General features: G+C 40.1%; 53 protein-coding genes, 1 rRNA gene and 1 pseudogene (1 of these 55 running past the window's edge). 37 read left to right on the top strand and 18 right to left on the bottom strand.

The window, feature by feature from the left end; genetic code table 11:
- From BLQ81_RS17635 to BLQ81_RS17625, 4 genes are all read left to right on the top strand, one after another.
- Window positions 1-453, top strand: the 3' portion of a protein-coding gene (locus BLQ81_RS17635; protein ID WP_092732928.1) for a YifB family Mg chelatase-like AAA ATPase. It extends 1,086 nt beyond the left edge of the window; the window shows 453 of its 1,539 coding nt (coding positions 1,087-1,539); its start codon lies off the left edge, out of view; its stop codon occupies window positions 451-453.
- A gap of 38 nt (window positions 454-491) precedes the next feature.
- A complete protein-coding gene (locus tag BLQ81_RS17630; protein WP_092732925.1) occupies window positions 492-1,397 on the top strand; it encodes an ORF6N domain-containing protein in 906 nt (301 codons plus the stop codon).
- 61 nt (window positions 1,398-1,458) lie between these two features.
- Window positions 1,459-1,611, top strand: coding sequence for a hypothetical protein (locus tag BLQ81_RS22370; protein ID WP_175454267.1), 153 nt, complete (start codon window positions 1,459-1,461; stop codon window positions 1,609-1,611).
- An 83-nt stretch (window positions 1,612-1,694) separates the two neighbouring features.
- Window positions 1,695-2,879, top strand: a complete 1,185-nt coding sequence (locus tag BLQ81_RS17625) for an alpha/beta hydrolase family protein (protein WP_092732922.1) — start codon at window positions 1,695-1,697, stop codon at window positions 2,877-2,879.
- 49 nt (window positions 2,880-2,928) lie between these two features.
- Here BLQ81_RS17625 and BLQ81_RS17620 read toward each other — a convergent pair whose 3' ends face one another.
- The 4 genes and pseudogenes from BLQ81_RS17620 to BLQ81_RS17605 form a co-directional block, all read right to left on the bottom strand.
- Window positions 2,929-3,765: an MBL fold metallo-hydrolase gene (locus BLQ81_RS17620; protein ID WP_092732919.1), complete on the bottom strand. Its 837-nt coding sequence runs from the start codon at window positions 3,763-3,765 to the stop codon at window positions 2,929-2,931.
- Window positions 3,762-4,157: a PAS domain-containing protein gene (locus BLQ81_RS17615; RefSeq protein ID WP_092732916.1), complete on the bottom strand. Its 396-nt coding sequence runs from the start codon at window positions 4,155-4,157 to the stop codon at window positions 3,762-3,764. Before BLQ81_RS17615 ends, BLQ81_RS17620 begins: the two co-directional genes overlap by 4 nt.
- A gap of 494 nt (window positions 4,158-4,651) precedes the next feature.
- A pseudogene (locus tag BLQ81_RS17610) lies at window positions 4,652-5,308 on the bottom strand (acetylxylan esterase); the annotation flags it as partial.
- 140 nt (window positions 5,309-5,448) lie between these two features.
- Window positions 5,449-6,540, bottom strand: coding sequence for a 6-phosphofructokinase (locus tag BLQ81_RS17605; RefSeq protein ID WP_092732913.1), 1,092 nt, complete (start codon window positions 6,538-6,540; stop codon window positions 5,449-5,451).
- A gap of 333 nt (window positions 6,541-6,873) precedes the next feature.
- Here BLQ81_RS17605 and BLQ81_RS17600 point away from each other — a divergent pair, with 333 nt between their 5' ends.
- The gene (locus tag BLQ81_RS17600; protein WP_092732910.1) at window positions 6,874-7,821 is read left to right on the top strand and encodes a polyphosphate kinase 2 family protein; all 948 of its coding nucleotides are present in this window, start codon (window positions 6,874-6,876) and stop codon (window positions 7,819-7,821) included.
- 680 nt (window positions 7,822-8,501) lie between these two features.
- Here the strand turns inward: BLQ81_RS17600 and amaB are convergent.
- Window positions 8,502-10,046: an L-piperidine-6-carboxylate dehydrogenase gene (gene amaB, locus BLQ81_RS17595; RefSeq protein ID WP_092732907.1), complete on the bottom strand. Its 1,545-nt coding sequence runs from the start codon at window positions 10,044-10,046 to the stop codon at window positions 8,502-8,504.
- Between the two features lie 60 nt (window positions 10,047-10,106).
- Window positions 10,107-11,114, bottom strand: a complete 1,008-nt coding sequence (locus BLQ81_RS17590; RefSeq protein ID WP_092732904.1) for a DUF4421 domain-containing protein — start codon at window positions 11,112-11,114, stop codon at window positions 10,107-10,109.
- Window positions 11,115-11,306: 192 nt separating this feature from the next.
- On the opposite strand from BLQ81_RS17590, the gene BLQ81_RS17585 reads away from it, so the two are divergent.
- Together BLQ81_RS17585 and BLQ81_RS17580 are read left to right on the top strand one after the other, a co-directional pair.
- Window positions 11,307-12,095: a glycosyltransferase family 2 protein gene (locus BLQ81_RS17585; protein ID WP_092732901.1), complete on the top strand. Its 789-nt coding sequence runs from the start codon at window positions 11,307-11,309 to the stop codon at window positions 12,093-12,095.
- Window positions 12,096-12,177: 82 nt separating this feature from the next.
- Window positions 12,178-12,921: a glycosyltransferase family 2 protein gene (locus BLQ81_RS17580; protein WP_092732898.1), complete on the top strand. Its 744-nt coding sequence runs from the start codon at window positions 12,178-12,180 to the stop codon at window positions 12,919-12,921.
- A gap of 53 nt (window positions 12,922-12,974) precedes the next feature.
- Here the strand turns inward: BLQ81_RS17580 and BLQ81_RS17575 are convergent, their stop codons facing one another.
- From BLQ81_RS17575 to BLQ81_RS17565, 3 genes are all read right to left on the bottom strand, one after another.
- Window positions 12,975-13,778, bottom strand: a complete 804-nt coding sequence (locus tag BLQ81_RS17575; RefSeq protein WP_175454272.1) for a DUF4422 domain-containing protein — start codon at window positions 13,776-13,778, stop codon at window positions 12,975-12,977.
- Window positions 13,779-13,829: 51 nt separating this feature from the next.
- Window positions 13,830-14,540, bottom strand: a complete 711-nt coding sequence (locus BLQ81_RS17570; protein WP_092732892.1) for a glycosyltransferase family A protein — start codon at window positions 14,538-14,540, stop codon at window positions 13,830-13,832.
- Window positions 14,541-14,632: 92 nt separating this feature from the next.
- Window positions 14,633-15,835, bottom strand: a complete 1,203-nt coding sequence (locus tag BLQ81_RS17565) for a pyridoxal phosphate-dependent aminotransferase (RefSeq protein ID WP_092732889.1) — start codon at window positions 15,833-15,835, stop codon at window positions 14,633-14,635.
- A 132-nt stretch (window positions 15,836-15,967) separates the two neighbouring features.
- Here BLQ81_RS17565 and BLQ81_RS17560 point away from each other — a divergent pair, with 132 nt between their 5' ends.
- Window positions 15,968-16,822, top strand: a complete 855-nt coding sequence (locus BLQ81_RS17560; protein WP_092732885.1) for a toxin-antitoxin system YwqK family antitoxin — start codon at window positions 15,968-15,970, stop codon at window positions 16,820-16,822.
- Here BLQ81_RS17560 and BLQ81_RS17555 read toward each other — a convergent pair whose 3' ends face one another.
- Together BLQ81_RS17555 and BLQ81_RS17550 are read right to left on the bottom strand one after the other, a co-directional pair.
- The gene (locus BLQ81_RS17555; RefSeq protein ID WP_092732882.1) at window positions 16,823-17,350 is read right to left on the bottom strand and encodes a YSC84-related protein; all 528 of its coding nucleotides are present in this window, start codon (window positions 17,348-17,350) and stop codon (window positions 16,823-16,825) included.
- A 10-nt stretch (window positions 17,351-17,360) separates the two neighbouring features.
- Complete coding sequence (locus tag BLQ81_RS17550; RefSeq protein ID WP_092732879.1) at window positions 17,361-17,717, bottom strand: YraN family protein; 357 nt, start codon at window positions 17,715-17,717, stop codon at window positions 17,361-17,363.
- Between the two features lie 82 nt (window positions 17,718-17,799).
- On the opposite strand from BLQ81_RS17550, the gene lipB reads away from it, so the two are divergent.
- From lipB to BLQ81_RS17520, 6 genes are all read left to right on the top strand, one after another.
- Window positions 17,800-18,516, top strand: a complete 717-nt coding sequence (gene lipB, locus BLQ81_RS17545; protein ID WP_092732876.1) for a lipoyl(octanoyl) transferase LipB — start codon at window positions 17,800-17,802, stop codon at window positions 18,514-18,516.
- A 261-nt stretch (window positions 18,517-18,777) separates the two neighbouring features.
- A complete protein-coding gene (locus tag BLQ81_RS17540) occupies window positions 18,778-19,179 on the top strand; it encodes a hypothetical protein (RefSeq protein ID WP_092732873.1) in 402 nt (133 codons plus the stop codon).
- 11 nt (window positions 19,180-19,190) lie between these two features.
- Complete coding sequence (locus tag BLQ81_RS17535) at window positions 19,191-19,943, top strand: 3'-5' exonuclease (protein WP_092732870.1); 753 nt, start codon at window positions 19,191-19,193, stop codon at window positions 19,941-19,943.
- 49 nt (window positions 19,944-19,992) lie between these two features.
- Window positions 19,993-22,200, top strand: a complete 2,208-nt coding sequence (gene rnr, locus BLQ81_RS17530; RefSeq protein WP_092732867.1) for a ribonuclease R — start codon at window positions 19,993-19,995, stop codon at window positions 22,198-22,200.
- Window positions 22,157-23,143: a polyprenyl synthetase family protein gene (locus BLQ81_RS17525; protein ID WP_092732864.1), complete on the top strand. Its 987-nt coding sequence runs from the start codon at window positions 22,157-22,159 to the stop codon at window positions 23,141-23,143. Before rnr ends, BLQ81_RS17525 begins: the two co-directional genes overlap by 44 nt.
- Window positions 23,144-23,146: 3 nt before the next feature.
- Window positions 23,147-23,776 (top strand): rhomboid family intramembrane serine protease, encoded by a 630-nt coding sequence (locus BLQ81_RS17520; protein ID WP_092732861.1) that lies wholly within the window; start codon window positions 23,147-23,149, stop codon window positions 23,774-23,776.
- A 78-nt stretch (window positions 23,777-23,854) separates the two neighbouring features.
- On the opposite strand, the gene BLQ81_RS23185 is transcribed toward BLQ81_RS17520, so the two are convergent.
- Window positions 23,855-24,121 carry a helix-turn-helix domain-containing protein gene (locus tag BLQ81_RS23185; RefSeq protein WP_092732858.1) on the bottom strand — a complete coding sequence of 89 codons (267 nt, stop codon included), beginning with the start codon at window positions 24,119-24,121 and terminating at the stop codon, window positions 23,855-23,857.
- A 137-nt stretch (window positions 24,122-24,258) separates the two neighbouring features.
- On the opposite strand from BLQ81_RS23185, the gene BLQ81_RS17510 reads away from it, so the two are divergent.
- From BLQ81_RS17510 to BLQ81_RS17490, 5 genes are all read left to right on the top strand, one after another.
- Window positions 24,259-24,573, top strand: coding sequence for a hypothetical protein (locus tag BLQ81_RS17510; RefSeq protein ID WP_139183665.1), 315 nt, complete (start codon window positions 24,259-24,261; stop codon window positions 24,571-24,573).
- A 13-nt stretch (window positions 24,574-24,586) separates the two neighbouring features.
- Window positions 24,587-27,355 (top strand): carboxypeptidase-like regulatory domain-containing protein, encoded by a 2,769-nt coding sequence (locus tag BLQ81_RS17505; RefSeq protein ID WP_092732852.1) that lies wholly within the window; start codon window positions 24,587-24,589, stop codon window positions 27,353-27,355.
- Window positions 27,356-27,483: 128 nt separating this feature from the next.
- Window positions 27,484-27,738, top strand: coding sequence for a cysteine peptidase family C39 domain-containing protein (locus tag BLQ81_RS23180; protein ID WP_217636681.1), 255 nt, complete (start codon window positions 27,484-27,486; stop codon window positions 27,736-27,738).
- A gap of 88 nt (window positions 27,739-27,826) precedes the next feature.
- Complete coding sequence (locus tag BLQ81_RS17495; protein WP_092732849.1) at window positions 27,827-28,045, top strand: TIGR04149 family rSAM-modified RiPP; 219 nt, start codon at window positions 27,827-27,829, stop codon at window positions 28,043-28,045.
- Between the two features lie 62 nt (window positions 28,046-28,107).
- Window positions 28,108-29,220 (top strand): DUF4221 family protein, encoded by a 1,113-nt coding sequence (locus BLQ81_RS17490; protein ID WP_175454271.1) that lies wholly within the window; start codon window positions 28,108-28,110, stop codon window positions 29,218-29,220.
- A gap of 51 nt (window positions 29,221-29,271) precedes the next feature.
- Here BLQ81_RS17490 and BLQ81_RS17485 read toward each other — a convergent pair whose 3' ends face one another.
- The gene (locus BLQ81_RS17485; RefSeq protein WP_092732842.1) at window positions 29,272-30,405 is read right to left on the bottom strand and encodes an ATP-binding protein; all 1,134 of its coding nucleotides are present in this window, start codon (window positions 30,403-30,405) and stop codon (window positions 29,272-29,274) included.
- A 468-nt stretch (window positions 30,406-30,873) separates the two neighbouring features.
- Between BLQ81_RS17485 and BLQ81_RS17480 the strand changes: the two genes are divergently transcribed.
- Entirely contained in the window at window positions 30,874-32,004 is a 1,131-nt protein-coding gene (locus tag BLQ81_RS17480) for an ATP-binding protein (protein WP_092732839.1), read from the top strand.
- Between the two features lie 221 nt (window positions 32,005-32,225).
- On the opposite strand, the gene BLQ81_RS23175 is transcribed toward BLQ81_RS17480, so the two are convergent.
- Window positions 32,226-32,468, bottom strand: a complete 243-nt coding sequence (locus BLQ81_RS23175; protein ID WP_092732836.1) for a helix-turn-helix domain-containing protein — start codon at window positions 32,466-32,468, stop codon at window positions 32,226-32,228.
- 138 nt (window positions 32,469-32,606) lie between these two features.
- On the opposite strand from BLQ81_RS23175, the gene BLQ81_RS17470 reads away from it, so the two are divergent.
- From BLQ81_RS17470 to BLQ81_RS17405, 14 genes are all read left to right on the top strand, one after another.
- Window positions 32,607-33,614 carry a vitamin K epoxide reductase family protein gene (locus BLQ81_RS17470; RefSeq protein ID WP_092732833.1) on the top strand — a complete coding sequence of 336 codons (1,008 nt, stop codon included), beginning with the start codon at window positions 32,607-32,609 and terminating at the stop codon, window positions 33,612-33,614.
- An 82-nt stretch (window positions 33,615-33,696) separates the two neighbouring features.
- Window positions 33,697-34,167 (top strand): DsbA family protein, encoded by a 471-nt coding sequence (locus BLQ81_RS17465; RefSeq protein ID WP_139183664.1) that lies wholly within the window; start codon window positions 33,697-33,699, stop codon window positions 34,165-34,167.
- Window positions 34,168-34,586: 419 nt separating this feature from the next.
- Window positions 34,587-36,041 (top strand): vitamin K epoxide reductase family protein, encoded by a 1,455-nt coding sequence (locus tag BLQ81_RS17460; RefSeq protein WP_092732827.1) that lies wholly within the window; start codon window positions 34,587-34,589, stop codon window positions 36,039-36,041.
- A gap of 174 nt (window positions 36,042-36,215) precedes the next feature.
- Window positions 36,216-37,391: a DUF4221 family protein gene (locus tag BLQ81_RS17455; protein ID WP_092732824.1), complete on the top strand. Its 1,176-nt coding sequence runs from the start codon at window positions 36,216-36,218 to the stop codon at window positions 37,389-37,391.
- A gap of 45 nt (window positions 37,392-37,436) precedes the next feature.
- The gene (locus BLQ81_RS17450; protein ID WP_092732821.1) at window positions 37,437-39,638 is read left to right on the top strand and encodes a peptidase domain-containing ABC transporter; all 2,202 of its coding nucleotides are present in this window, start codon (window positions 37,437-37,439) and stop codon (window positions 39,636-39,638) included.
- A gap of 2 nt (window positions 39,639-39,640) precedes the next feature.
- Window positions 39,641-40,945 carry an HlyD family secretion protein gene (locus BLQ81_RS17445; protein ID WP_092732818.1) on the top strand — a complete coding sequence of 435 codons (1,305 nt, stop codon included), beginning with the start codon at window positions 39,641-39,643 and terminating at the stop codon, window positions 40,943-40,945.
- 25 nt (window positions 40,946-40,970) lie between these two features.
- Window positions 40,971-42,068 (top strand): lanthionine synthetase LanC family protein, encoded by a 1,098-nt coding sequence (locus BLQ81_RS17440; protein WP_092732815.1) that lies wholly within the window; start codon window positions 40,971-40,973, stop codon window positions 42,066-42,068.
- 1 nt (window position 42,069) lies between these two features.
- Window positions 42,070-42,879, top strand: a complete 810-nt coding sequence (locus BLQ81_RS17435) for a galactosyltransferase-related protein (RefSeq protein WP_092732812.1) — start codon at window positions 42,070-42,072, stop codon at window positions 42,877-42,879.
- Window positions 42,880-42,973: 94 nt separating this feature from the next.
- Window positions 42,974-43,648, top strand: coding sequence for a glycosyltransferase (locus BLQ81_RS17430; protein ID WP_175454270.1), 675 nt, complete (start codon window positions 42,974-42,976; stop codon window positions 43,646-43,648).
- A gap of 792 nt (window positions 43,649-44,440) precedes the next feature.
- Window positions 44,441-45,613, top strand: a complete 1,173-nt coding sequence (locus BLQ81_RS17425) for a hypothetical protein (RefSeq protein WP_092732806.1) — start codon at window positions 44,441-44,443, stop codon at window positions 45,611-45,613.
- A gap of 229 nt (window positions 45,614-45,842) precedes the next feature.
- Complete coding sequence (locus BLQ81_RS17420) at window positions 45,843-46,448, top strand: glycosyltransferase (protein WP_092732803.1); 606 nt, start codon at window positions 45,843-45,845, stop codon at window positions 46,446-46,448.
- Window positions 46,449-46,678: 230 nt separating this feature from the next.
- The gene (locus BLQ81_RS23170) at window positions 46,679-46,903 is read left to right on the top strand and encodes a hypothetical protein (RefSeq protein ID WP_092732800.1); all 225 of its coding nucleotides are present in this window, start codon (window positions 46,679-46,681) and stop codon (window positions 46,901-46,903) included.
- A 305-nt stretch (window positions 46,904-47,208) separates the two neighbouring features.
- Window positions 47,209-48,279, top strand: coding sequence for a 6-bladed beta-propeller (locus tag BLQ81_RS17410; RefSeq protein WP_175454269.1), 1,071 nt, complete (start codon window positions 47,209-47,211; stop codon window positions 48,277-48,279).
- Window positions 48,280-48,281: 2 nt separating this feature from the next.
- The gene (locus tag BLQ81_RS17405; RefSeq protein WP_092732794.1) at window positions 48,282-48,572 is read left to right on the top strand and encodes a cysteine peptidase family C39 domain-containing protein; all 291 of its coding nucleotides are present in this window, start codon (window positions 48,282-48,284) and stop codon (window positions 48,570-48,572) included.
- A gap of 100 nt (window positions 48,573-48,672) precedes the next feature.
- Here BLQ81_RS17405 and BLQ81_RS17400 read toward each other — a convergent pair whose 3' ends face one another.
- The 3 genes from BLQ81_RS17400 to rplU all read right to left on the bottom strand — a co-directional run bounded on the left by BLQ81_RS17400 (window position 48,673) and on the right by rplU (window position 52,492).
- Entirely contained in the window at window positions 48,673-51,735 is a 3,063-nt protein-coding gene (locus tag BLQ81_RS17400; RefSeq protein ID WP_092732791.1) for a WD40/YVTN/BNR-like repeat-containing protein, read from the bottom strand.
- A gap of 149 nt (window positions 51,736-51,884) precedes the next feature.
- A complete protein-coding gene (gene rpmA / locus BLQ81_RS17395) occupies window positions 51,885-52,145 on the bottom strand; it encodes a 50S ribosomal protein L27 (RefSeq protein WP_092732788.1) in 261 nt (86 codons plus the stop codon).
- 35 nt (window positions 52,146-52,180) lie between these two features.
- Window positions 52,181-52,492, bottom strand: a complete 312-nt coding sequence (gene rplU, locus BLQ81_RS17390) for a 50S ribosomal protein L21 (protein WP_092732785.1) — start codon at window positions 52,490-52,492, stop codon at window positions 52,181-52,183.
- Window positions 52,493-53,081: 589 nt separating this feature from the next.
- Between rplU and BLQ81_RS17385 the strand changes: the two genes are divergently transcribed.
- The 3 genes from BLQ81_RS17385 (at window position 53,082) to BLQ81_RS17375 (ending at window position 57,014) form a co-directional block, all read left to right on the top strand.
- Window positions 53,082-54,062 carry a ribonucleotide-diphosphate reductase subunit beta gene (locus BLQ81_RS17385; RefSeq protein ID WP_092732782.1) on the top strand — a complete coding sequence of 327 codons (981 nt, stop codon included), beginning with the start codon at window positions 53,082-53,084 and terminating at the stop codon, window positions 54,060-54,062.
- A 37-nt stretch (window positions 54,063-54,099) separates the two neighbouring features.
- Complete coding sequence (locus BLQ81_RS17380; protein WP_092732779.1) at window positions 54,100-56,496, top strand: ribonucleoside-diphosphate reductase subunit alpha; 2,397 nt, start codon at window positions 54,100-54,102, stop codon at window positions 56,494-56,496.
- Window positions 56,497-56,573: 77 nt separating this feature from the next.
- A complete protein-coding gene (locus BLQ81_RS17375) occupies window positions 56,574-57,014 on the top strand; it encodes a DUF1569 domain-containing protein (RefSeq protein WP_175454268.1) in 441 nt (146 codons plus the stop codon).
- Window positions 57,015-57,374: 360 nt separating this feature from the next.
- Here the strand turns inward: BLQ81_RS17375 and rrf are convergent.
- Window positions 57,375-57,486 (bottom strand): 5S ribosomal RNA (gene rrf, locus BLQ81_RS17370).
- Window positions 57,487-57,671: the final 185 nt, after the last annotated feature.

Raw genomic sequence — 57,671 nt, 5'->3', positions numbered from 1 at the left:
GAATGTGTCTGCGGTCCGGGCATTGTGCAGCGTTACCTGAATAAAGTCAGTGGTCCGCTCCTCGACCGCATCGACCTGCATGTGGAAGTAACACCGGTGAAATTTGACGAGATGACTTCCACCCGCAAAAGTGAATCCAGCAAATCCATCCGTGAGCGGGTGATCCAAGGAAGGGAACGACAGCGCGAACGCTTCCTAGACAACCCTGAAGTCTACTGCAATGCGATGATGCCTTCGCACATGGTGAAGGAAATCTGCCAAATCAATGAGGCTGGTAGAGCTTTACTCAAAACTGCCATGGAGCGACTTGGACTGTCTGCCCGTGCATACGACCGAATTCTTAAAGTGGCTCGCACCATCGCCGATATCTCAGGTACCGAAACGATCAAAGTCGAGCATCTTGCCGAAGCCATTCAATACAGAAGCTTGGATCGAGAAGGTTGGGCGGGGTGAAAAAATAAATAAGTGAGAATTTTTTGAACATTAAAAATATGTTGCTTCAAGAAATTGAAACTAGGATTTTTACTGTCCGCGGTATGCAAGTCATGCTTGATAGTGACTTGGCAGAAATGTATGAGGTAGAAACCAAAGTTTTGAACCAAGCTGTAAAGAGGAACTTAGAGCGATTCCCTAATGATTTCAGATTCCAACTCGAAGAATTTGAATATCAAGTTTTGAGAATAAAAAAAGAAAACCTCACTCACTCTTTAAGGTCACAAATTGTGACCTTAAAGAGTGGACGGGGTAAACATCGAAAGTATTTACCCTTTGTTTTTATAGAACAGGGAATAGCTATGCTTTCTGCTTTAATCAATAGTAATACAGCAGTGCAGGTTAGCATTCAAATAATGCAAGCCTTCATCAATATGCGTAAGTTCCTTATGCAAAATGCATCCGTTTTTCAACGCCTTGACCTGTTGGAGATGAAACAATTTCATTCAGAAGAAAAAATTGAGCAAATTTTCAAAGCACTTGAGGCTGGGCAACCAAAACTTGAAAAAGGAATTTTTTTTGACGGGCAAATATTTGATTCTTATGCATTCATTTCAAGTTTAATTAAAAATGCTAAATCAGAAATCATTCTGATCGACAACTATGTAGACGAATCTGTTCTCACGCTTCTAACCAAACGGAGCAATAAGGTAAAGGCTTCTATTTTTTCGAGAAACATCAGCAAAGCCTTCCAACTAGACGTGGAAAAACACAATTCTCAATATCCCGAAATACAAATACTTCAATTCTCACAGAGTCATGATCGTTTTTTATTGATCGATAGAAAAGATCTTTATCATTTAGGCGCATCTTTAAAAGACCTCGGAAAAAAATGGTTTGCTTTTTCTAGGATGGATAGCTTCGCAGAAGTAATCATAATGCAGTTACAACTTGGAAAAACGTAATATCTGGATAAGACGCAAGTAGCAATCAACTAATTTATAATTATAAAACTTTAATCCAATCATGGGAAAAATAACTAAGAGAGAGATTATCGCCTTCCTTCTGGGAATTTTTGCTTTGTTTTTATTTGAAAGTATTTACGACTGGGAAGGAACCAAGAAGGTAGTTCGTCAAGGATACAGAGATGGGTATAACTCTGTGAGAATGGACAATTAAAATTTCTTATTAATAAACGGCCAACCGAATTTTTTCTCCTACGAATTTATCATCAAATTATTTGTAAAATTCCTCCAAGCCTGATGAAAAACCTCTGCCTCACTATCCTTCTCTTTGCCATAGTCTTTTCAGCATCGGCCCAGCAGAATGTTAATTACGATGAAGCGCAAGTTCCTGATCTTATTCTCCCCGATCTGTTTGTGGACTTTCAGGGAAACCGGATCATCACTCCGTACGCTTGGGAATCGAAGCGCAGACCTGAACTTTTGAAGTTATTTACCGAGCATGTCTATGGACAACTACCTATCGATTTTGATCAGCAATCGTTCGAAGTCGTAGATATTCCCAATCATCCACACGCCGAATATGCCAACCTGAAATTGGTGAATATCACGGTCTCCAGAAATTCAAATTCACAAACGACCCGATTGCAGATTTACTCCCCAAAGACAGGCAAAGGTCCGTTTCCTGTTTTTCTATTAATCAGCCATAGAGATGTGGAAAAGTTAACCGGAGATACTGAAAATCAATTTTTCCCGATTCATCAAATCGTTTCTCGAGGATATGCGGCAGCTATTTTTGATGTGAAGGATGTCTCTCCGGATGACAAAATCAGATTCACGGATGGGATATTGAATAAGCTTTATCCCGAACAGCTTACCCTACCGGACGGAATGAGGGGATTGTCTGCTTGGGCTTGGGGAGCCATGAGGGCGATGGATTATTTTGAAACGGATAAATCCATCGATGAGCAAAAAGCTAGTGTGGTAGGACATTCACGAGGAGGAAAGGCAGCCCTGTGGTGCGGAGCAAACGATACCAGATGGGCTATTACTGTTGCAAATGAATCCGGATGTGGAGGGGCAGCACTATCCAGGCGGAAGTTTGGCGAAACTATAGCCCGGATCAATACTGTCTTCCCTTATTGGTTTACAGATAATTTCAAAAAATACAACGGGTTGGAGGAAAACCTCCCCTTAGATCAACACCAATTAATTGCAACCCTTGCACCGAGGGCAGTCTACATCGCCAGTGCGATGGAAGATTCATGGTCCGATCCCAAGGGCGAATATTTGTCACTGAAACTGGGTGCAAAGGTGTACTCTGAAATCTATCAAATCCCGATTTCTCTCCCCGACCAATATAACTATTCCCTCCATACGCTCCACCAAGAGTCAGTCGGATATCATCTCCGAGAAGGAAAGCATGATTTGATCGGCTACGATTGGGAAAAGATCATTGACTTCACCAATTTGCAGTTTGATTGAGGTATAAGTGCCTACATGGTAAATCTATAGTGATTTGCGAGGAGATCTGTTATTCAAATTCATATACGGTCCCCTCTGCGCACAATTCCACTTCAAAGTCGAGCTTAAGATGTTGAGTAGATTCTTTCAACATATACTCCAGCTGTTCATCGGATCGGGTAGGCTCATGGTGAAAAAGTGCCAGTTTTTTGACCCCACACATTTTTCCAAACGCGATCGCATCTCTCACCGAGCTGTGTCCCCAGCCAATTTTGGTCATGTATTCTTTGGAAGTGTAAGCGGCATCATGAAAAAGAAGGTCGGCGGACTTCGCGATTTCATATCCACTTGTCCATTCCGGATAATTCGGGAAATTGGAGGCCCCCATCTGAAGCTCATGATCTGGCAGGTATGCAAAAACAGATTTTCCCGACATTATTCTATAGCCTAAAGTTGGACCGGGATGGCAAATAAATTCGGATTGAATGGTGACTTCACCGATTGAAAACTCACTTTTATTCAACTCATGAATGATCGGATGGCTGGGTAATTCGCTGAGGCGAACCGGAAACAAAGGCGGAGAAAAATACCTACGGAGCCGATTGACCAAGGGCTCATTACTGGTCGAAGGCCCATACAAATGAACTTTAATATTCGGATTGTATAGAGGTATAAAGAATCCTAATCCCATGGTATGATCCATATGGAGATGAGTCAACAGAACATGAATTTCCTTGATTTCCGGACTTAGGAATTTACCCAAGCGTAAGATTCCTGAACCCCCGTCCAAAATGATGCAGGTATCACCTTGCGTCACTTGGATGCAGGATGTATTTCCACCATACGTATTATTTTCTGGCCCGGAGGCTGGCAAAGAACCCCGACAGCCCCATACTTTCACCCTCATAATTCTTCAGTTTTCCAAAACATAGCCATCGCTCCCAAAAACCGATCAGGCCTTCCCATGATCGGAAAGGAGGTGACCGTAATTTGAAATCGATCACCTTTGAGATTATCAATGTAAAAAGAACCATAGGCAGGACTCTTGGTAGAGATCGTTTGGACTAAAGGCAAATCTTCAGGAACGAGGAGATTTCCATCCCCATCGGTAGGCTTAAAAACAGTAGACCATTCCTCCACCCTCATTCCACCGGTCTCTCCAAACCGTAATCCAAAGATGCTCTCGGCGGCTTCGTTGTAAAAAAGCAAATTTCCGTCAGGATCTACCAAAAAGCAGGGCATACTGAGGCTGTCTCCAAATTGCCTCGCTAAAATCAATTCCAGGGGTTGTGCCGGCATATTCTTAAAGGTCTTCGTTAAAAATTACGAGAAGTTAGCTATTTTTCAGAATAGACAGAACTATCTACTATTTATTTATAAAACAGCTCAATAATCTTTCTTGAAATCAAAAAACTAACTTTTAATCCGCAAAAATGACGATAAAACTCCTTCCTTGTTATTTTCACATTGTGAGCATTTCTGACATTGTCGGAGCATTGGTTTCAGCACATCAACTATTAGAGCCGGATTTGAATAAAAAATAGATCAGCTGCCTTTCAAAAATTGATTTCAAAAGGCATTGGCTCATAATTCAAAAGTGATTAAAAAAATAGGTTTGAGTAGTACTTTTAAAAATCTTGGAATAACTTAATGCATCATTGATTTCTAAGTCTTTCCTTTAACAACTATATGCGTAAATTTTTCCTCATAATTGTCGCCTTTTCGCTTTTTCTGCCAAGGATCCAGGCCCAACAAAGTCAAGAAAACAAAATATTAATGGAGGAATACCTCCGTCAAAGTGAAAAACAGAAAAAAACAGGTTTGATCATGTTAGGCGCCGGCGCAGGATCAGTCATTTTGGGCACTGTCCTCTTTGGAACGGCATGGAATAGTGGAAGTAATTTCCAATGACCTGTTTCGGGAATTACAAAGACCTCTTTTGGAGCCTTGATTTGATTGTATGCAGCGTAGAAAGAAGTCGGTGGGCAGGTATCGTCATTGTATCCCCAAGAATAAAATCCCGGTGTTTTTAAGATTCTGGCAAAATTCACAACGTCATAATAACTGAGCGTCTCAATCACTTTCGGATTGTTATAATATTTGAGATTGCTGTCTGCAAAAATATGGGGCCAGCCTCCGGCTCTTTTATTTAAATAGCCGGTCATATCGCTGAGTGCGGGATAATAAGCAACGAGGTAATTGATCCTTGGATCCAATGCGGCAGTAATAATCGATAAGGCTCCTCCTTGGCTCCCACCCTGTACCCCGAGATTCTGTCCATCATATTTAGGCAAGGAAACCAGAAAATCCACTGCACGGATGCAGCCCAGATACACCCGCTTGTAGAAACATAGAACTTTATCCTGCGCGTTAAAATTTCAGTACCCGTTGAGCGCTCCACTCGCCAAATTAGAATAAACTTCCGGCACCAGGTCTACCGGGATCCCATGACTGAAAAAAACCAGAATCAGGAAGATTGATGATTCTTTAATGCCCTCAGAAGATGGGGAGTGGGCAAAAGGAAATTAGGTTGAAACATAATATTAACAGCAGGTATTTAGGGGGTACAAGATATATATTGGAATTATTTTCAATCACCAAAAGAGATCCCCAATCCTTTCGCCGCCTGAACCAAGGTCCCATTTGGATCGACCACATTGTATGCGCTGATTGCTTCCTTGATCGGAACTGAAGTGTAATCATTGTTTTGCAGCACCACCAGTTGTCCGAATTTTTCAGCAAGAACCAATTCCATTGCTTTTACTCCAAAAACTGAAGCTATCACACGGTCAAAAGCAATCGGCGTTCCTCCACGCTGTGTATGGCCGAGTACTGTCTCACGAATGTCTGCCTCGACTCCGGCATCTTTCAACTGCTGACTCAGCGTATAGCAAACTCCCCCCAATCGAACGGCAATCCTGCCTTCCTCGCCTACTGTAGCAGTAATCGAACCTTCCTTGGCATGCGCTCCTTCAGCAATTACAATATTGACGAATCCCCGTCCATTGTTATACCTACTTCTTATCCGATCGACCACGACATTGAGATCAAAGGGAATCTCAGGAATGAGACAAATCTCCGCACCGCCTGAAATGGCAGTGTACAAGGCAATCCAGCCTGCATTTCGTCCCATCACTTCCATGATCATCACCCGATGATGACTGCTCGCAGTAGTCACAAGTCGGTCAAATGAATCCGAAGCAGTCTGAACTGCAGTCTGAAACCCAAATGTAAAATCAGTAGAGCTCAGGTCATTATCGATGGTTTTTGGCACACCCACTACAGGCATGCCTAATTCAAACATCGCTTGAGAAATAGCCTGAGAGCCGTCACCTCCAATATTGATCACAGCATCAAATCCTTTAGATTTCAGGCGATCCACAAGCCAGGGGATTCGATTGACAATTTTCGTTGTCCCATCAGCTTGCTTTTCAGGAAAACTCAGGGGGTTGCCTTTATTGGTAGTACCGAGGATCGTTCCTCCTCTGACATGAATCCCGGACACCGTGCTTTCCTCCAATTTAGTAAGCCGCATTGGTTCCTCCATGACACCGTTTAAGGCCTCAAAACTCCCCCATATTTCCCAGTCGCTTTCTAGTGAAGCACGCTTAACAATTCCTCTGATTACAGCATTCAAACCCGGGCAATCCCCTCCACCTGTTGTAACTAGTAATTTTTTCATGATTGGTAGTATTTAAAAAAGAAATCAAAGCTAAGCTTTTATTCATTTTGGCCTTTTGACTTCGTTTTCTATTTTCTAAATCGTTACCTTAATTTCCTTCTATTACGCTAGCAATCTTTTTAAAAAATTGATTTCTAAAGAAAAGGTAATTGGGGCATTTTCCAAAGTACGGTAGTTGAATTTTAAGAACTCACGCATGACGCGAGTATCACAGCGTGGAATAATTTTCAACCCTGCGAGATCCCCCATACTAGCTGGCTCTCGGGATGCGCTAGCTATAAATACTGAACAGCTGAAAATATTCCTACAACTATAACCTTAAAATTATCCATCATGATAAACAGTGGCGAAGAGCAAATTAAAAACCTCAAAAATCTCAGCAAAAAGGAGCTTGTCATAAGGGCTAAAAAATTTGCTAAGAAATATTACGTGGGAGATGGAAAGAAATTCAGGCTGAAGGACTACTCTACTCAACCCAAAATGACACTTGGTCCTGAAGATAAGCCATTGGTCAAAGAAGCACTTGAACAGGGTATTCAGGCACTGGCAACACTTCAGGACATTCTATACACACAGGATAATTATTCTTTACTTGTGATATTCCAAGCTATGGATGCGGCAGGAAAGGACGGCGGGATCAAGCATGTGATGTCCGGAATCAATCCACAAGGCTGTCAGGTGTCTTCTTTCAAGGCTCCCAGTGCGGAGGAATTGGATCATGATTTTCTCTGGAGGTGCTTCAAACGACTTCCCGAGCGAGGCCGAATCGGCATTTTCAATCGGTCATACTATGAAGAGGTTTTGATTGTAAAAGTACACGAGGCAATTCTGAAGAACCAAAAACTACCACCAAAATTAATCAACAAAAATATCTGGAAGCAGCGTTATGAGGATATCCGGAATTTTGAAAAATACCTCTGCCGTAATGGAACTGTGGTCATCAAGATTTTTCTACACGTATCTAAGGATGAGCAAAAACAACGATTCATCGACAGAATAGACGATCCCTCAAAAAACTGGAAATTCAGCACCGGAGATGTCAAAGAGCGAGCATATTGGGGCCAATATCAGGAAGCCTATGAGGAAATGATCAAAAACACCTCAACCAAAGACTCGCCTTGGTATGTCATCCCGGCAGATAACAAATCCTACGCAAGGATTGGCATTGCCGCAGCGATCATCAGTGCATTGGAACGGATGGATCTGGAATATCCTCAAATAAGTGCTGAAAAAATCGCTGAACTCCAAGAGGTCAAAAAAGTACTTTTGGAAATGAAGTAAAGAAGAATGGAGGTATGGAAGATTGGAAGAAGAGGCTGTCTCAAAAAAAATTCCAGTGTCAGCCTGAACGGAGTCGAAGGCCATTTCCAGTAAATTAGGCCACATTTCGACCATGCCACCAATGACAGATTGTGTTAAATTTTGTTTTTTCTAATTATTCAAAATTATATTTCGATTTCATGAATTCTGATTTCTCGCCAGAAACCAGTTAATTCTGGTTTTAAGTTTAGGTTAGGTTATTCGTTTTCTTCGTTCTTTTGGCTTGACCCAGGAACTAGCGTATAAAAACAGTCCAGTGGACAGTTTTAGCTAGTAGCCAGGTGTAGGGGAGGAAAAAGGTCAAGATTTGCGCAACCCTGCAAGCTGGCCCCTCGCTAAATCTCTCCACTGGAGAGATTCTTAACACTCGGTCCTCACCGCACAAGGCCGAACGCTGGCTCGCTGGCAAATCCTCCCACCGCGCCCTTCCGATCGATGTTTAGTTTACGCAGGTTAAATCAAACGTGGTTTTACATTTATTGACTTACTTGGTGTGCAAAACCCCGTCATTCCCTTTTTGTATGTTTGCGGAATATTTAAGACTCAATGTGACAATCGATACTTAAGAGACAGCTTCTTCTTCGCATTTTACCAACTCGAAGCTGTCTTAAATCTTGATACTTACGTCTAGATACTTCATCTCAAATATCAAATTTGATCCCTTGGGCTAAAGGCAAAGAAGTCGAGTAATTGATCGTATTGGTCTGTCTACGCATGTATGCTTTCCAAGCATCAGATCCGGATTCTCGTCCCCCACCGGTTTCTTTTTCTCCACCAAAAGCTCCGCCAATCTCTGCACCGGAAGTTCCGATATTGACATTGGCAATCCCGCAATCTGAACCTGCCGCTGAAAGAAAAGCTTCCGCCTCCCGCATATTCATAGTCATAATAGCAGAAGAAAGTCCTTGAGGAACACTGTTTTGCAAGGCAATGGCTTCAGGCAAAGTTTTGTATTTGATCAAATAAAGGATGGGTGCAAAAGTCTCATGCTGCACTATTTCAAAGTGGTTTTCGGCCTCAAAGATGGCTGGTTTCACATAACATCCCGATTCAAACCCTTCTCCTGAAAGAACGCCGCCGTCTACCACAGCTTTTCCTCCTTCCGCTTTTACTTTATCAATTGCAGTCAAATACCCTTTCACCGCGTCCTGATCAATCAGTGGCCCGACATGATTTTTTTCATCTAACGGATTCCCGATAACCAATTTGGAAAAAGCACCCGCCAATCGGGATTTCACTTCTTCATAGACATTCTCCTGAACGATTAAGCGGCGTGTGGTTGTGCAGCGTTGTCCTGCTGTACCCACAGCCCCGAACAAGGCACCCCGAATAGCGATGTCCAAATCTGCGTTTTCGGTGATGATAATGGCATTATTTCCTCCAAGTTCGAGCAAGGATCTTCCAAGCCGTTCCCCGACAGCTTTCCCTACTAATTTCCCCATTCTGGTAGACCCTGTCGCAGAAACCAAAGGCACTCGAGGATCATGAGACATCAATTCTCCAATCTTATAATCACCGATGATCAGATTGGAAATTCCCTCCGGCATTCCATGCTTGGCAAAAATCTTCCCAACAATCAGTTGGCAAGCTACACCGGAAAGGGGGGCTTTTTCGGAAGGTTTCCACAAGCAGACATCCCCACATACCCATGCCAAGGCAGCATTCCATGACCAAACTGCTACGGGAAAATTGAATGCGGAAATAATCCCAACAATTCCCAATGGATGCCACTGCTCGTACATCCGGTGCCCCGGACGCTCAGAATGCATGGTTAACCCATATAATTGACGGGAAAGTCCTACTGCAAAATCGCAGATGTCAATCATTTCCTGAACTTCCCCCAAACCTTCCTGATAGGATTTACCCATCTCATAGGAGACGAGCTTGCCGAGATCGGACTTCACCTCACGGAGGGCATTTCCGATTTCCCGGACTATTTCGCCTCGTTGAGGAGCCGGCACGAGTCGCCATTTTTCAAAAGCGATCTGCGCCTGACTGATGATCGACTCATAGGCATCTGCATCTGATAGCTGAACTTTAGCAATCAATTGCCCGTCGGCCGGTGACAAAGAATACAAGTAGGACTCACTGGATTTCAACCAGTTAACCCCAGTAGAAGATCCGAGATTTTCTTGCTTAATGCCTAGATGTTTTAATGATTCTGAAATTCCAAAAGGATCTTGCATGGGGAAAAGGTGTTAATAATGCCTTCCCAAAGCTAAAAAAGAAATTCATGCCAGCCGAGATTAGTCTTTTTTAAAAATCCGCTGAACGATTTTCATGGGATTGTACTTGGGAAAATTTTGGGACAACTTCGGCCCTGCATTGATTTTGTAAGCAAAAATAAATCGATAGTTACCAGTGTTGATACTTTGCCCCAACTCATTCACTTCAGCAAGTGCAAGATTTTTATAGACGTAATTAAGATTGAGGGAAAAGCGTGGCCCATTGTAGCCGGCAAAGCCTCTTAGAAAATACCCGGGTTTCAATTTGGTGTTTCTGTCAGCCGTTTCCTGATCGGGAGTCGAAATTGAAAATCCAAGATTAGCAGCAGCTGAACCTGTCAGGAAAAACCCTTTACCAAAAACCAAGGTCCCGATCATCCCCGCATTGGGACCGATATGAAAAAAATCTGCTCGCTCGTAATTTTGATTTGTGGTAAAATCGGATTCAGGAAGTACGAGTGAATCTCCCGAAACTTTAACATAGTATGCCTCTGCGCCGATAAATGGAGAAAATGCGGATTTTTTCTGGATTGCAGATTGCTGAAAAGCCGCCGCTAGTGATATTTTATCCCCATGAAACACATAGTTGGCATTTACGCCAAATTTCCGAATACTCAGATCTGCCCGCGCCAGCTTGTCTTCGCCGGGTCCCTCAACCTTATACCCATTGTAAAATTGTCCAAATAAATCGATGATCCAAAAGGTCGGATAGATGTGCACTTGCAAATCAGTTGTTCTTGGAAAATCCTTTTCCCGCTGAGGGTTCAGAAACCCCAATGGCCCCGCCAGATTCAAGGTGAACTTTTGAAATGTAGCTCCGAACCCGGTATTTAGACCGGTATTTGGAGAATAGACCAATTGAGGATCTGCGACTCGGTATTCGGTGTACTTTTTCGAAGAGTAAAGGCGTAGGACAAGTTTTTCTTCCTGCTCATCGATGTAAGTGGTATCCACTCCGCGGTTTTGAGCCAAGGTGAAAAATGGAATAATGCCAAGCAAGAAAAGAAAAAAGAATTTCGAAGATCTCATTGGGAGGAATACTCAGGTCTAAAGGTAAACAAAAAGAACCCCGACGAAACTCGGGGTTCATTGAAAACTATCAGAGTTCCAAAAATGGATTCTATCTGAATCTCATTTCAAGGTGAGACCATTTTGTACCTTTTCACGGCAGACCCTAAATAATTTTTCTACTTTTGTGATCAATTCAATAGGTTACTTTTCATGAGCATAGTTCATTATTATTCAATCTGCTGGAACGAGGAGAAACTACTCCCCTATGTTCTTGATTATTATTCTCCGATCTGCGAAAAAATGATTTTCCTGGATAATGAATCGGATGATCGCTCTCCCGAAATTATTCGCTCGTATAAAAACGCAGAAGTCAGAAATTATTCCTCGAATGGGGAAATACGGGATGATATTTATATTCAGATCAAAAACAACATCTGGAAAGAAAGCCGAGGTAAAGCCGATTGGGTCATTGTCTGCGATGTCGATGAAATACTATACCATCCAGACTTGATTTTCAAGCTGGATGAACTTAAAAACCAGGGCGTTAGTATTATTAAACCTCACGGATTTGATATGTATGCAGAGGACTATCCGGAGCATAGTCTGCTGGAAATAACCTCAGGCATTAAAGACAACAGGCTACTTGGAAAATGCATCATATTTAATCCCAATATGATTGATGAAATCAACTATAAAATCGGCTGCCACAAATGTTACCCAACCGGGACACTGAAATTTTACAGAAAAGACGACATCAAGTTACTCCATTACAAATGCCTCAAGCTTGATTTTCTTTTAGACCGCTTCGACCTATTGAAAAAACGTTTGAGCCAATTTAATATTCAGAATAAATTTGGGAAGCATTATTTGGCTGAAAAAGAATTGATTAAGAAGAAATATTATAAAAATTTATCCAACTCCGAAAATATTTTTAAACCTTCCCCTCAAGGAATCATCGGATGGGCTTATGACAAATTTGTCAGAAAGAAGCGATGGTAAAAAATCAAAAGAAAGACTCATGGCAATTTACTAACTGACCGAATAGCGACTAATCGGAATATCTAACACTTACATCGGGAAAATGTCTTCCAGCCATCCAAAAATAACATTCGTTTTAACAAGCTGTAAACGCTTCGATCTACTGGAGCCAACGCTCCACAGTTTCCTGCAATACAACACTTATCCGATCGAAGAATACATCATCATTGAAGATAGTCCGGATATCGAAAAGCTGAATAATGTTCTGCGAAAATTCCCCCAAACAAAATTCAAGGTCTTATATAACAACCCACAGCTGGGTCAGCTCCGAAGTATTGACAGGGCCTACAGCCACGTAAAAACTGAATTTATTTTTCACTGTGAAGATGACTGGCTCTTTTACAAACCTGGTTTCATCGAAAAATCGTTATCGGTTTTGCTTGAAAAAGAAAAAGTAATCAATGTCTGGATTCGCGAACAAAACGACACCAACAATCACCCATTGGAATCGGAAATATTCCAGACAACGGACGGAGCTCAATTCAAATACTTGCAGACAGGATTTCAGGGAGGCTTCCATGGGTTTACCTTTAATCCCGGACTGCGCCGCACCAAAGATTATGAATTGATTAAGCCCTATGCCAACTGGCCCGATGAAATCGATCTTAGCAACGAGTACTTTCACAAACACCAGTTTCGAGGCGTGATTTTAGTGAATGGTTATGTAAAACATTTAGGAGATCATCGGAAAATCCGATTCAAAATAAATGAAAAAGAATGGGTGAAAACGCTCAAAATTGGCTTAAAACGAATGGGTGCCAATCTGTGTAAGATTTTGGGCATCTAAATCTTAAGCCTATACAAAAAAAGTCCTAACAGCTTTAAACTAGGACGAAAGCTTTACTTTTTTAATTTTTTGAAATACAAAAGCTGTAATTCTTTTATTTTAAGGCCTTTATGAATAACCCAAAGTGTCAATAATCTTTCTCCAAGAAACCCAAGAATTCTTCTCTGGTAGCCAATATAGGATTCCAAGTCTGTGCGGCTTTCAAAACGGAATAAGACATCAAACCACCACGCCATAAATTCCTGATAAAGGGAAGATTTAAGGATAAACATATTATTGGCATACAACACATTTCCATCGAGAACATTTCGCCAAGTGGAGACATATTCAGGATGACTCTCTGCCAGGATCTTCTCAATCAGCTCAAGATCGACGGCAGAATGGTACTTCCGGTAGTGTTTTTTTAAAGAATACCTAAACACTCTGGCTCTCGGAAGGATAATATCATTTTCTTCAAGAATGCACTCAGCCTCGTTCTGGTTTAAGATCCAATCCGTATATTTTTTGACATTATTGACATATATCAGGGGATTGGGGCCACGCTGGACATTAAATGGATGCGTCAAAAAATACTTTAAGCGATAATACCAAGGCTCCTGACGACAGGTAAAATACCTCCTATAATGACAAAAACCTGTGATTTCTTGACTCGTGTTTTTCCACACCCAATAAATCCCGGTCAACTCGCTATAAAACTCGTTCTTTGCAGAGATCTGAATACCGGCATCATCCCTCAAATATGGGAAATCTTCTATCCCCTTTCCATTTCCGCAGAGTAAGGGCTCGTATATTCTACCCAAAGGCAGTATAGTGCCTGATTTATAGTAGAGGATATACAATTTTATCGATTCAAGCATTTCCATAGCTTTTTCAAGATCTCCCGATTTGAATTTAAAACCCGATTCCAATCAAATTTTATCCAATCCCTTCCAAAATTTCAAAAAATAATATTTCAACGGATTGGTATATTTCAGCTGCTTCCAGGGCCGACTTGCATGCGGTCGATGCCAAACCGGAGCATTCATCAGCACCGTGTTTTCAAAGCCCAGTTCAATTGATTTTTTCGAAATAAACGTGTCGTACCAATCCTTGGCTGCATCCAAGCCCATGAAATCATAGCTTTTTAAAAAATCCAAGGTGAACAACGTGCAACAAAAACTCAGGCTCCGTTGTGTATGAATTACCGGTTGTTTTACGCCTTTAAATTTCAAGTAAGGAAAATTAACCAATCCTGCTTCATCCACGGTGACGGATCCAACGAGCCCGGATTTTGCATTTTTCCTTTGCTGAGAAAGCAAACTGGAAATCGTGTCCGGCTTCACAACTACATCTGATTCGATTACCAAAAGTGGCAATCCTGCTTCCAGAGCTATCTTTTGCGAAGTTTGCAAAACCAATTTATAATTTGGCGAAGGATGATCGGTCAGCTCTTCGATATGAATTAAATCATACCCGATTTTCGATTTATTTTCCTCTAAACTCGCTTTCGTCTCGAAAGTGCTGAAATCATTGAAAATAATATGTCGGACCGAAACGTCTGAGGCGGCAATTGCTCTAGCCGTATCTAATGTCGTTTCGATCGAATTTTTCACCGGAGTGATCACCAGTACTTCAGCCATGAATTGTGATTTTGGTCAAAATTAATCCTTTCTGCCAAGGCAAAAAAACAGCCCGAACTTTCATCCGGGCCAGTTCTTATTTCAGGTTGGAATTAGGCAAGTTCGCCTAAGGACTTTTTAATTCTTTTCATCGCTTCTACCAATTCCTCATCGGAAGCAGCATAAGACAAACGAATACAGCTTGGTGCCCCAAATGCCTCTCCAGTGACCAAAGAAACATTTGCGATAGCCAACAAATACAGGCAAAGATCGTCAGCAGTTTTCACATCATAGCCGTGTGCGGACTTGCCAAAGAAGGCACTTACATCGGGGAAAAAGTAGAAAGCTCCTTCAGGTACATGAGTTTTGATTCCGGGAATATCTTGGATCAAGCCCAAAACCAAATTTCTCCTTCTGAGATAGGCTTCTGCCATGGCTTTTGAGGGAGCTTGATCGCCGGAAATCCCAGCCAATGCAGCACGCTGAGCAATGCCTGTTCCGCCTGAAGTGAATTGACCCTGGATTTTTTCGCAAGCCTTGGCAATTTCCAGTGGAGCGCAGATGTAACCCACTCTCCAGCCTGTCATGGCATAGCCCTTAGAAAAGCCATTAACCGTGATCGTGCGCTCAAACATACCCGGAAAAGAAGCAATGCTGTAGTTTCTACCGACAAAGTTGATCAATTCGTAGATCTCATCTGCAATCACCATCATGCTTGGATGCTTTTTGACCACTTCGGCTATCGCTTCCAATTCCTCCTTGGAGAAAACAGAACCGGTAGGGTTACAAGGTGAAGAATAGATCACTGCTTTGGTTTTAGGCGTTACAGCTGCTTCCAGCTGTGAAGCTGTTGCTTTGAAGTTATTTTCCAAAGTGCCTTCAATCAGAATGGGAACTCCGCCTGCCAACTTGATAATTTCGGCATAACTTACCCAATACGGAGAAAAAATTACCACTTCATCGCCTTCGTTGATCAGGCACATGAACACATTGGCGATCGAGTGCTTTGCTCCGGTGGAAACGACAATGTTTTCTGCTTTTGCAGCCGTGATTTCGTTTTCTTCTCTAAGCTTCTTCGCGATCGCTTCTCTCAGATCCTGATAGCCTGCCACAGGCGAGTAAGAAAAGTATTTTCCTTCATCAATTGCAGCCTTTGCTGCATCCTGAATGTGTTGAGGCGTCTTAAAATCCGGCTCGCCCAAGCTCAGGCTGATGATGTCAATACCTTGAGATTTCAGTTCCCGGGCTTTTTTTGCCATGGCCAGGGTGGCTGACTCTTCCATATTCAGTACTCGGTCTGATAGAATAGAATTCATTTTTTGTGGGATTTTTTTACAAATTCCTCAAAAATAGGCAGAAGATTATAAAATCTAAACAATCCGGCAAAATTGATGCTTTAATGTTATTTTTGGATAAAATAGTTGGCAATAACTACCGTTTTCCATTCTATGAGCAGGAGATTAACTGTTTTACTAATCCTAATATTTATTTCCGGCAAAATGGCTTTTGCCCAAAAGAAAACCACGGAAGAAAAGTCCGATCCTGATTCTACAGGTGTGGTCAATTCCGCACTATTACCTTCCGTTGCTCCCTTGCTTCTTTTTGACGAGGAAAAAGAAAAAGAAGAGAAGAAGCAAAAAAAGAAAAAGGCCAAGAAAAATATCTGGTTTGGGATCAAGACTCAAAGAGGCTTTACCCGGCGGGAACTGAGAGGTCAGTCTTATTATGAATACTTCAACTACACAGATGCCGACCGAAATCCCGATCCTTACATACGGGATGTGTACTGGTATGATTCCAAAGAAAGAAGTATCAAAACTTCAGGTTATACAAAAGGAAACGGATACTTGCTTCATGGGCCCTATGAACGGATAGTAAACGAGACCGTAGTCGAAAGCGGAATGTTTTATTACGGTACCAAACACAAGACTTGGATGCTTTTTGATGACAAAAACGTGCTTCAGGATAAAAATCACTTTTCAGAAGGTTGGCCTCGTGAATCGCGTATCTCTTATTACAACCAAGCCTCAAAATCAATAGAAGAAATCATCCCTATCCAGTACAGCCTCGCAGAAGGGAATTATTTTTACTTCCACGAGGATCAACAGATCGCTGTCACAGGAGAATATAAATACGGTGAAAAGGTGGGGTTATGGACCGAATATTGGGATACAAATAATACAAAAGCAATCCGAAAACGGGAGATCCAATATCAGGAAAAACCTTATACAAAAAATTTCCGCCCTTACATTCGGGCGGAATGGGATAAGGACGGAAACCTGATTTACCGTAAAGACAATTGATTATTTTTCGCGGAATTTAAACTGCTGCCCGCCTACAGAAGCCTCATACATCAAGCCTTTTTTGGTTCTGGTGAAGACAGCAACTCCTTCGATATATTCGGCATTTAACGAAGCTCCGGATGCCGCAGCAACAGCTGATACCTGTGCAGCCATTTCGATTTTACCCTCTTTGAATCGGTCAAAGGCTTCTTTGTTTTGAAAAAAAACCACCTCACTATAGGCCTGACCACCTGCCTGAAATCCGATGGTCAATTGGGTCATTCGAGCAAATCCAATGTGAGTCCCTTGTTCAAAAGCAACACCATTTCCTGCTGCGCCGCCGATTCCAAATCCGCCCTTCCCAACATTAGGAAGAATGATGTATCCATAGGAATCCTCAAAAAAGGAATTCATATCCGGATCATCTTTAAGGAAAGCTACTTTGGCGGCTTCTGAATCTGCTATTATTTTTTCATCCTTTTCATCCGTTTGGGCAAAAGAATAATTTACCGCAAAGCCAAGCAGTATAGCAATAAGTATTTTTTTCATGATAATTGGTTTAGTAAAATGCGTCTTCGAAGTGCCTGAAATTAACCGTTCCACTTCGATCTCTGTAAACGCCCACAATGTCAAAACGGATGTCTTTGTGCCAATCTTTTTCATAGATGTAATGGTCGGCAGCCTTGACCAAAAGCTTCTTTTTGGTAGAATCCACAAACTCCTCCGCATAGCCAAAACCCGTTCCTGACCGGAATTTGACTTCGATAAAAATGAGCAGTTCCTTGTGCTTCATCACCAAGTCAATTTCGGCGTACCCATGTCGGTAGTTGGTGTCCAAGAGTTCGTACCCCTTACTCACCAGCCAATCTGCGGCGAGCTGCTCGGCGAGTCTTCCGGTATCATTATGTTCAGCCATGGTTTATTTGATTAATTTTGAAAAATCGAAAGAACGCTTCAGCCTGATTGGCTGTTAAAAGGGAATTCCGGAAGGAAATCATATGAACGAAATTATCAATAAAACCGTAAAATTCCGAGACTTGGGCCGGATGGATTACCAAGAAGCTTGGGATTATCAAGAGGCCGTTTTCGCAGAAACGGTCGCCCTCAAAATCAAAAACCGAAATCTTCCATCAGAAAAACAGGTCGCCACACCCAATTCCCTCTTTTTTGTGGAGCATCCGCATGTCTATACCTTGGGGAAAAGCGGAAAGCCGGAAAACCTGCTTTTGGACGAATCAGGACTGAAAAATCATCACGCGAGCTATTACAAAATCAACCGTGGCGGAGACATCACCTATCACGGTCCCGGTCAATTGGTAGGTTATCCAATCTTGGATTTGGACAATTTCTTTACCGATATCCACAAATACCTCCGTCTACTCGAGGAAGCGATCATATTGACTTTGGCCGATTATGGAGTGGAAGCTGGACGGATTGATGGGTTGACTGGAGTTTGGCTAGATCATGTCAAACAGGAAAATCCCCGTAAAATTTGCGCCATGGGCGTGAAGTCCAGCCGATGGGTGACCATGCATGGATTTGCATTTAACCTGAATGTTGATATCAGCTACTTCGGTCATATCATCCCCTGCGGCATTGACGACAAAGCAGTGACTTCACTTCATTTGGAATTGGGAAGGCCAGTGGATGTAAGTGCAGCGAAGGAAAAAGTCAAAAATCATCTTGGCGATTTATTCGAAATGGAGATTATTTAAAAAAAGATAAGCTTCGCGAAATAATTGGAGATAGGCTGCGCGAGATAAGCTTCGCGGATGCCTCACAAAGGTAGAAAATAAGAGGCAATGGGCTATATCAAAAGGGGTGATGGTGTCAGCCTGACACTTCGACTCCGCTCAGGGTGACTGTAGTCGAAGGCAATTTACAGAGAATAATGGCGCATTTGAACTTCCCTCCACAGCACGGCTCTCAATGTGACAAGCAGCAGTTATGAGACAATCTCCTTTAAAATAAAAACAATGAAAAAAGACATTGATTTTTCTCCTGTTACTGGGGTAAAGTTAGCCATTGCAAAAAGTGAATCATCCACAGGAACCGAGTGGAATGTCTATATCATCAATCTCAACCTGATCGAGTTGAAGACAGTCATGATCACTTCCAAAGGTTACGGAATCCTGGATGGGGAAAAGCGACAGACTTCCACACTTCGCCACATGATCGAAGAACTTGGATCAGAATCGGTCGCGAAAGTAGAGTCCATTGACCCCGAAGTTTTCAATCTGACCAATGAATTTTGGGTAAGCTATTACATCCTCGATCAGATTTTTGACAAAAAGTTTATCTTTACTTCAGGCAGTTTTGATCCTGCCCACCTCCGCAGAATCCCTGAACTGGGGTTGGAGGGTATCCTTCACATCTAAACTTTGACCAAATGGCGGACTTTTTTGATCATCTCAGCGACATTTTATTTTTAGATATTGAAACTGCTTCCCTGACTGAAAAATTTGAGGAGCTTGATCCCCGGCTTCAGGAGGAATGGATCAAAAAAGAACGATTGATTCGAATGGAAAATCCCGAGGAGGTCGAACCCGGCTCCTTATATTTCGATCGCGCGGGAATTCATGCTGAATTTGGCAGGGTCATTTGCGTCGGAGTCGGTTTTTTCCAATCCAAAAAGAAGGATAAAAAACTGGTCTTCCGATCCAAGATATTCGGAGATTCCGATGAGCGGGAACTTCTTTTGGCATTAAAAGACTTATTAGACAAGAAAAAGTGGCTGCTTTGCGCACACAACGGAAAAGAATTTGATTTCCCCTATCTCTGCCGGAGAATGCTGATTCAGGGAATCCCTCTGCCTGAACCGCTTCAGATAGCCGGCAAAAAACCTTGGGAAGTGCGTCATTTGGACACCATGGAACTGTGGAAATTTGGCGATTACAAGCATTATACCCGGCTGGAGCTTTTGGCAGCGGTTTTTGGAGTTCCGACATCGAAGGACGGAATCGACGGAAGTCAGGTCAACACAGTTTTTTATCACGAAAATGACCTCGAAAAAATCAAAAAATACTGCCTCCGGGATGTAGAAGTGACTGCACGCATCTACATGGCCATGCATCCACAATCCGATGAATTGGAAATTGAAATCGTCCATTCAGAAGAATCAAAAAAAGATCACAAAGATTAATGACGAAGGCGTCTAAATCTTTTTACATTGAATAAAAACACCCCAAATCATGGGAAGAAAACCAGAACGAAAAAACTCAAAAAATAAAATTAGAAGACCATCCGATGATGCCGCAAACTTGGCACGTCGAATACTCCAATTTTTAGACTCCAACTATGGAGAAGAATTCAACTCCAAACAGATTACCAAAAAGCTGGAAATCCGTGACTCCCTCCTAAAAGGCGGGGTCGAACCGATTCTCCAGCAACTTGTTGATTCCGGAGCTGTATCCAAAAATTCACGCAACTACTTCAGCTCAACTAAGGATCCTTCCTTTATCACAGGAACCGTGGATTTTGTAAATCCACGATTTGCCTTCATCATTCCGGATAATCCGGAAGTAGCAGATGGAGATATTTTGGTCAAAGATGCCGACCTCAAGCAGGCGCTTGATGGAGATAAAGTTCGGGTGATGCTTTTTCCATTGAAAGGAAAGACCGGCCGGACAGAAGGGCGAGTGCTTGAAGTCATGGAACGGAGCCGAGACGAATTCGTCGGGCGGGTGGAGATTTCCCCCCGCTTTGCTTTCGTAGTACCGGATTTCAAAAAAATGCACAAGGATATCTTCGTGCATCGTGGCGAACTCATGGGCGCAGAGCACAATGAAAAAGTCATCGTCAAACTCACCGAATGGCGGGAAGATGATAAAAATCCTACCGGCAAAGTCATCCGGGTCCTTGGGAAAGCCGGATTGCACGAAGTGGAAATCCACTCCATCATGGCGGAGTTCGGGCTTCCGTTCGAGTATCCTCAGGAGCCGGACGCTGAGGCAAATGAGATCTCAGAAAAGATCACAGAAAAGGAAATCAAAGCCCGAAAGGACTTCAGAGATGTACTGACCTTCACGATTGATCCTGCTGATGCCAAGGATTTTGATGATGCGATATCATACCGAGTTCTGGAAAATGGAAACTTGGAAGTAGGCGTACACATCGCTGATGTGACGCATTATGTCAAGCCAAAAACTGCTTTGGAAAAAGAAGCCTTCAACCGGGCTACTTCGGTTTACCTGGTGGATCGGACGATTCCGATGCTACCCGAAAGGTTGAGCAATGGACTCTGTTCACTTCGTCCAAATGAAGATAAATTGACCTTTGCCTGCGTCTTTGAAATGGATCGGAATGCGAACGTACTCAAGCATTGGATCGGGAGAACCGTCATCCATTCTGACCGAAGATTCGCTTACGAAGAAGCACAGGAATGCATCGACAATCAAGCCGGAGACTTCTTTGAAGAATTGACTTTGCTCAATAACTTGGCAAAAATGGTCCGAAAGAAGCGGTTTGATCAGGGTGCGGTAAACTTTGAAACCGTCGAAGTCAAATTCAAATTGGACGAGGCAGGTAAGCCACTTGGACTTTTTGTCAAAGAGCGAAAAGACATTCACAAGCTGATCGAGGAATTTATGCTTTTGGCTAATAAGTATGTGGCCGAATTCATCTTCAAGAAAAATAATGGCATGGATACCTTCGTGTACCGAACTCACGACAGCCCGGATATAGACCGTCTTGAAACGTTCTCCGGCTTTGCAAAGCGCTTTGGTCATCAGATGGATGTAACCAATGTCCAAAAAATCTCAGCAGCCCTGAACAAACTCATGGATGAAATACAGGGTAAACCTGAGCAAAATGTCTTAGAGCAATTGGCTATTCGCAGTATGGCCAAAGCCAAATACACCACGGAGCCTAAGGGTCACTTTGGGTTGGCCTTCGCACATTACACCCACTTCACCTCCCCGATTCGTCGCTATCCGGATATGATGGTTCATCGACTTTTGGAACATTATCTCGATGGAGGCAAATCTCCTGAAGCTGAGTCGTGGGAACAAAAGTGTCTTCATTCCTCAGAGCGTGAAAAGCGAGCTGCCGATGCAGAACGCGCTTCCATCAAGTACAAGCAGGTGGAATTTATGTCTCTTGCTGAGCAGAAGGATTACGAGGGTATTGTCGCCGGTGTGACCGAGTGGGGAGTTTTCGTAGAAATCACCGAAACCAAATGTGAGGGAATGATCCGAGTTCAGGACATGGATGACGATTACTATGAATTTGATCAGCGGAATATGCGACTGGTTGGCAGCAAAAATAAAAAAATGATCACTTTGGGTGACAAAGTAATGGTCAGGGTAGTTAATACCGACATCGACCGAAGAACTATCGATTTGGAATTTGCAGATAATGACAGAAAAAAGCCTCGCCCACGCCCTTTTAACAAGGCTTGAGCATCATATTACCTCTCACAGTTTCGGAGAATCACCCCGGGAACTTTACGAACCCATCAGCTACATCATGAGCCTCGGAGGGAAGCGGATCAGACCGCTTCTTTCTCTTTTGGCTTATGGACTTTATGGCAAAAACCCTGAAGAAATATTAAGTCAGGCGGCAGCTGTGGAAGTTTTTCACAACTTCTCGCTGATGCATGACGACATCATGGATCAAGCCCCACTGCGAAGAGGCAAAGCGACTGTTCATGAAAAATGGAATGCAAATATTGCTATCCTTTCGGGGGATGTGATGCTCGTAAGAGCCTATGATTTGCTTTTGGGAACTGATCCAAAATTGCTTTCTGAAGTCATCCGCCTTTTCAACAAGACAGCAGCAGAAGTTTGCGAGGGACAGCAGTTTGATATGAACTTCGAAGCCTATGAAACAGTGCATGAAGACGAGTATCTCAACATGATCCGTCTCAAAACTGCGGTTTTGTTGGGTTTTGCTTTGCAGCTCGGAGCAATTTTAGCCGGTGCAGAAAAAGGGGACGCGGATAAACTTTATGAGTTTGGAGTTGATATTGGAATTGGTTTTCAGCTTAAAGATGATTTGTTGGACGTATTTGCCGATCAGGCTAAGTTTGGAAAGCAGGTCGGTGGAGACATCATTTCGAATAAAAAGACATTCCTTTTGATCAAAGCATTGGAGCTTGCCAAAGGAAAAGATGCAGAAGAGTTGAATTATTGGCTTTCGCTCAAAGAATTTGGCAAAGCAGAAAAAGTAACTGCCGTCAGAGCACTTTATGAAAAACTGGGAATCAAATCGCTTACCGAGGCGAAGATGAATTCCTATTTCGATGCCGGATTTGCGCAGCTGGAAAGCATTCATTTTTCCAATCCGGAATATTACCAAGCACTCTACGCCATCACTCAAGACCTGATCCACCGGGAAAAATAAGCCATGGAATTATCGTTGACAGTTATCATTATCGCAATCACTGCGATCACGAGTATTCTTGCATTTAACCGCCCTGAGATGATGGACCGGTGGATGTTTATGCCCTATCGGATCAAGCATCGCAACCAGTGGGACCGCTTTGTGCTTTCGGGTTTTATCCACAAGGATTACATGCATTTGCTTTTCAATATGTTCACCTTTTACTTCTTTGGAGGTGTGGTGGAAATGTTCCTGCGGTACAAGTTTGGTGTCGTATTGGGAGGAGTTTTATTTGTGGCTTTTTACATTCTGGGAATAGTCATTTCAGATTTACCCACTTACAAAAAGCACCAAGATGACAGTTATTACCGGGCTTTGGGTGCATCGGGGGGAACGGCCGCAACTGTTTTTGCAAGTATAATTTTGATGCCCTTGTCGGACATCTGCTTCTTCGGGATCATTTGTCTGCCGGGATTCATTCTAGGCGTTCTTTTCCTGATCTATTCTTATGTCAAAGGAAAACAGGGAGGGGACAACATCAACCACGATGCGCACCTATACGGGGCGATTTTCGGAATTATTTTCATTCTGATTCTCTCGCCTTCCAGTGCCATGATGTTTGTGGAGCAGATTAAGGATTTTAGTTTGTTTTAAAAGAAAAAGACCTGGCAGGTTTTGAAAACCTAGAAGGTCTGAACTATCATTTTTTGATCATCTTACCGAGCATTTCTTTCAGGTGTTGTAATTCTTTCTCAGCTTCCGATAGGTTTTTTTTGGGGGGGGGGGGGGTGATAAATGTATCCCATTTTCGGATAATAATTTTAGGACATCCAGGCCATATATCTCACCCATTTTTGCCAATTGAATTACAGAAGGCTGAGTTTTCCCTCTCTCCATATTGGACAAAGTTTTTTGAGCAATGCCCAAAAGTTCCGCTACTTCGTGCTGACTCATCCGTTTGGATTCTCTCGCTCTCTTGAGATGATGGCCTAGTTCCATGGGTTAAAAGTTTAATTGGCTTGGTAAAAATTTACTGAATTTTAGTAAATACGGTATAGTCTTTACGATTCGTATTTTTCAAATTTATCTAATCATTTTAAACGACAAAATTTTAGTCCAATTTTTATTTCATGGCAATGGATAACTGTTTGATAGTTTGTAAAAGCTTATTGTGGTCCTTGGGAGTCCCTTTTACACCGCGTTTTCTGGTGGAAAAATTGAGCACACATCCTGAACCGGAGTCCTTATTGGCTATCTCGGATACTTTGGCTGAGTACAAGCTAGAAAGCCTTGCCCTCCAACTTGGGGAAAATAAATTGGATCAGCTTCTCTTTGCGCAGATCATGCTGTTTTTAGACAGAATGAGTGTGGAAGTACTTCGAGGATGGATTTTGCTGCACCTGACTACCTTTATTCTGAAAAAACTTGTAAAATTCAGACAATTTATCTGATCTGGTCCACCCCATGAGAGCTCTCTATTTTATCTTCTTCTTTTTTGCTTTTGGAAGCATATCTGCTCAGACAGTCAGCGGAGTGGTGCAGGAAAAAGGCTCTGGCCTTCCGCTTCCTTTTGCCAATATTTTTGTCAACAACACCACTCAAGGAATAGCGACTGATGGTGAGGGGAAGTTTAGCTTATCCGGTGATTTCCCTGCTCAGATTGAGTTGGTCGCTTCATTTGTGGGCTATGTGACGCAAGTCAGGACCATCTCATTTGAGAACAACAATGAGGTGAAAGTGATTTTTGAGCTGGCATTTAATGAGTCCAATCTTTCCGAAGTGGAACTGAAAGCCAAGCGCGATAAATCTTGGGAGCGGAATTTTCGAAAATTTGAAAGTGTTTTTTTGGCATTACCTGATGATCCCTATAAATCTCAGATAGAAATCTTAAACCCCTGGGTAATAGAATATGATAAAATAAATCCTGATAAGGGGGCGAATTACATCAGAGCGTATGCGAAGGAGCCACTCTTGATAAAAAACGAAGCACTCGGATATGAGATTGAATATCATTTGCAAGATTTCAGAATGTTACGAACTGGATCTAGTTTTTCAGGTCAGGTATTTTTTAGGTCACTTAATTCATCTGATTCAAAAGAACAATTTAGGTGGGAACAGGCTCGGCAATCAAGCTACATAAGTTCGCTTAGACATTTAAACCAATCTATTTTATTGAACGTATCAAATTCTGTTTATTTTGAAATGTTTAGAGTGGTATCTGGGCAATTAGATCGAAGAAGGACTAATGTGTTTAACTTAGAATTAAACGAGACGATTATCCCCTTGGAAAACAGTTCTATCTTGAGAAGACCTTTAGGAGACAAGACTTTTCGAATTTTTCTTCCCGACAAAATTGAAATTCATCACTTGGGAAAAAAATGGGGGAATGATTACTACAAAGATATCTTCAACCCAATTAGCTGGATTGAAGCTCCCGATGGTTATTACGATATCGATCGAAACGGAGTACTCATCGACCCAACTAAGTTAATATTGTCAGGTTATTTGGCACGAGAGCGGGTAGCAAGAGCACTTCCACTTGACTTTGAAGTCAAGCCTACCTTGGCATTGAGCCATGAAAAATCACAAATTTCAAATTCAAAGGCTGAATTTCAAATCAATAAACTCCGGGAAAAAGTCTGGCTGACCACAAGTAAGCCCTATTTCTATCCCGGCGAGACAGCCTGGATTGGAGGGAGGGTACTTTACCAAGATCCATTTCTGGCGGATTCCCTGAGTCGGGTACTCTATGTGGATATCCTCAAAGCAAATAATGAGATCGTGCAGTCGGCTACCTTTCCCATTTTGCAGGGTAAAATCTCAGGTGCGCTTGTGTTGGCTCAGGATTTAAGTCCGGGAGATTATGGACTGAGAGCTTACACCCATTGGAATCGTAATTTTCCCGAAAGTGATCAATTCATAGCTCCATTTATTGTGATGGAGGCTGGTTTTATACCTGAATTGACAGAAGCAGCAAAAGAATCCTTTCCTGGGAACATAAAGGTTAAATCAGATGCTGAGCTCAGTGATTCGCTGAACTTTCGTATGATGGATTTACAGTTGACTTTTATGGATGAATTTGATAACCCTATTGCCGCAGAATTTGTGCTCTCGATCTCAGATGCGGATCAGGTGACGGAATTGACTGAAGAGAGTAGCTTGGAGCAAGCCACGGAATGGCTAGATGAAGATTTGCCAGAAACTTTTCAGAACAGGCTAAGCTATTCAGTGGAGTACGGAATTTCCCTAAAAGGGAAATTTATTCCCGATAATCAGCGTCAGGGACTAATCCAGCCCATCACGATAGTTCGGGGAGATTTGGAAGATTATGGTCAGGTCATGACAGATTCTTCAGGTTACTTTTGGGCGACTGGGTTAAGTTATCAAGACACTGCCCAGATAGCAGTGGCTGCCGTGAATCAAAAGCTCAAACCATTTGGATCAGTGGAACTAGAATCATTAGGTAAACCAGAACTTGGAGTCGACCTGCCTAAACTTACCTATCAGAAAGTACCTATTTTATCCAAAGATTATTTTTTGGATACCTCTGGAGATTACATGCTTTTGGAAGAGTTTGTAAAAGAGGAAACTCGTGAGAGAGAAACCATGGCCGAGCGAAATTACGGATATGGAGCACCGACCCAAGAAGTTGGTCCCAAGGAATTGGAAAAACTAACAATGCCAGAAATTTTAGGATTACTTCGATTTAATACAAACACAGCAAAATTTGGAAACTATAATTTTGGTGAAAAAGTAGGTGCCCCCCTTTTAATTTTGGACGGATCACCGAGGCCGTATATGGAAAAAGGAGAATTATTGGATTTTCTACTTAATTCAATAGAGCCGTCTCAACTCCTATCCATCAAAGTTTATTCTGACAATATCAGTAAAGCTGTTTTTGGAATGGCTGGATATGCAGGGGTAATTATGATTGAGACCAAAAAGGGTTTTAGAATAAACCCTGAAATCCAAACAAAATTCAATTCCGAAGGCTTCCAGTTTTTTACTGTTCCAGGTTTTACAGCTTTCCCTGAGTTTTCGAAAGCGCCATCATCAGATCGATATCTAACTAAAAAACCAACAATTTATTGGGATCCGCTGGCAGAAACCACCGATGGTGTATATAAGGTCAAAATTAAGGTTCCGTATGGCGTCGAGCGCTTTAGCATCAAAGTAGAGGGCAGAAGTTTGGATGGAGAGGTGATATTTGAAATGATTGAAATAAATAAATAGCTATTTTAAGGTAAATAAAAACGTCTTTTTCAAGTTTTACTTTTCATAATTTATAGATAAATAAAATCTTGAAAAAAACTTTCCCCCTTTAAACCCAACCCGATTCCAAAGACTGTGGACCCACTTGCTTGCGAATAATCTCAAAGCACTTTGGGAAGCTCATTTCCTTAAAAGAAATCCGGGAAATATCGGAGACCACTCGGGAAGGAAGCAGCCTATTGAAGCTTAGTGATGCAGCAGAGGCGATGGGATTTAAGACCATCTGTGCCAAGTTAAGCTTTGAAAATTTTATAAAGAGTACCTCAGCCTACAGCGAAGTGGATAATCAAAGGGCAATTAGGAATAGCCAATTGAGTAACTATTTACTGAAACTTAGTAATTAGGGTATAGGTATTCGCTTAATAACCAGATAATTTGACATCTAATGATTGGAGATTCCAGTCAAGATTCTTAAACATAAAAATATTTAACATGAAAAAGTTAAGCTTAGAAATGCTCAAACTCTCTTCAGAAGAAGTGCTCGAGCGAAGTCAAATGAAATCAGTAATAGGCGGTGGAAGATTTAGATGTACATGCTACAACAGTGTGGGTAGTTGGACCGGTAATTATTCGGATAAAGCTACAGCAGAAGCACAAGGAGGAGGTGATTGTGCATCAGGTATTGCTCAATGTTATGAGATCATTCAATGACAATTTTTAAAAGGATCCAATCAGGAATTGATTTTCCTGATTGGATCCATTTTCTTATCAAAATGAAAAAATCAATAATCATCCCTCTCTTTTTAATAGGAGCATTATTCTCGTGCAAAGAAAAGTCCGTTTCACCTTTATCAAAAGACCTTTCTAAAATTGACACCCTGATTTTTAGCTCCGAGAATGAAATCATCGATCTAGGAGAAGAAGGTGAATTCTTGGCTTCTTCAGCGATGTCAGATGATGCCTCTTCTTACTATATTTTCAACCTTGAAAAGAGATTTTTATACACCCTTGATTTAAAAACAAAAAAACTTCTCTCGACCTTAAAAATGCCTTCCGAGGGTCCTGATGGTATTGGAGACTGGCTGATAGACTTTCAGCGATTGGATGACCAAAACTTTATCGCACAAGGTGATAATGTTTTCTATTTTTTTAATTTGGAAGGAAGACTAGTGGATAAAATACGTGTAGATCACCTGTTTTATTTTAATCCTGAATTGGCCAAAAAATTCTCTAATGTTGGGTTCTTATATAAGGCTGAACAATTCCACTTCACGACAGGAGAAATTGGCGCGATTGAGTCGGAGGTTCTAAGCTATAATCCGAAAAGCGACTCAATTCTTCTAAGAGAGATTCCATCCGTCGATTTGATAAAGAATTCATCTATGATTTCCATGGTCAAATCCTTCACCTTCTATTCTTCTCCTTCTTTTGTAATTAATGATTTTTCCGGCGGATTTCTAATCGTAAACCGTAGCTTACCCAATATGACCGCTTACTTGGATAATGGAGATACAGTAAACACCAAGCCTAACAGTTCAAAGTTTTTCGAAGACTTGGTGCCGATTGAAGAAATTTTCAGAGCCAAAAATGATACGGAAGAAAAGGAGTTTAAAAAGGAATTAGAAAAGCGGATGAACTTTCTACGACCTGTAGCCGATGAAAAAAATGAAAAGCTCTATAGACTCGGCTATCGACTGGCTTCGGATGGTATTTCCTATGACAACTTTTTATTTGAATATGATCTGGATTTGACCTTGACAAGGGAGACTCAATTGGAAGGAGTCAAAATCAAACCCAAGAAGATGTTTCTCAAAGAATCGACTTTTTACCTAGCAGCACCTTTTGACGACGAACCTGGTTTGCTGATTTTTGCGAATCCTTTTTAATGGCTTTATCTAATTTCTAGAATTGAATTCAACCTAAGCATGGATTGATTTCTAAAATAAGCCCACAAAGTCTCTAAAATTATCTTTTGATATCACCATAAAATCAGCTGGATAGGTTTCCAAAAAAAGGGATGGCTTCTTGACTTTGGCATTTGGATTCCATTTGAATTCAAATGCGGAAATTCTTCCATCTGCCTCCTCCAAGTAATCAATCTCTTGCTGCTGTTTGGTGCGCCAAAAAAACGTATTCGCATACGCCCGATGGTAATGATTTCGCTTTAGTCGCTCGGTGATCAAAAAATTTTCCCACAAGGCTCCAATATCATTTCGAAATTCGAATGGATTGAAGTTCTGAATTAGGGCATTTCGAATTCCATTATCATAAAAATAGATTTTCCGGTTGGTCTTAATTTCGTTTCGAAGATTTCTGCTGAATGACGTGAGTGGATAAATGATACAAGACAGCTCAAGTAGGCGGATATAACTGGAAACGGTGTTTTTATCTACTCCGGTTAACTGAGCCAATTCATTGTAGCTGACCTCGGAGCCGAGTTGAAAAGCAAGTGCTTGAAGGATCTTCTCCAAGACCTCAGGTTTTTTGACGGTAGCAAAAGCGAGAATATCCTTAAACAGATAGCTTTGCGTGATTTCATTCAGAATACCCCGCTCTTCTCCGCGATGATTGATGACATCTGGATAAAAGCCAAAAATCAGGCGATGCTCCAAATCCCGCAAAGCATCCAAATAGCCAACCGATTTCTCATATTCTTCATAGGAAATGGGATAAAGAAAATATTCAAATTTTCTTCCGGTGAGCGGCTCATGGGTATTGCTTCTAAGTTCGAAGGCAGAAGAACCACTTAAGATCAATTGCACCTGCTTAAATTGATCATGAATAATTTTAGCAGTGATTCCGATGTTTTCGATTCGTTGAGCTTCGTCGATAAAAATAATTTTGGAGTTGCCAATGAGGGTTTCGATTTGCTTGGTGTTGGGATTGGTCAATTGCTGTTTGACCAGCAGATCATCTCCGTCCAGAAACAAAAACGCTCGATCTTTAAGTATCTCGCGAACCAGAGTTGTTTTGCCGACCTGCCTTGCTCCGATCAGTACGATGGTCTTCCCTTTAAATAGTTTTGCAGAAAGCTTTTCTTTAAGTATTCTTTGGATCCTATTTTCATTCATTCACCAAAAGTAATTCTTTTTGGTGAATTGATTCACCAAAAGTTATATTTTTTGGTGAGTTAAACTGTCATAGAACCTAAGGTGAATCGATATGAATCTAGGCACCCACTTGTGCGGAGCTATTTTTGGGATTGTGTTTAATCTGATTCTTTCTCCCACGAGTGCGGGGATGTTTTTGGAGCAGATTAAGGATTTCAGGTTGTTTTGAAAAAGAAAGACCTGGCAGGTTTACTGAGTCATTTTTTGATCATCTTCCCGAGCATTTCTTTCAGGTGCTTTGCTTCTATTTCGACCCCAACTAGTTTTTTTTGGAAAGGGTCAATCGACTGCTCGTTTGGCTAGTTTGCGGTGGTTTAGGCTGGTGGAATCCCCAATAAAGCCGAATATTTAGATTGTAATCGAAAATTTAGGCCCTTTTTTTGGATTGTAATCGAAAAATTAAGCAATTTTGAATTCCAATTTACAGAAATGATCAAACGCAAACTATCAGAAAAGCTAATCCAAAGCTGTTTCAAAGGTAAAGTAATCATCCTTTTGGGAGCTCGGCAGGTCGGCAAGACCACCTTATTGAAAGAATTGGTAAAAGAGATCAATTCACCTTATACCTGGTTCAACGCAGATGAAGCAGATATTTTGGAAGCCTTTACTTCTGCCGTGACAAGTACCCAATTGATTCACCTGATTGGTACAGATTCGAAATTAGTGATCATAGATGAAGCCCAACAAATTCCTGATATCGGAAAGAAACTAAAGCTAATTTATGACAATCGACCTGACATTCAGCTGATTGTGACAGGCTCCTCTGCATTTGATCTTCAAGATCAAACTTCAGAGCCACTTACTGGCAGGAAGAGAACCTTTCATCTCTATCCAATTAGTTATTTGGAAACAGAAAATCTCACTTCTGCTTTGGAGGCCAAACGATTGTTGGACACTCGTCTCATGTTTGGATTTTATCCTGATGTAGTCAATAATCCAGGAAAAGAAAAAGAACTTCTGATCGAAATAGCCCAAAGCTATCTCTACAAAGATGTACTGAGGTTGGACGGCATCCGCAAACCAAGCCATCTGGAAAAACTATTAAAGGCTCTGGCATTTCAAGTGGGCAGTGAGGTAAGCTATAATGAATTAGCCCAAATCATCGGAAACATTGATACCGCAACCGTGGAGAAGTATCTGGATTTATTAGAGAAGGCCTTCGTCATTTTCAAACTTCCTGCCTTCAACCGAAATTTGAGAAATGAAATCAAAAAAGGGAAGAAATATTACTTCTTCGACAATGGCATCCGTAACGTACTGATCAATAATTTCACCTTGCCAGAAATGCGGGTAGATAAAGGTGCCTTATGGGAAAATTTCTTGATCTCAGAGCGGTTGAAAGCTAACACCTATGCCGGAAGATTTGTCAACAGCTACTTTTGGAGGACCCACGATCAGGCTGAGATTGATTACCTCGAGGAAACTGATGGAATCCTTCATGCATTTGAATTGAAATGGCAGGATAAAAAGGTCAGATTTCCTGCATCCTTCCTTCAGTCTTATCCCAATCATCAGACGAATGTCGTGAGTCGAAGTAACTTTGAGGGATTTGTCAGGTAGTTCTAAATCGAATCTTTCAGTAGATCAGGTTTGAGTTTTTCCTACGTTCCGCTAGCTGGTTTTGGCTAGCAATCCTGATGGATTGGTAAGATCGGATTCTTTATAGTGTATGGTTCTGATGTAAAAAAAAGACCTTCGAGGTTTTTTAAAACCTCAAAGGTCTGAACTATCATTTTCTAATAATCTTCCCGAGCATTTCTTTCAAGTGTTGTAATTCTTTCTCAGCTTCCGATAGGTTTTTTTTTGGGGGGGGGGGATAAATGTATCCCATTTTCGGATAATAATTTTAGGACATCCAGGCCATATATTTCACCCATTTTTGCCAATTGAATAACCGAAGGTTGTGTTTTACCACTCTCGATATTGGATAATGTCTTTTGTGAAACTCCTAAAAGCTCGGATACTTCATGCTGGCTTAGTCTTTTGGATTCTCTGGATTTTTTCAGGTGATGGCCTATTTCCATTCGGAAAAAGGTTAATTGGGTTAGTAAAAATTTACTGAAAGTTAGTAAATACGGTATAGTCTTTTAAAAACGTAATGTTCAAATTTATCCAATAATTTTAAACGGCAAAAAATTTAGTTGAATTTTTATTACCAATCAATGGAAAACTGTTTGATCATTTGCAAGAGATTACTGGAGTCACTTAAGGTACCATTCACCGGGAAATTCCTGAAGGAAAAGATACTCACCCATCCCCAGTATCCAAGCTTACTTTCCCTCTCAGATACCCTGGAGGAGTATGGAGTGGAATCTGTAGCAGCCAAGCTGGGTCCGGAGCGATTGGATGACTTTCCTTTGCCGGGAATCGTGCAGGTATCGCTGGCAAATGGTACTTTCTTTAATGTGATCACGGCTGTTTCTGAAAATATGGTTTCCGTATTTGATGAAAAAGGAAAGCAAAAGGATATATCCCGGTTGGATTTCCTGAAGATGTGGACTGGTGTGTGTTTACTGGTTGAAACCAAGGAAAATGCAACCGAACCGGAAATCGGGCAAAAGACCCGGGATCAGCGTATCATTCGAGGTTTAGTGGTGCTAGGTGTAGTTAGCTTCTTGTTAGGATTGGGACTTGGCCTAGTTGAGAATGGATCTTCAGGATTGTTCCTATTCTATTTTTTGCTCAAGTTACTGGGATTGTCTATCTCGGGTGTGCTGCTCTGGTATCAGCAAGACAAGGAAAATCCTACTCTTCAGAAATTTTGCTCGGGTGGGAAAAGTGTTGATTGCAATTCCGTGTTGGATTCAAAGGCGTTCCAGTTATTGGACGGCAGGATCAATCCCAGTATGCTGGCATCCGCTTACTTCTTTGCCGGGTTGGGACTGCTGGTGAGCTCAGCTTTATTCTCCATGCCATTCCTTGCCTGGTTAAGTATGACAACCATTCCTGTGGTGATCTACTCCTTTTATTATCAGGGGATGGTTATCAAGAAGTGGTGCAGGTTCTGTTTGTTGATTCAGGGGGTGTTGGTTTTGGAAGCCCTGGCAGTATTGGGGGGGTTTTTGGGAAGGAGGGCTTTCTTTTTCAGCTCTTGGCTTGTTTCTTTTTCTTTTCACTGGAGTGGTCTTGGGAGGCGTGTGGATCAAACCTATGCTTGGACGGCAGGATGAACTATATAAGGCAAAGAGAGATCTCGCTAAACTTAAGAGCAATAAGCAACTATTTCAAGCAGCATTTTCACAATCCAGAAAGATGCAGAACGTACCTCAGGGTCTTGGGATATTGATGAAGGGGGAAACGCCGAAACACCAAGTCATTAAAGTCTGCAGTCCGTATTGTAATCCCTGTTCCCGGGTTCATCCGGTGTTGGAAAGCCTTTTTGATACGGGAAATATTGACCTTCAGATTCTTTTTACACCCGGTAGAGGGGACGAGCAAAAAGAAAAAACAGTCCGGCATTTACTGGCTATAGAGAGTAAAGGTGATTCAAAACTTACGCAACAGGCTTTAGATGATTGGTACGGAGCTGAGAAGAAAGACTATAGTGCATTTGCTGCCAAATATCCGATGAATGGTGAACTGATACAACAGGAGGAAAAAATGAAGGCTATGGAGGATTGGTGTGAAAAGGAAAACATCTCTTATACACCAACCCTGTTTATTGACGGTTATGAACTGCCTAAGGAGTATAATGTGGAGGATCTGAAGTATATACTCACCTAAATAAATGGAAATCTTTAGGGTGGGATAATAAATATTCAATCGCGATGAATGGTCAGAGACTCTGGCTGACCTTAATGTCTGGGGAATGGGTAAACTTTAAAACCAAAAAAAAACAATGAAAAGGTTAAGTTTAGGTAAACTTAAAATCTTTAATGAGGAATTGATTAGTAGAACACAATTAATTTCAATAATTGGAGGTTCAGGAGAAGACGGTGGCACTTGCGGAAAATGTAAGGATGATCCACCAGCTGGTGGGGCGCCTTGGTCATGTTTTGAGAATACGGGACCAGGATTTTCATGTCTGTGTGTTTATAGAAAAGCAGGAGAATCTGGATGTGATGATTAAGTAAAGTATCTCCTCTTCTAAAAAAATAGAAGAGGAGTCTTTAAAATTATTGGAAGCCTCAAAATAGTTCAGAATGGAAAAGGTTATAAATGAATACTTAGATTTTATCGGAATAAAATATTCAAAAATTTTTTTAAGAAATTTAATTAAGTCAAATCCAAATTATCCAAAAGAAATAAGTGTTTATGATGCACTTAACAAAATTGGACTTAAATATTATGCCTGTAAATTGAGTAAGGTTAAAATTTATTCATTAGATTTTCCATTTTTGATCTATTTAGATGCTGAGGAAGAATTCAAATTTGTTAAGAATAAAAGCGACTTAGACCTTTTGAAAGAAATTGGAAATGATAGGGAAGGGATTGTGGTTGTGATAACAGCGGAAGATAATTTTATACTAAAAAATTCAGATCATTACAATACTTATAAAAAGGAAAGGCTTTTTAAATTTATGTTATCCTTAGTTTTAGTATGCCTGTTTATAGTGGTAATTGGATCTATGTTTTTCGGTTTAGAGAGAGGATTTAACACTACTGTTTTACTGGCTTTTGCAGGAATAGTATCAAGTATGTTTTTGCAGGCCAAAGAATTTGGTGTTAATTCAAGAGAAATAGAGCAGTTTTGTAAAGGAGGGAAAAATTTAGATTGTGACTTGGTAACAACATCAAATTATTCCCGAGTTTTTAAAAATGTAAGTTTAACGAATGTGTCAACATCATATTTCGCAGCATTGTTAGTGAGTTTAGTGTTTGTAGGTTACCAACAGAATCTCCTTTTGCAACTCAGTTCGTTTTTGTTTTATTTGTTTTTAGCAAACATCCCGATAGTGCTTTGGTCATTGTATATTCAATATTTCAAATTGAAAGCATGGTGTAAATTTTGTTTAATTATAGATAGCGTTTTAGTGTTGTTGTTTATCCAGTATTGGTTTTTCAATGATGAAAAAATGAATTTCAATAGTAATATTATATCACCAACTGTCGCCTTTTCTTTTGTATTTTTTTTAATTCTACTTTGTATTTTGCTAGTAAAAAATAAATCAGATGATTTGAAAGAACTAGAACATAATTTAAATCTTTCAAGAAGGATTGTAAATTCTGAATCTGTTTTTAAGTCCTATGTTTATAATCAGTCTTATTATGATACAGAGTGTTTTGAAAATGAAATCTCGATAGGAAATATTGACAATCCAATAAAAATATTAGTTGTAAAAAATCTATATTGTAAGCCTTGTAGGGAACATTTTTATAAGATTATTAATCTTTTTCAATTGTTTCCAAATATTTATCATATTACCTTTCGGTTCAAAGTGTCAGGGAAAGATATTGATAAAGATCCAACAACAGGTGAATATTTGATTCAATACTGGGCTCAAAAGATAAAAGGATCAAATTATCAAGATATAGAAACAATAGATTTTTTAATGAATTGGTCTAAAATTCGTGAATTAGGTAAATTTATGGAAAGTTACCCATTGAAGTCTGATTTTAAGATTGGCAAGGAAATAGATCAAAGGCAACTTAATTAGATTGTTTCAGCTGGCATTTATAGAACTCCTACCACATTTTTTAATGGCTACATATTGTCTCCCAATTATCAGGTTAAAGATTTGATTTCCTTAACTCCTGAATTGATCGGTGAAAAGTTTCTTTCTTGATCTGGAGTCTTGAATTAATATTCATTTATACTTAAACTAATAGACATGATTAGAAATTTGATAAAATTGGGAGTCCTTGGATTAATTGCTATTACTTCTTGTGAAAAAGCAAATAAGGAAATTGTTAAATCAATCGATATTCAACTTGACTATCATTTTGACACAGTAATTATTGAGAGAAATGATCATTTTCTGTTCTTGAATATGGGGTTAACTATGTCCGACTTTTCCGAATATGATAATAAATTGTATAACCTAAATCCATATAATGGAGAAGTTGAGGTTATAGATATTTTAAAAGGAGAGTTGACTGAAGTGATTCAATATGATTTCGATGGCCCTAATAGTATACGGACTTTATTTACATCTGGAATCAAAAAAGGGTCTAATGGAAACGTGTTTTTTTTAGATCAATATATTGTTCATGTATTGGATTCTTCAAACAATAAAATATCTAGTGTTAGAATTGATAAGAGTTTTCTAAGTGGGGATAGATTGCCCGATAAGGTTGATATGGATCCAATGGGTAAAATTAGTGCCACTGGGTCAAAGTATGTTACATTTTATCGAGAATTTCCAGAGATTGGAGGCAGGTTGTTAGGTATAGCAATTGTTGATTTGGTTAGTCTTTCCTTAAAAATTATACCTATTGAATCATTGAACGATTTGAATGAATTTGATATTAGGTTGAAGATAGGTGATGAAATAAAAAGAACGTCATCTGCTTCTAATTATATTTCTTGGCACGAATCAAATGTTATTATATCTAACTCAGTAAGAAATGAAGTTTTATACTATGATTATTCCAAAGATAGTTTAAGTCACTTATTTTTCACAAGTTCTTTCACTTCTGATTCTAATAGTAAAAGAAATTTGATTGCAAATAATGATGAAGAAAGTTTTGATAATATGGTTAGTGATAAATTTGATAAAGTTAATTTTGGTCCAATTATTCAAGATTCTAAGAATGGATTATTCTACCGATTTAGTCAAGAACATTCTGGTTATGTAAATGGTGAAAAGAATTATAAGCATGTGTTAGCTATCTTTGATAAAAATTTTTCTTTAATTCATGAGGAAATGTTAAATATTAATGGAACTAATTCATTTAGATTATTTTTTGGAAAATCATTTTTTATTGACAACATTCTTTATTGCTATTTAAATATTAATGATGAAATGGCATTTGTAAGACTTCATTTTAATTTCAATAATTTGTAATTTTACGTATTTATCTATATTTCGTATTATAAACATACCTATATTTTGAGCATCAATTTCCCCTTTTACAGACAACCCGATTCAAAAGACTGTGGACCTACCTGTCTAAGGATTATTGCTAAGTACTATGGTAAGCTTATATCCCTACAAGAAATCCGAAATCTTTCAGAGACTACTCGTTCAGGAAGCAATTTGCTTAAACTCAGCGATGCGGCTGAAGAAATGGGGTTTAAGACTATAGGGGTAAAATTGGATTTTAATAGGCTAAAACAAGCCCAAATGCCCCTAATCGTCCATTGGGACAATAAACATTTTATAGTAGTTTATCGAATAGAAAATGGTAAGGTTTTTCTTTCAGATCCGGCTTATGGATTGATCACTCTGACAAAAGAAGAGTTTGTATCACGTTGGATTGGGAATAATGCCACAGAGAAAAGTAAGGAAGGAATTACTTTGCTTCTTGAACCGACTCCCAGGTTTAAAAAATTGAAATGGGAAAATACAGATAAGCGTTCCCTGGGCTTTCTTTTCAAGTACCTGTTCAAATATAAAAGTTTGATTGTCCAACTGGGCATCGGTTTGCTGGTAGGCAGTTTACTCCAGCTGATTTTTCCATTTTTGACCCAGAGTATCGTAGATATCGGGATTCAAAACCAGAATATCGGGTTTATCTATCTGGTCTTGATAGCACAGGTGATGTTGTTTTTTGGACGGACCAGCGTTGAGGTGTTTCGAAGCTGGATACTGCTCCACCTCAGTACCCGGATCAATATCTCCCTGGTTTCTGACTTTTTTATCAAGCTGATGAATCTTCCCATTTCATTCTTTGACACACGGATGACCGGGGATATCATGCAGGGGATCGGAGACCATCGAAGGATAGAGACTCTTCTGACAGGCACCTCTTTAAACACCTTGTTTTCTTTTTTCAATCTGTTTGTATTTGGTGCTGTGTTGGTGTACTACAGTCTCCATATCTTTCTGATTTTCATGGGAGGTAGTGCGCTTTATATTTTTTGGATTCTCTATTTTATGAAGCGGAGAAAAGAGCTGGATTACATGCGCTTTGCCCAGCTCAGCAAGGAGCAGAGTACCGTGATCGAACTGATCAACGGCATGCAGGAAATCAAGATGAATAATGCCGAAACCCAAAAACGTTGGAAATGGGAGTTTGTACAGGCCAGTCTTTTTCAAGTGTCGATCAAGACACTCGCTTTGGAGCAGACCCAGGGAGTGGGATCTTCAGTAATCAACGAGCTGAAAAACATATTGGTCACCTTTGCCTCAGCGATCCTGGTGATAGAGGGCCAGCTTACACTGGGGATGATGCTTTCTCTTCAGTATATCATCGGCCAACTGAACGGTCCGATTATGGGAATAGTGACCTTTGTACGTACCTATCAGGATGCCAAGATCAGTTTGGAGCGGCTCAATGAGATCCACGACAAGGAAGATGAGGAAAGCCGTGACAGGCAGCTGGTACATGAGATCACCCCCGGAGAGAATATGAGTGTCCACAAGCTCAGCTTTCGTTACTTGGGAGCTGAGGAAAATGTCCTCAAAGAAATAAGCCTTTCAATTCCTGCCCAAAAAATCACAGCAATAGTAGGGGCCAGCGGATGCGGAAAAACTACCCTGATGAAGCTCCTCCTCAAATTTTATGAGCCGTCCAAAGGGGAAATCAGCTACGGAAGACATGGCTTGGAATCCATCTCGCCCCGGAGCTGGAGAGCCCATTGCGGGGTGGTCATGCAGGAAGGGTATGTATTCAATGATACCATTGCCAGTAATATTGCAGTAGGAGAGGAAGTTGTTGATCATGACCGACTGGTCATGGCTTCACAAACTGCCAATATCTATGACTTTATCCAATCCCTCCCCCTGAGATTCAATACCAAAATCGGAAATGAGGGTGTAGGGATCAGTACCGGGCAAAAGCAACGTTTGTTTATTGCCCGTGCAGTTTATAAAAATCCGGAGATCCTCTTTTTTGACGAAGCAACCTCTGCCTTGGATGCCAAAAATGAGCGTGTTGTGATGGAAAACTTAAATCGGTTTTTGAAAGGGAAGACGGTCTTCATCATCTCCCACCGACTCAGTACGGTAAAAAATGCGGATCAGATCATTGTAATGGATGAAGGGGAAATTAAAGAAACAGGAACCCATGAAGAATTGGTTTTACAAACGGGAGTGTATTACGATCTGGTGAAGAATCAATTGGAACTGGAAAAAATCAGAGAAAACTAGGCATGCCCGAAAATCCCCATACTATTGACAATCTACAGCTCAGATCCGAGGAGGTCCAGGAGATTATTACGACACCTCCGGCATGGCTGATTCGGTGGGGGATCACACTGGTGTTTTTGATTACCTGCGGTTTGATTTTTTTGTCCTTTTTTATCAAATATCCTGATTTTATCATGTCTAGGGTAATGGTAACCACGGTGGAACCAACCGAAAAAATGATAGCCAGAACCTCAGGGCAGATCGATAGAATATGGGTGAGCAATGGCGAAAAAGTTAAGGTTGGTCAGCTATTGGCCAGCATAAAAAGTACTGCTGACGTTCACAGTGTACTGTTACTGAAAAAGATACTGGATGAGATTCCCTTTGGGAAAAATAACGGGTTTTTCTTTCCTCTAGATTCTCTTTCGGATGTGGTCTTGGGGGAAATAGAACTGGCATTTGTGGAGTTTGAACGAGGCTATATGGAATTCAGACTTCTCGAAAGGCTTCAGCCATCCCAAGTCCAGCTGGAAGGGAATCGGCTGTCCATCCTGGAAATCCATGAAAGGCTTACTAGCCAATTGGCCCAAAAGGAGATTCTGGAGAGAAAGGTTATTTTGGTAGAGACGGACTTCAAACGAAATAAGATGCTCTATGAAGGTGGGGTAATCGCGGCCAAAGACTTTGAGAGCCGGGAGATGGAATATCTTCAGGTGCAGGAACAGGTCAATGGAATGGCGATATCAATTTCCCAACTTCAAGAAGCTTTGGTTAATGCCGGGCAAACCCTAAAAAGCACTCAGGTATCCAAGGAGCAGGATGAATCCAGGGCATTAATTAGTCTTATCCAGTCCTATCATGGCTTGAAGCGGGCTGTGAAGGAATGGGAGCGTAATTATGTGCTGATTTCCTCCACCAATGGAGAGGTCAGCTTCCAGGGAGTCTGGGGAGAACATCAATTTGTTCAGGCAGGTGAGCACGTTTTTACCATACTACCTGACCAGAGGTCAGAACTCCTGGGCAAAATGACTGTCTCTTCGCAAAATACGGGCAAAATCTCCATGGGGCAGCGGGTATTGATCAAGCTTGATAATTTCCCCTTTCAGCAGTTCGGAACCCTTAGAGGGGAAGTAGGCAGTATATCAGTCTCCCCTGATGAAGAAGGAAATTATGTGGTGTATAGCTCCCTTCCTGAGGGAACAAAAACCTCCTACGGAAAGGATATTCAGCTAAAGCAAGAACTGCTGGGTACGGCGGAAATCATAACAGAAGACCTGAGTGTGGCGGAAAGACTGTTTTTCAAACTAAAATCAATAACCGAGTATTAGTTAATCAAGCAATTAATAATAAGCGATGGAACAAGCATTGGAAAAACTTCATGAGATCAACGGATATCTGGTGGAAAATGCCAAAGGGGAAAATGGGTTGGGCTTGCTGCACGGAAAGTTGGGTTTAAGTATCTACTTCTATCATTTGGCAAGGAAAACCGAAAATCAGGAGTTCCTTGAGGCAGCGGAGAATCTGGTAGGTGAGATTTTTGAAAAGTTGGGTCAAGCCAAACTTCCTGCTGATTTCGAAAATGGTCTGGCAGGTATAGCTTATGGCATCAGTTATCTGGTCAATTCAGATTTTGTGGAAGCGGATCTGGACGATACTTTGGGGGAGCTGGACGATAGGATTTTTAAGTTTTTGGAAGATCAAAAAGGGAAGCTCGCTGCAAATGTAAGAAACGGCATTATCGGTTATCTGCTTTATTGCCTTGACCGCTTAGAGAATTCCTTAAAGTCTGGTCATACTAGCAATATTTATATTTTTCAAAAGCTTGGAGCCGAACTGCTCAATCACCTAGGGCAATTGGTTGAAGAAGAGAAGCTACAAAACCGAGAACCACAGCTTTTCAGCATCTTTTGGGATCTCCCTCTGGCACTGATACTATTGGCCAAGTCGAAAAAACTACAAGTCAACGCCTTCAAAGCGGAAAGAATTCTGGACTACTTGCTTCCATCTCTGATTTCCCTTTTTCCAAATCTCCATAGCAATAGAATATATCTGGTACTGGGAATCGAATCAGTTTTGAAAGAGATCGAGCATCCTATTTTGAAAAGGCATGCCTCCTTTTTGAAAAGCAACATCGATGTAAAGACGATTTTCAACACAGAATGTAAAAACCTAAACATCTGTGTTTTGGATGGGGTGAGTGGTTTGAGATTGATTTCAAAAATGATTGCTGAAATCACCGGAGATGATTCCTTTATACCGTCAGATAAGCTAATTTTTCGTAAAATCAATAAATCAGAATGCTGGGGAGAGGAAGTCTTTTACAGTCTTTTTAAAAAAAGTATCGGACTGGTATCAGGGTTACCTGGGATTGGTTGGACTTTATTGGAGAGCCTATCCGACGTGGCGGATTTGGAGGTGGAGAAAAAATCTGAAATCGTAAAAACAGGGTGATATGAAAAAGATTAATTTAACCGACTTTACATTTTTGATTCCCTTGCGGATTGATACAGTCAATCGTTTGGAGAACACATTAATCACTATTGGCTATATACAGGCTAATTTTAATACCCACGTAAGCGTATTGGAGGCTGCGGGAAGGAATACCGGATTGCTTAACAGGTTATTGCCTCAAGAGGTAAACCACGTTTTTATCGAAGATATGGATACTATCTTTCATCGGACCAGATACATTAATCAATTGGTTAAGTCAGTCGACTCCGAGTATATCATTGTGTGGGATACGGATATTATAATTCCCATTAAACAGCTTAACAAAGCTGTTGAGCTATTGAGAAAAAGAGAAGTTGACTTTGTCACTCCTTTCAAGGATAAGTTTTTGGATACATCAGATATAATAAGAGATCTATATATTCAATCACGCGATATTGATATTTTGGAAATGCACAAGGGTAAAATGAAGCCCTTGTACACTCCCAACCCAGTAGGTGGAACATTTCTGGCCCACCGGAAAACTTATATTGAATCAGGGATGGAGAATGAAAAATTCTATGGTTGGGGAAGAGAAGACGGAGACCGGGTGAATCGTTGGAAGATTTTGGGTCATAGGCATCAGCATGTTGAAGGCGAATTGTATCATCTTACACATGAACGTGGGATAAACAGCAAATTTCACAGCCCAAACCAAGATTCCAGAAAGATGACAGAACTAAATAGAAATCTTGCCATGTCAAAAGAAGAGTTGAGGAAGGAAATAAAGTATCAAGATAAACTAAATATTGATCAGATTAACATAATTACTTAACTCTAGAAACAATCCCTGAAAAGATATTTTGAAATAGGTTATGAATGGAAACAACGCAATACAAACCCTTTGGGCTGGAAACAAATTATCAAAAATGGAACTATTAAGCCTAAAATCCTTCCGATTTAATTCCAATGAAATTCATTTATACCTTTACGAGGATTTACTAGACTTACCAAATGGCGTAACTATACATGATGCCAATAAGATTATTCCAGCAGAAAAAATTTTCAAATACAAAAATAATGGAAGCTATGCTGGCTTTGCTAATTTATTCAGATACAAGCTGCTTTTAGAAAAAGGGGGTATTTGGAGTGATTTGGATATTATCTGTATAAAACCAATTTCTATAGCGGAAGATTATTTATTTGCCTCTGAGCGATTACCGGATGAAAGTGTGCAAGTCAACAACTGTTTTATCAAAGCACCTGGAAATTCACCGATAATAGAATATTGTTACAATATTGCTTTAAATAAAAAACCGGAAGAACTGCATTGGGGAGAAACCGGGCCAAGATTACTCACACGGGCTGTTTTACAATTTGGGCTTGAAGAATATGTATTAGACCCAGCGGTAATCTGCCCCTTGGATTATTGGAATTGCCCAGATTTGGTTACTAAGCCTTTGAATGACATCATTACCGAAGAAACTTTTACAGTTCACTTATGGAATGAAATGTGGAAAAGAAATTCCTTAGACAAATGCATGACATTTGACCCGAATTGCGCTTATGAGGTACTTAACAATATGTTTTCGATCATTCAGTGATAAAAAAATGGAATGAAATTTAATTGCTAAAATTATATCATAAGTCTGAATAAATAAATAGTAGTGGGAAAAATCGTAAAACCTGAAATAATTCTTCAAAAAAGATAAAATTAACTATACATATACGACTTTTTCAGTAAATATTTACTGAAACTTAGTAAAAAAGGAATAGGCTTTATTTTATGATCTTCAGAAATTGGCTTAAGGAAAGAAACAGAGAATCTGTTTCAAAACATTAAACAACTAAAAAAATGAAAAAGTTAAATTTAGGAAGATTGAAGCTTACCTCTGAGGAGGTTCTTGAGCGAGAGCATATGGCTGGTATTTACGGGGGGTTAGGGAGTAGTCAGAATTGTTGGACGAATTGCGTTGAAGGCTGCGGAGGAAATACCGATAATTGCGATCGAGATACTGTGACATTTTTTTGTCAGGATAATGGTGGTCCCCAATCTTGTTCTTGTTGGTGATTCAATTTGGATAGTTTTCCCAGATTCACTATATATTTAAAGAAGGAGGCCTAGGCCTCCTTCTTTAAATATATAGTGTAGTATTTATGGGCCAAATCCCGTCCTACTTTATCTTCATTATAAAAATAATAATTCAAACTATAAAGATTTTGTTTATTAATTTAGTAAGGTAAAATACTAGAAATTATTTTATTGACAAGTGTATCAAAGCTATCCGCTTTTTCAAGGTATTAATTCATAAATTTATATTTTCAATTTGAATTATATTGTTGACATATTTAATTTATATATTGATCGTTTGTTAAAAAACAAATCAAGTAATCAGATGAAAAATCAATTTGAATGTTTAATAAAAAGATATCTCTGGATTTCCATACTTGCAATTCATTATTCTTGCAGCGGAGATAGAGTTGATAAGCGAACTGATAAATACTACCTTGAGAAGGAAAGTGAATTGAAAATTAATTCTCTATTATCTGTTGAGCTCATCGATTACTATGCAAAAGATCGGCTTTTCCTTGGGTATACTCTAATTTCCGGCGGAATGGAGATTGTTATTGTAAATGAACGGGGAGATATTGTTGTTAGTAAAAACCTAGTAGGGGAAGGCCCCGGACAGTCTATGGCGAGCTTGAATTCGCTTTCCTTTTCTCCTGTGGGCAATATTTGGGCGTTGACAAACGTTGAAATTTTGGAAATAAATAAAGAATTAGAGATAGTATATAGGAAGAAATACTTTCCTATTGTATCTACTACCTTGTACAATAGAGCTGAGTTATTAAACTATTTTTTTGTCGATTCCATTCTTTCAGCTCCCTATTTCATTGTCAATCCAGAGAGTGTTCCTCAATACTACAAAATGGATTATGGTTTTTATGACAGCAAGTTGATTGAGATACTTCCGTGGGGTACCGATACTACCTATCAGATTTCCCCGCTATCCGACAGAAGTATTTCTGAATATATCGATCTTTCCGTGTCTACTCTTTTTGGGCCTGTTTATGCGGTTGGAATCAAAAAAAACAAGATTTTTTTAACGGGAACACTGGATAACGAGATCACTGTCTACGATCCATATTCAGGGAAGGTGGTTAGTAGGATTGGAATTGATCACGAAGATTTTATTAACCTAAGTTCAAAAAAACTAGTAAGATCTGATTTCCCAATCTATAATGAAAAGGTACTTTTGATTTCAAAAAATCATAAAATTCATCTTCTGGATGATCAGACTTTATTACTCGACTACATTACAACGGTTCCAAGTGGTTTGTACGAGCAAAAGAAAATATCGAATCCAGGATATATCTATGCCAATGACTCATACTTCCATCGGTTTATCTTGTTCAAGGATGGAGTTCAAGTGATACCTGAGTTGTCGCCGCCTCTTCGTGGTAGTCTCAAATTAAGTATGCTTGGAAATAGGCTTCTTTTTCGAATTGATCCTGTCGAAGAACAGGACTTTATACAATATGAAATCTATACTATTAGAAAAGAATAGCACCCTAGTTCTCTTGATATGAATTCCTAAGGGATAGGAGTGTGTTTTAGTAATTTCTTACTAATAAATCAGTGAATAAGGGATTGGATTTCGTTAAGGATTCTTCCAAATTAATTTATAAGATCCAACGGAGTCCTTGTAGGTCCAAGTGGAATAGTGTAACCATATAAGAAATAAAAAATTATGAAAAATTTAATTTTAGGAAATTCATCTATACCTTTACTGGGAATTGGTAGATATACCAAATGGCGTAACTATACATGATGCCAATAAGATTATTCCAGCAGAAAAAATTTTCAAATACAAAAATAATGGAAGCTATGCTGGCTTTGCTAATTTATTCAGATACAAGCTCCTTTTAGAAAAAGGGAGTATTTGGAGTGATTTGGACATTATCTGCATAAAACCAATTTCTACAGCGGAAGATTATTTATTTGCCTCTGAGCGTTTACCGGATGAAAGAGTACAAGTAAACAACTGTTTTATCAAAGCACCAAAAAATTCTCCAGTAATAGAGTATTGTTACAACATAGCACTAAATAAAAATCCGGAGGAATTGTATTGGGGAGTAACTGGCCCCAAATTACTAACACAGGCGGTGCTAAAATATGGAATGGAAGAGTTTGTTGTAGACCCTGAGGTGATTTGTCCACTGGATTATTGGAAATGTCCAGATTTAATTAATAAACCTTTGAAGGACATCATTACAGAAGAAACTTTTACAATCCACTTATGGAATGAAATGTGGAGAAGAAATTTAATGGACAAATCCATGACATTTAGCCATGATAGCGCTTATGAGGAACTGATCAGATCATATTTCAAAAATCAATAGAAAAATTCCTCTACAAAAATCACAACATTAAAATTAATTTACCATCTTAATATTTTTTAGGAAAAATCTTGAAACAAACCAACAAATAGGTATAAAATAAAATCATCATCTTAGTAAATATTTACTAAAACTTAGTAAATATGGTATAGGCTTGAACATATTCTTTTTTTTAATTCACATAGGAAAGAAACAGAAAGCCTGTTTTAGAAAGAACAAACAAATAAAAAAAAATGAAAAGGTTAAACTTAGGAAAATTGAAGCTTGCTTCGGAAGAAGTACTTCAAAGAAGTCAAATGGCAAACATTTATGGTGGGTCTGGAGGACAAGGTTACACTTGCTATTGCAGGGACCAAGAAGCTACAACTTCCAAAACAGTTGTAGCTAGTACAACAGAGGAAGCACTTAATGCGATGTATCCACCCTGTACTCATGAAAATCCTCCTCATTGTAGTTAGTTAACTTAATAGAGGCTGTCTTAATAACCGAAGACAGCCTCATTAAATACATGAGAGCACTTAAATATAAATATTCCATATTTGTCATAAACACCGTAAAATATATAAAATCAATTTTTTAATTTATCAAAATATTATCTAATAAGTCATCAACTTAATACGTATTACTAACAAAATAGCAACATAAATGTACAAAATTTTATAAGATTTACTAAATAAACTGATTGATATTTATGATATCTATCAAACTAATTGATATCCATAAGTGTTTTTTCGATTCTATAAGTAAAATTATCTACAAAATTATGAAAAATAGAACCCTATGTTTTTGGCTTTACCCTATACTTATTTATCTAGTTTTAAGTTGTTCTGAAAAGCAATCCAATAATTTATCTCCTCTATTAGTTAGTGAGAATATAGATGAACAATTAAAGTTGGTTGATTTCTTAAGTTCCATTCAACATGTTGAATTAGAGACGAATCAAAATTCTTTTTTAACATATATTGTAGATGTTAAGCTTGAAAACGAACATTTATATATAACAGACTTTTCCAAAAATCTACTGATTTTTGATTTAAATGGGAGATTTATTAAAAAAATTTCTGGTCTAGGAGATGGCCCAGGTCAATATGAATTTTTTCCCTCTCTTGTATTTGACAATACTCGTAGAAAAATTTATATTGGATCAGGTTATAAAATATTAGTATTCTCGAGTAATCATAACTATATTTATGAGATTAAATTTCCATTTTTCATCAACAAATTATTTCTTTTAGATGGCAATCTGTGTGTAATATCTCAACAGCAAGCAGTCAAAGAAAATACTGGATTCAGGTATAGTACAAATCTATTTAAACTTGATTCAGAATTTAATTTAATTGACACATTGGAATTTAGAAACGTAATAATGAATTCTAGTAATTTTTCAGACTATTTACACAAAGATTATATTTCAAATTTTGGAGATAGAACATTCATTTATACTCCAATTTTTGGAAACGAGTTAGTTCTTCGCGACACTTTATATGAAATTATTGGAGATCGTTTTATACCAAATTCAATTTTAGGTTTTAAGTCGTATCAAGAAATAATTAAGGGACAAAAAAAAATTGAGATTTACAATATAATTAATTCCAAATCATATATTATTGGTGAGTTTGATTTGGGATCAAATAGAATAATGTATTTTTTTGATAAAAAAAATTCTATTGGCTATAGTCTAAAAAAAGGATTCATAGATCCAGAAAGGGATACAGTATTTTTAAGGCCATTGAATCTAGAAAATAATTTATTCTATTATGTAAAATTAAACAAGTTAAATGTTAAAGGCATGGAAGAATTGAACCCAATCATATCATTAGTTGAATTGAAATAAGTTTGAACTCCTCCTTTCCATATTACAAACAACCCGATTCCAAAGACTGTGGACCCACTTGCTTGTTGATAATCGCAAAGCACTATGGGAAGCTCATTTCCTTAAAAGAAATCCGGGAAATATCGGTGACGACTAGGAAAGGAAACAGCTTGGACTTAAGCACGAAAAGAAAGCTCCTGTTGGATGGGCTCAAAATCAAACCCAAGAAAATGTTCCTCAGAGAGTCGACTTTTTACCTGGCAGTGTCTTTTGACGACGAACCGGGGTTACTGATTTTCAGGAATCCTTTTTGAAGGTTTTGATTCATCTCTAAGAAATTGAATTCAAGAGTTTTGGTCAGTATAGACCTGTCAGGTTTTGAAAACCTGACAGGTCAAATTGGAGGTCTTTTAATTACTTTTTGATTTCAAGCTTGGTTTTCATTTCCTCGATATTGAGGAGTCGGGAAATCTGCTCTCGTTCCAGCTTTCGGAATCGAGCTAGCTGTAAATCGATCTTCTCCGTCAGTTCTTGCCTTACTTCCACGGCGCCGTCAGTAGGTCGATAGTCTCCATTTCCTACGACTGAGTTCAGGTGAGCCAGTTTGTTGTTCAGGCGGATAGGGAAATTCAGCGGATCCTGCCCGCTTCGGTTTTGGGTCTGGTAGAGGGTCTCTTCGATCTCCTGCATTTCAGCTTTGATGGCTTCGAGGTTTTCCGGTTTGGTTTCCAGGGAGTCCAGTTCACTACGATAAGCGCGGATCAGCTTGATGGTCTCGTGCGTCTCGGTAAGCTTATTGCGCACACCCAGCAGGAAGTCGTATTGAGTCACCAAGTCCTCCTGAGTGGATTCGTAGCGTGGATCTGCCAGGACTTTGAAGATTTGCTCCTGGGTTTGGCCGTCCACCGTCATTTTCACTTTGTAGGTTCCGGGAATTACTTTTGGCCCTCGAAGACTTGCTGACCACATGATCAGACTATCAAATCCGACAGCGTTTTCAACCCTCAGGTTCCAGTTAAATTCATTCGAACCGTCTTTTACTTTCAGCGTATCTCCGTTGATTCCTTTGGTAGAAAAAGCTCTTAGTGGGGTATTGCTGCTATCGAAGAACTCGATTTTCAATTCATTCGCAGGTTTTTCCTTCAGGAAATAATACATCAAAACTCCGCCCGGACGATTGGATCCATCAATCAAACTGGTTTTTTTAATTCCATCGATGCGGTAAGAATCCTGTGGTTTGAACAGGTGGAATGCTTTATTCTCCATGCCAACTTCTGCCTGATGCAAAACGGTCAAGTCATCAATGATCCAAAAAGATCGACCTTGAGTAGCAGCAATCAAGTTATTTTCTTTAATCGCTAAGTCAGTAATCGGTACGATCGGAAGGTTCAGTTGCAAGGAATGCCAGCTTGATCCATCGTCTTTGGAATAATAGATTGCCGTTTCCGTTCCTGCGTAAAGCATTCCCTTTTTCGCGGGATCTGCTCTCACCACTCTGGTGAAATGTTCCGGATCAATTCCTGAAGTGATCTTGGTCCAAGTCTTTCCATAATCCTTTGTCTTGTATAAGTATGGCTCGTAATTACCACTTTTGTAACCTGTTGCAGCAAAATAAGCTTCTCCCGCTGCAAATGGACTTGCTTCGATACTGTTGACTTGAAGCCACTCCGGCATGTCTTTCGGAGTAACGTTTTGCCATGATGCTCCATTATCCTGAGTCACATGCACAAGCCCGTCATCAGATCCGGCCCAGATCACTCCAGCTTTAAGCGGAGATTCGGCTACTGTAAATATCGTCGCATAATATTCAACAGAAGTGTTGTCTTTGGTGATCGGTCCACCTGATGGGCCCAACTTGCTTTTGTCATTTCTGGTCAAATCCGGAGAAAACACTTCCCAACTTTGTCCACCATTGTTTGAACGATGCATCTGATTACTTGCCGTATAGAGCATCTTAGGATCATGTGGGGAAAAGAGAATCGGGAAATTCCACTGAAAGCGGTACTTCATATCCTCGGCCCCATGCCCCATTGGGTTGTTTGGATAGACATTGACGGAGCGGGAAGTACCGGTGCGGTGATTCTCTCTGGTCAACAGACCGCCATACGATCCACCGTACACGATATCACTATCCAAGGGATCGGGTGCGATCCAGCCTGATTCTCCTCCGGCTGTAGGCTCCCAGTCACTTTCGGTGATGGCCCCTCCGTCATTTCTGTGGCGGATTCGGACCGTTGAGTTGTCCTGCTGAGCACCATAGATGCGATAAGGAAAGCTGTTGTCAGTAGTGATTCGATAAAACTGCGAAGTTGGCTGATTCATCATCGTGGACCAGTTCGCGCCTCCATCTTCGGACACTTGAGCGCCCCCATCATCTGCAATGATCATCCGCTGATTGTTGGCAGGATCGATCCAGAGGTCATGGTGGTCACCGTGTGGAGCTTCGAAGTTTTTGAAGGTCTTGCCGCCGTCAGTGGATCGGTGGTAATCTACGTTGAGCACATAAATCGTCTCCTCATCTTGAGTATCGGCATAGATTCGGGAATAGTACCAAGCTCTCTGACGCAGGTTACGGTCTTCATTTACCCGTTCCCAAGTTTGTCCTGCATCCTTAGAAGTGTACACACCGCCATTTTCATTTTCGATAATTGCAAAAAGTCGATTTGGATTCACCGGTGAAACGGTAATTCCCATTATGCCCAAAGTACCCTTCGGGAAAGTTTCTTTGGCAGAAAGCTCATCCCAAGTTTTTCCTCCATCACTGGATTTAAACATTTTGGATCCTGGCCCGCCACTTTCCAAGCTATAAGGAGTACGCTTCAATTCCCAAGTGGTCGCATAGAGTACCTCCGGATTGTTTGGATCCAAAATCAAATCCACTGCTCCGGAGACCTCATTGACAAACAGAACTTTTTCCCAATTCTGACCGCCGTCGGTAGTCTTGTAAACTCCACGAGTCGCGTCAGGCTTGAAAATATCTCCCAATACTGCAGCATAAACTACCTCAGGATTTGTGGGGTGAATTCTCAGTCGAGAGATAAATCGGCTTTTGTCCAAGCCTGCTCTTGCCCAGGTTTTTCCTGCATCACTACTTTTCCAAACGCCATATCCAAAGGAAACATTGCCTCGGACTGTTTTTTCACCACCACCGGCATAGACTACAGACGTGTCACTTTCGGCGACGGCAACTGCTCCCATCGAACCTCCAAAAAAGCCGTCAGAAACAGATTTCCAGGTTTGTCCGGCATTGGTGGTTTTCCATATTCCTCCGCCTGTGGAGGCAAAATAGTAGGTTTTGTCATTGCCTTTGACTCCGGTAACTCCATCAGCCCGGCCACCTCGAAAGGGACCGACGAGTCGCCATTGGACTGCATCGTAGATTTTAGAATCGGGGATTTTCTGGGCTTGCAGGTTATTTCCTGCCAAAAGCAAAGTCAGGAATATTCCTAACCAGCCAATTCGTAAATACTTTTTCATTCAGGATAAGATTGGTGTCAATTCAATTTAAAAATTAGCCAGAATGAAATGAATAATCGTCAAAAAAATGATCAAAGGTGATTTACTTGATGCCAAAAGGCAAAAAAAAAGCCTCTTCTTTCGAAGAGGCTTTTTTGCTGTGATTTCTATTAGTCTACGGAAGGCAATACGCTAACGTAAGATCTTCCGTCGGCTTTAGTCTTGAAGGTAACTACGCCTTCAGACAAAGCATACAGTGTATGATCTTTACCAACTCCTACATTGAGTCCAGCATGATGCTTGGTGCCTCTTTGTCTAATGATGATGTTACCGGCGATTACAGCCTCACCACCAAATTTCTTCACACCCAGTCTCTTAGAATGGGATTCTCTACCGTTTCGGGAACTACCTACACCTTTCTTGTGTGCCATGTTCTTATGTGTTTATGATTCCGTTGTGGGAATTCTTACAGAGTAATATTTTCAATCAAAACTTTGGTGAAGTCTTGTCTGTGACCGTTCTTCTTTTTGTAGCCTTTTCTTCGCTTCTTCTTGAAGACAATCACTTTATCACCTTTTACATGATCCAGGATTTTCCCGAATACCTTGGCTCCTGCTAATAAAGGAGCTCCTACAGACACAGTGCCTTCGGCTTCCGCCAATAAAACCTGGTCAAATTCCACGGAAGCGCCAGCATCTCCGACTAGCTTGGGAGCATAGACGTACTGATCTTTTGTTACTTTGAACTGCTTACCTGCGATGTTTACAATTGCGTACATGAGTATTGATATCTTTTGCCGAAATCGGAGTGCAAATATAAGAAAGGGATTTTGAACAAAAAAACATTCTTCGGAAATCGCTCCTTTATTCCCAAAGCTTTTGCAGTCTGAAAAATGAAAATCGAATTCATTTGAGAAAATCGCATAGCTTTTTGCAAATAATTTGAAAAATAAAGGTTAAGAGTATTGAAGGAAAACCACATAAGGAACTGGTATTCAGGCAGGACTTTTTATTCTGAACCCATTAAATTTTCTGACTTTAGGTCAAAAATCTAGTCAAAATATCTTGTGGAAAACTTTTTTTGAAATGTTGAAAATTAATTTAAAGCCTCTAAGCGATCAAAATAATTAATTCTTTTATTTACTTGAACCATTCTAAATAGCTTATTTATTGGTACTTAATTAGTTTTTGACCGATGTTTAAAAAATGGCATATTGTAGGGCTCAATCGGTTTTTTTTTCGCTTTTTGCTTCACATATTTGTTTATAGGCTGTTCTGAAGAGGCAGCCTTTTCCATCCCCAGTCTAGGTGGAGACCAGTATTTATCCTTCAGGAAGTTTTAGGAATAAAAAAACAACAGAGAGCAAGATGCAGCAGGAACCAATTTTAGTAGAGAATAACAATCGTTTTGTGTTATTTCCAATTCAACACAATGATATCTGGCAGTATTACAAAAAAGCAGAGGCGAGCTTTTGGACTGCAGAAGAAATTGATTTGAGTCAAGATCTTACAGATTGGAAGAAACTAAGTGATGGTGAACGTCATTTCATTTCTCACGTCTTGGCATTTTTTGCGGCCAGTGACGGAATAGTAAACGAAAACCTTGCTGAACACTTCGTGTCCGAAGTTCAGTATACGGAAGCTAAATTTTTCTATGGCTTTCAGATCGCAATGGAAAACATCCATTCAGAAACCTATTCTTTACTCATTGACACTTATATTAAAGACAATGTGGAAAGAGATCGTCTCTTGAATGCTATCGAGCATATTGACTGTGTGAGAAGAAAAGCTGATTGGGCACTACGCTGGATCGATAACGGAAATTTCCAGGAACGCCTTATTGCTTTTGCCGCTGTGGAGGGAATCTTTTTTTCGGGATCCTTTTGCTCTATTTTCTGGATGAAAAAGAGAGGCTTAATGCCAGGATTGACTTTCTCAAATGAATTGATTTCCAGAGACGAAGGACTACACTGCGATTTTGCTTGCCATTTATATACCAAACATGTCGTAAATCCACTTCCAAAAGAGACTGTACGAGATATCATTATGGACGCAGTAGCTATCGAGAAAGAATTCGTGACAGATGCCCTACCTGTACGCCTGATCGGAATGAATTCTGTCTTGATGTGCCAATACATTGAGTTCGTAGCCGATCGTTTACTTATGGAATTAGGCTGTGAAAAGGTATGGAACAGCACCAATCCATTTGACTTCATGGATATGATTGGCATGCAGGGTAAAACCAATTTCTTTGAAAAGAGGGTTGGAGACTACCAGAAAGCTGGAGTAATGAAATCAACCGAAGTAAGTGAGTCTTCCGCTCGATTTTCAGTAGAAGAGGACTTTTAATGACCAATTTTTCCATCAATCCTAAAATCACCAACGAATGCTAGTAATCAAACGCGACGGAAGAAGAGAATCGGTAAGATTCGACAAAATCACGGCAAGGATAGAAAATCTTTGTTACGAACTTGATCCCAAATTTATCCAACCTATCGAAGTTGCTAAAAAAGTAATTGATGGTCTTTATGATGGGGTTACAACATCCGAACTTGACAATCTAGCTGCAGAAATATGCGCTTCACTGACCGTACGTCATCCGGATTACGCAATACTAGGTGCCAGAATCGCAATATCCAACCTACATAAAACCACGAGCCAGTCTTTCTCCAACACGATGAAAAGACTGTATACTTATGTAAATCCTAAAACTGGTGCGAATGCTCAGTTGATCGATACTGAAGTGTACGGCATTATTAAAAAGAATGCGGCTCATCTAGATGAGGTAATCGATTACAAGCGTGATTTTGGATATGACTATTTTGGATTTAAAACACTAGAGAAAAGCTATCTGATCAGACTTGATGGCAAAGTCGTAGAAAGACCTCAGCACATGCTCATGCGTGTGGCTGTTGGGATACACAAGGAAGACATTCCATCAGTAATTGAAACCTACAATCTCCTTTCAGAACGTTGGTTTACACACGCTACTCCTACGCTCTTCAATGCAGGCACACCTAAACCGCAGCTTTCTTCCTGTTTCCTGCTGACAATGAAGGATGATAGTATTGACGGCATCTATGATACACTCAAGCAGTGCGCAAAGATATCTCAATCAGCAGGCGGAATAGGACTTTCTATCCATCATGTACGTGCCAAAGGAAGCTATATCAAAGGAACAAATGGAGTATCCAATGGCATAGTACCAATGCTCCGAAACTTTGACATGACAGCACGCTATGTTGACCAAGGAGGAGGTAAAAGAAAAGGAAGTTTTGCAATCTATATAGAACCTTGGCATGCGGATATTAAAGATTTTCTTGAATTAAAGCGAAATCACGGAAAAGAAGAAATGCGTGCACGGGATCTATTCTATGCACTTTGGATACCGGATCTTTTCATGAAACGGGTCGAACAAAATGAAGACTGGTCTCTTTTCTGTCCTAACGAAGCTCCCGGTTTGTCAGATTGCCACGGAGAAGAATTTGAGCGCTTGTATGAAAAATACGAACGTGAAGGTCGGGCAAGAGAAACCATCAAAGCGCAGGAACTTTGGTTTGAAGTCCTGGAATCCCAAATTGAAACCGGTACTCCATATATGCTTTACAAAGATTCGGCAAATGGAAAGTCAAACCAGAAGAATCTAGGTACAATTAAGTCATCTAACCTGTGCACAGAGATCATTGAGTATACGGCTCCTGATGAAGTGGCTGTATGTAATTTAGCCTCCCTGGCACTACCAAAGTTTGTCCAGACTGGAAAAGATGGCAAACTCTATTTTGACCATGAAAAGTTATATGAAATCACCAAGGTTGCTACCAAAAATCTAAACAAGGTCATTGATGTCAACTACTATCCGGTAGAAGAGGCTAGAAGATCAAACTTCAGACATCGGCCTATAGGTTTGGGTATCCAGGGTTTGGCAGACGCATTCATTATGCTTAGAATGCCATTTGATTCTGTAGAAGCCAGAGGTTTGAACGAAGATATTTTTGAAACAATATACTTCGCTGCAGTTGAAACTTCTATGGAATTGGCCAAGACACAAGGCACCTATGAGACCTATGAAGGTAGCCCAGCTTCCAAAGGCATCCTTCAATTTGATATGTGGGGAGTAACACCTAAATCAAACAGGTGGAATTGGAGTGAGTTAAAGGATAAAGTGAAAAAGTACGGCATGAGAAACTCATTGCTAGTAGCTCCCATGCCAACGGCTTCCACTTCCCAGATATTGGGGAATAATGAGTGCTTTGAGCCTTACACCTCCAATCTTTACACCAGAAGAACGCTTTCAGGTGAATTCATCATGGTCAATAAGCATCTGATGAAGGATTTGATCAATCTTGGATTGTGGAATGATAACATGAGGAATAGACTTATTTCCACAAATGGATCTGTTTTAAACGTCCCTGGAATACCTCAAAACATCAAAGACCTATACAAAACAGTTTGGGAAATTTCACAGAAAGTCATAATCGACATGTCAGCTGACCGGGGTGCTTATATTTGTCAGTCTCAAAGTATGAACATCTTTATGCAAGATCCCAACTTTGGTAAATTGACTTCCATGCACTTCTACGCTTGGAAAAAGGGATTAAAAACAGGCATGTACTATCTAAGGTCACAAGCTGCTACTGCCGCAATCAAGTTTACACTTGATAAATCCTCATTTGACCAAAAAGTAGAAAAGGTAAATGAAACCGAAATTGCAAAAACACAAAAACAAGACGCTATCGCCTGCTCATTGGATGATCCAGAGGGTTGTGAAATGTGTGGAAGTTAATAATTAAGAGTTCGTTAAATGGATAAAAAAAGCGTTTGATGGTATCAAGCGCTTTTTTTATCCCCAAATTCAAAACCATGGAAGAAGACACAATCAAAACAAGAATAAACACGCTCTCCGAGAGTACAAAAGGGGATTTTGGAATTATGACAGCCCAACATATGATTGAGCATTTGACAATCACTGTTAAACTCTCCTATGGAAGAATAAAATTGCCGGATTTTGAACCGTCGGAAAAGCAACTTGCACAAAAAAACGCCCTCCTCAACACGGCTATGAATTTTCCAAAAGGAGTCCTGGCACCCGGCATTGGGAACAATCTTTTGGATCTAAGATATGCAGATTTAGACACTGCGAAAGTTGAGTTACTTAAAAGTATTGATGAATATAATAATCATTTTACTTCATTTCCTGAGGAAAAAACTATCCACCCAAGGTTCGGAAAATTGAATCATGAAGAATGGGAAAGATTTCATCAAAAGCATTTTGACCATCATTTGATTCAGTTTGGATTATAACAGCAAAGGAGCCTTTCGTAAACGAAGGGCTTTTTAATTTATTTTCCTTAATGTTTTTCTCTATAAGAATAGAAAGATATCCAAGTTTCTAGGGCAGTAATCCCAATTGTCTAGAGATATAATTAAAATCAAGAATTCAGAGGGCCAACAAGATAACATAAACTTAAAAGTCCACAGCAACTTGGACACCCAAAGCCCACACCAGTATAGACCGGATCAAGCTTGGATGAGTTTGACGTGATGCGAGCGATCTAAATTCTGGCAGGCTTGTATTCCTGTTTCGCTCCTGCTTCTTCCCTTCAAAACAGGGAGGGTTTAAACGCAAAAAAGCCTCCGGATTGCTCCAAAGGCTTTTGAATAATGTGGCGGCGACCTACTCTCCCGGGTGTAACCCCAGTACCATCGGCGCTGCAGGGCTTAACTTCTCTGTTCGGGATGGGAAGAGGTGGGACCCCTGCGCTAGGCCGCCTAAATTGGAAGACTTCAGTAGCTCGTATCAAGTATCAAGATCTCTCTTCTCTTGTCTAACTTCTTTTCGTCTAATGTCTTATGTCTTTAACATATTTGGTAGAAACTGTAACAAACGTAGCGTAAGTTTTTGGGCAATTAGTACTGCTCAGCTATGCCATCACTGACTTTACACCTGCAGCCTATCAA

This window comes from Algoriphagus alkaliphilus (assembly GCF_900103735.1).
Taxonomy (GTDB): domain Bacteria; phylum Bacteroidota; class Bacteroidia; order Cytophagales; family Cyclobacteriaceae; genus Algoriphagus; species Algoriphagus alkaliphilus.
Note: the sequence above shows the minus strand (reverse complement) of the source record. Positions and strands in the feature narration are given on the sequence as shown.

Coding starts and splice junctions, on each gene's coding strand:
- BLQ81_RS17615 (WP_092732916.1), bottom strand. CDS start 4,157: ATGCCGGCACAACCCCTGGAATTGATTTTAGCGAGGCAATTTGGAGAC.
- BLQ81_RS17590 (WP_092732904.1), bottom strand. CDS start 11,114: ATGAGATCTTCGAAATTCTTTTTTCTTTTCTTGCTTGGCATTATTCCA.
- BLQ81_RS17490 (WP_175454271.1), top strand. CDS start 28,108: ATGAAAAAATCAATAATCATCCCTCTCTTTTTAATAGGAGCATTATTC.
- BLQ81_RS17580 (WP_092732898.1), top strand. CDS start 12,178: ATGTCTTCCAGCCATCCAAAAATAACATTCGTTTTAACAAGCTGTAAA.
- BLQ81_RS17620 (WP_092732919.1), bottom strand. CDS start 3,765: ATGAGGGTGAAAGTATGGGGCTGTCGGGGTTCTTTGCCAGCCTCCGGG.
- BLQ81_RS17385 (WP_092732782.1), top strand. CDS start 53,082: ATGCAGCAGGAACCAATTTTAGTAGAGAATAACAATCGTTTTGTGTTA.
- BLQ81_RS17470 (WP_092732833.1), top strand. CDS start 32,607: ATGGAAAACTGTTTGATCATTTGCAAGAGATTACTGGAGTCACTTAAG.
- BLQ81_RS17550 (WP_092732879.1), bottom strand. CDS start 17,717: ATGGCTGAACATAATGATACCGGAAGACTCGCCGAGCAGCTCGCCGCA.
- BLQ81_RS17535 (WP_092732870.1), top strand. CDS start 19,191: ATGGCGGACTTTTTTGATCATCTCAGCGACATTTTATTTTTAGATATT.
- BLQ81_RS17510 (WP_139183665.1), top strand. CDS start 24,259: ATGGATAACTGTTTGATAGTTTGTAAAAGCTTATTGTGGTCCTTGGGA.
- BLQ81_RS23185 (WP_092732858.1), bottom strand. CDS start 24,121: ATGGAACTAGGCCATCATCTCAAGAGAGCGAGAGAATCCAAACGGATG.
- BLQ81_RS17455 (WP_092732824.1), top strand. CDS start 36,216: ATGATTAGAAATTTGATAAAATTGGGAGTCCTTGGATTAATTGCTATT.
- BLQ81_RS17430 (WP_175454270.1), top strand. CDS start 42,974: ATGGAACTATTAAGCCTAAAATCCTTCCGATTTAATTCCAATGAAATT.
- BLQ81_RS17460 (WP_092732827.1), top strand. CDS start 34,587: ATGGAAAAGGTTATAAATGAATACTTAGATTTTATCGGAATAAAATAT.
- BLQ81_RS17605 (WP_092732913.1), bottom strand. CDS start 6,540: ATGAAAAAATTACTAGTTACAACAGGTGGAGGGGATTGCCCGGGTTTG.
- rnr (WP_092732867.1), top strand. CDS start 19,993: ATGGGAAGAAAACCAGAACGAAAAAACTCAAAAAATAAAATTAGAAGA.
- BLQ81_RS17410 (WP_175454269.1), top strand. CDS start 47,209: ATGAAAAATAGAACCCTATGTTTTTGGCTTTACCCTATACTTATTTAT.
- BLQ81_RS17625 (WP_092732922.1), top strand. CDS start 1,695: ATGAAAAACCTCTGCCTCACTATCCTTCTCTTTGCCATAGTCTTTTCA.
- BLQ81_RS17495 (WP_092732849.1), top strand. CDS start 27,827: ATGAAAAAGTTAAGCTTAGAAATGCTCAAACTCTCTTCAGAAGAAGTG.
- BLQ81_RS17445 (WP_092732818.1), top strand. CDS start 39,641: ATGCCCGAAAATCCCCATACTATTGACAATCTACAGCTCAGATCCGAG.
- BLQ81_RS17380 (WP_092732779.1), top strand. CDS start 54,100: ATGCTAGTAATCAAACGCGACGGAAGAAGAGAATCGGTAAGATTCGAC.
- BLQ81_RS17540 (WP_092732873.1), top strand. CDS start 18,778: ATGAAAAAAGACATTGATTTTTCTCCTGTTACTGGGGTAAAGTTAGCC.
- BLQ81_RS17505 (WP_092732852.1), top strand. CDS start 24,587: ATGAGAGCTCTCTATTTTATCTTCTTCTTTTTTGCTTTTGGAAGCATA.
- BLQ81_RS23175 (WP_092732836.1), bottom strand. CDS start 32,468: ATGGAAATAGGCCATCACCTGAAAAAATCCAGAGAATCCAAAAGACTA.
- BLQ81_RS17520 (WP_092732861.1), top strand. CDS start 23,147: ATGGAATTATCGTTGACAGTTATCATTATCGCAATCACTGCGATCACG.
- BLQ81_RS17425 (WP_092732806.1), top strand. CDS start 44,441: ATGAAAAATCAATTTGAATGTTTAATAAAAAGATATCTCTGGATTTCC.
- BLQ81_RS17480 (WP_092732839.1), top strand. CDS start 30,874: ATGATCAAACGCAAACTATCAGAAAAGCTAATCCAAAGCTGTTTCAAA.
- BLQ81_RS17585 (WP_092732901.1), top strand. CDS start 11,307: ATGAGCATAGTTCATTATTATTCAATCTGCTGGAACGAGGAGAAACTA.
- BLQ81_RS17375 (WP_175454268.1), top strand. CDS start 56,574: ATGGAAGAAGACACAATCAAAACAAGAATAAACACGCTCTCCGAGAGT.
- BLQ81_RS17630 (WP_092732925.1), top strand. CDS start 492: ATGTTGCTTCAAGAAATTGAAACTAGGATTTTTACTGTCCGCGGTATG.
- BLQ81_RS17555 (WP_092732882.1), bottom strand. CDS start 17,350: ATGAAAAAAATACTTATTGCTATACTGCTTGGCTTTGCGGTAAATTAT.
- BLQ81_RS17435 (WP_092732812.1), top strand. CDS start 42,070: ATGAAAAAGATTAATTTAACCGACTTTACATTTTTGATTCCCTTGCGG.
- BLQ81_RS17560 (WP_092732885.1), top strand. CDS start 15,968: ATGAGCAGGAGATTAACTGTTTTACTAATCCTAATATTTATTTCCGGC.
- BLQ81_RS17525 (WP_092732864.1), top strand. CDS start 22,157: ATGACAGAAAAAAGCCTCGCCCACGCCCTTTTAACAAGGCTTGAGCAT.
- BLQ81_RS17575 (WP_175454272.1), bottom strand. CDS start 13,778: ATGCTTGAATCGATAAAATTGTATATCCTCTACTATAAATCAGGCACT.
- BLQ81_RS17485 (WP_092732842.1), bottom strand. CDS start 30,405: ATGAATGAAAATAGGATCCAAAGAATACTTAAAGAAAAGCTTTCTGCA.
- BLQ81_RS17400 (WP_092732791.1), bottom strand. CDS start 51,735: ATGAAAAAGTATTTACGAATTGGCTGGTTAGGAATATTCCTGACTTTG.
- BLQ81_RS17465 (WP_139183664.1), top strand. CDS start 33,697: ATGCAGAACGTACCTCAGGGTCTTGGGATATTGATGAAGGGGGAAACG.
- lipB (WP_092732876.1), top strand. CDS start 17,800: ATGAACGAAATTATCAATAAAACCGTAAAATTCCGAGACTTGGGCCGG.
- BLQ81_RS17600 (WP_092732910.1), top strand. CDS start 6,874: ATGATAAACAGTGGCGAAGAGCAAATTAAAAACCTCAAAAATCTCAGC.
- BLQ81_RS17565 (WP_092732889.1), bottom strand. CDS start 15,835: ATGAATTCTATTCTATCAGACCGAGTACTGAATATGGAAGAGTCAGCC.
- BLQ81_RS17440 (WP_092732815.1), top strand. CDS start 40,971: ATGGAACAAGCATTGGAAAAACTTCATGAGATCAACGGATATCTGGTG.
- rplU (WP_092732785.1), bottom strand. CDS start 52,492: ATGTACGCAATTGTAAACATCGCAGGTAAGCAGTTCAAAGTAACAAAA.
- BLQ81_RS23170 (WP_092732800.1), top strand. CDS start 46,679: ATGAAAAGGTTAAACTTAGGAAAATTGAAGCTTGCTTCGGAAGAAGTA.
- amaB (WP_092732907.1), bottom strand. CDS start 10,046: ATGCAAGATCCTTTTGGAATTTCAGAATCATTAAAACATCTAGGCATT.
- rpmA (WP_092732788.1), bottom strand. CDS start 52,145: ATGGCACACAAGAAAGGTGTAGGTAGTTCCCGAAACGGTAGAGAATCC.
- BLQ81_RS17570 (WP_092732892.1), bottom strand. CDS start 14,540: ATGGCTGAAGTACTGGTGATCACTCCGGTGAAAAATTCGATCGAAACG.
- BLQ81_RS22370 (WP_175454267.1), top strand. CDS start 1,459: ATGGGAAAAATAACTAAGAGAGAGATTATCGCCTTCCTTCTGGGAATT.